Source organism: Streptomyces sp. NPDC055749 (assembly GCF_053617235.1).
This window is the reverse complement of sequence record NZ_JBSHFH010000003.1, coordinates 1-57,671: the sequence shown is the minus strand read 5'-3', so window position 1 is coordinate 57,671 and position 57,671 is coordinate 1. Positions and strand designations below refer to the sequence as shown.

Here is a 57,671-nt window from a genome sequence, read left to right as displayed (position 1 = left end):
GGCAACGCGCAGATCGTCCTCGACGCGATCACCGAGCGCGCCGCCGGTTTCGACGCCGTCGTACGGGACGACCGTGACGCGTACGCGCTGATCGCCGTCCAGGGCCCGGAGTCCCCCGGCATCCTGAAGTCCGTCACGGACGCCGACCTGGACGGGCTCAAGTACTACGCGGGCCTGCCCGGCACCGTCGCCGGTGTCCCGGCGCTGATCGCCCGTACCGGCTACACCGGGGAGGACGGCTTCGAGCTCTTCGTCGCCCCCGAGCACGCCGAGCAGCTGTGGAAGGCCCTCACCGAGGCGGGCGCCCCCGTCGGCCTGATCCCGTGCGGGCTCTCCTGCCGCGACACGCTGCGCCTGGAGGCGGGCATGCCGCTGTACGGGCACGAGCTGACGACCGCGCTGACCCCGTTCGACGCGGGTCTCGGCCGGGTCGTGAAGTTCGAGAAGGAGGGCGACTTCGTCGGGCGGGAGGCCCTTCAGGCCGCCGCCGAGCGCGCCGAGACCGCTCCCCCGCGCAAGCTCGTCGGCCTGATCGCCGAGGGCCGCCGGGTCCCCCGCGCCGGCTTCGAGGTCGTCGCGGACGGCAAGGTCGTAGGTGAGGTCACCTCCGGTGCCCCGTCGCCCACGCTGGGCAAGCCGATCGCCATGGCGTACGTGGACGCGGCGCACGCCGCACCCGGCGCCGCGGGCGTCGGAGTCGACATCCGGGGCACGCACGAGCCGTACGAGGTCGTGGCGCTGCCGTTCTACAAGCGCCAGAAGTAGAACCGTAGGGCGCGGCAGCCTCTGCCCACGTGACGCAGTCGCGTCTCACACCGTAAGACCACCGTTCATCAGCACTCCCCCGCGTACAGGAGAATTCAGGTCATGAGCAACCCCCAGCAGCTGCGGTACAGCAAGGAGCACGAGTGGCTGTCGGCCCTCGAGGACGGCGTCGCCACGATCGGCATCACCGAGTTCGCGGCCAACGCGCTCGGTGACGTCGTGTACGCCCAGCTCCCGGAGGTCGGCGACACGGTGACCGCGGGCGAGACCTGCGGCGAACTCGAGTCGACCAAGTCGGTCAGCGACCTGTACTCGCCGGTGACCGGTGAGGTCACCGCGTCGAACCAGGACGTCGTGGACGACCCGTCGCTGGTGAACTCCGCTCCCTTCGAGGGCGGCTGGCTGTTCAAGGTACGCGTCGCGGAGGAGCCGAAGGACCTGCTCTCCGCCGACGAGTACACCGAGTTCTCCGGCAACTGAGACCCAAGGGACCCCCTGATGTCGCTTCTCAACTCCTCCCTCCACGAGCTGGACCCGGACGTCGCCGCCGCTGTCGACGCCGAGCTCCACCGTCAGCAGTCCACCCTCGAAATGATCGCCTCGGAGAACTTCGCTCCGGTCGCCGTCATGGAGGCGCAGGGCTCCGTCCTCACCAACAAGTACGCCGAGGGCTACCCGGGCCGCCGCTACTACGGTGGCTGTGAGCACGTCGACGTCGTCGAGCAGATCGCGATCGACCGCATCAAGGCGCTCTTCGGCGCCGAGGCCGCGAACGTGCAGCCGCACTCCGGTGCGCAGGCCAACGCCGCCGCGATGTTCGCGCTGCTGAAGCCGGGCGACACGATCATGGGCCTGAGCCTGGCCCACGGCGGTCACCTGACCCACGGCATGAAGATCAACTTCTCCGGCAAGCTCTACAACGTGGTCCCGTACCACGTCGACGAGACCGGCATCGTGGACATGGCCGAGGTCGAGCGCCTCGCCAAGGAGACCAAGCCGAAGCTGATCGTCGCGGGCTGGTCCGCGTACCCGCGTCAGCTCGACTTCGCCGCCTTCCGCCGCATCGCGGACGAGGTCGGCGCGTACCTGATGGTCGACATGGCGCACTTCGCCGGCCTGGTGGCCGCGGGTCTGCACCCCAACCCGGTGCCGCACGCCCACGTCGTCACGACCACCACGCACAAGACCCTCGGCGGTCCGCGCGGCGGTGTGATCCTCTCCACCCAGGAGCTGGCGAAGAAGATCAACTCCGCGGTCTTCCCCGGTCAGCAGGGTGGCCCGCTGGAGCACGTGATCGCGGCCAAGGCCGTCTCGTTCAAGATCGCGGCGGGCGAGGAGTTCAAGGAGCGCCAGCAGCGCACCCTGGACGGCGCGCGCATCCTGGCCGAGCGCCTGGTCCAGCAGGACGTCACCGAGGTCGGCGTCTCCGTACTCTCCGGCGGTACGGACGTGCACCTGGTCCTCGTGGACCTGCGCAACTCCGAGCTGGACGGCCAGCAGGCCGAGGACCGGCTCCACGAGCTGGGCATCACGGTCAACCGGAACGCCATCCCGAACGACCCGCGCCCGCCGATGGTCACCTCGGGTCTGCGGATCGGTACGCCGGCCCTGGCCACCCGCGGTTTCCAGGCCGAGGACTTCACCGAGGTCGCGGAGATCATCGCGTCGGCCCTGAAGCCGTCCTACGACGCGGACGACCTGAAGGCCCGCGTCATCGCGCTGGCCGACAAGTTCCCGCTGTACCCCGGCCTCAAGTAGGTCATCCGCAGTTTGCACATCCGGTGGGGGCACCGCGCACACTGAACAGTGAGCGCGGTGCCCCTACCGCTGCCCCGCGCTCTGCGGGCCCACCGGCCCGCCCCGCACCACCCGGCAGACAACGGCGTCTTCCAAACCCTTAGGAGTTCTCCCGTGGCCATCTCGGTCTTCGACCTCTTCTCGGTCGGCATCGGCCCGTCCAGCTCCCACACCGTCGGCCCGATGCGCGCGGCCCGTATGTTCGCGCGCCGTCTGAAGAACGAGGGCCTGCTGGCCCACACGGCTTCGATACGTGCCGAGCTGTACGGATCGCTCGGCGCGACCGGCCACGGCCACGGCACCCCCAAGGCCGTCCTGCTCGGCCTGGAGGGCGAGTCGCCCCGTACGGTCGACGTCGAGGGCGCCGACGCGCGCGTCGAGGAGATCCGCTCCTCCGGGCGCCTCAGCCTCCTCGGCATGCACGAGATCCCCTTCGACACCGACGAACAGCTGGTCCTGCACCGCCGCAAGGCCCTGCCGTACCACGCCAACGGGATGACGATCTTCGCGTACGACCACGAAGGCGCCCCGCTCCTGGAGAAGACGTACTACTCCGTCGGCGGCGGCTTCGTCGTCGACGAGGACGCGGTGGCCGGCGAGAGCCCGATCGTCCCGGACGACACCGTGCTCAAGCACCCCTTCCGCACCGGCGACGAACTGCTCCGCCTCGCCCGGGAGACCGGCCTGTCCATCTCCTCCCTGATGCTGGAGAACGAGAAGGCCTGGCGCACCGAGGCCGAGATCCGCTCCGGCCTCCTGGACATCTGGCGTGTCATGCAGGCGTGCGTGGCCCGCGGCATGGCCACCGAGGGCATCCTGCCCGGCGGCCTGAAGGTCCGCCGCCGCGCCGCGAACTCCGCGCGCCAGCTGCGCGCCGAGGGCGACCCGCAGGCCCACGCGATGGAGTGGATCACCCTCTACGCGATGGCGGTCAACGAGGAGAACGCCGCGGGCGGCCGTGTCGTCACCGCCCCGACCAACGGCGCGGCCGGCATCATCCCCGCCGTTCTGCACTACTACATGAACTTCGCCGCCGGCGGCTGCACCGATGCCGAGAAGGACGACAGCGTCGTCCGCTTCCTCCTCTCCGCCGGAGCCATCGGCATGCTCTTCAAGGAGAACGCCTCGATCTCCGGCGCCGAGGTCGGCTGCCAGGGCGAGGTCGGCTCCGCCTGCTCCATGGCGGCCGGCGCCCTCGCCGAGGTACTCGGCGGCTCGGCCGAGCAGGTGGAGAACGCCGCCGAGATCGGCATGGAACACAACCTGGGCCTGACCTGCGACCCGGTGGGCGGTCTCGTCCAGATCCCCTGCATCGAGCGCAACGGCATGGCGGCGGTCAAGGCCGTCACCGCGGCCAAGATGGCACTGCGCGGCGACGGCACCCACAAGGTCTCCCTCGACAAGGTCATCAAGACCATGAAGGAGACCGGCGCCGACATGAGCGTCAAGTACAAGGAGACGGCGCGCGGCGGTCTCGCGGTGAACATCATCGAGTGCTAGACGTATAGGCCCTGACCAGCGCGTTCGTGTCTTTCAGCGCTGTCAGGGCCTTCCCTATTTACGCGGCGGAAGGTCCCTGCCCTCCCGCCGGGGGGACAGACGTGAAAGTCCCTGCAAAGTCCTGGGAAATCCCCACGGGATGGGCGTCTGACCTGCAGGTTTGTGGCGCATAGTCAACGACGGGAACTCCACCCCCCGCTATCTGAATGTACCAAATCGATCCCTCATTCCCATCAGAGGGGTACTATTCGATACATGAGTGCTGCGGAAATCTCGCGCCTGGAGCAGCGGCTGGCTGGCCTCTCTCCGACGTTCACGACCGCGCAGGCGCGTCAAGCCCTTCTCTCCGCTCGTGATCTGGCGTACCTGGTAACCGAAGGGGAGATAGACGAACTGTCCCGTGGCGTGTACCGGCGGGCAGACGCACCGGAGACCGCATACGCAGATCTACTGGCCGTGTGCACGCGGGCGCCTCGCGCTGTCCTGTGCGGGGAGTCGGCCCTGGCTCTGCACGAGCTGATCGACGACATTCCCAGCGCCGTGCACATCGCCGTACCACGCGGATCACGCCGTCCCACGATCTCTTACCCCCCGACCGTGGTGGCGCAGTACGCGGCCAAGACCTTCGCCCTCGGCGTCGAACGGTTCGAGGCCGCGCCGGGAGAGACCATTCCCGCATACAACGCCGCCCGCAGCGTCGTCGACGCGATGCGCCACCGTGGCAGAATCGGCGAGACCATGGCCCTGTCCGCGCTCGGCCGCTACCTGCGTCGCAGCGGACGAAGCGGGGTCGGCGAACTCCAACTCATCGCGCGCGAGCTGGGTGCGCTCTCCGTCATCCGCCCCGCCGTAGAGGCGGTGCTCGCCTGATGGTCAACCCAACTCGCGCTACCACCGCAGGCCGCGTCTACAATGATCTGCGCAATCTGGCTCGTCGCAACGGCCGTTCAACGGACGAGGTCATGGTCGAGTACGTACTCGAACGCTTCCTCTACCGCCTGGGAGCATCCCCCCTCGGCCGCGAGCACTTCATCCTCAAAGGCGGCCTGCTGCTCGCTCAGTTCGGCGCCCGCCGGATGACCCGTGACATCGACATCCTCGGCCACGCGTTCTCCGGCGAGGAAGCCGAGATCATCCGCAGAATCGCCTCGATCGCCACCACTGAAGTCGACGACGGTGTGGCATACGACTCCGCCACACTCAGAACCGTACCCATCCGAGAGGAGGACGAGTATCACGGCCTACGGCTGTCGATGGCCGCATCGATCGCCCGGGCGCGTCTCAAGCTCCAACTGGACATCAGCTTTGGCGATCCCGTCACTCCCGGACCTCAGACCATCAACTACCCGCAGCAGCTCACCACGGACAGCTTCCAACTCTTCGGCTACCCGCTCGCCACCGTCATCGCCGAGAAACTGTCCACCGCCATCTCGCTCGGCGATCTCAACACCCGCGACCGTGATTACGCGGACCTCTACCGCCTGCTGACACTCAACAATCTCAACGGCGAAGAGCTGGCCGCAGCGCTGACCGCCACCGCCACACACCGTGGCATAGAGCTGAAGCCCCTCAGCGCCGCGATCACCGACCTCGCCGTGCGCCGCCAATCCTCCTACGCCGCCTGGCGCCGCCGACAGGGACCTTCCTCGGCCGGCTATCCGAATCTCTTCACTGACGTGGTCGGCCTGGTCATCGCATTCGCAGACCCACTGCTCGCAGGCACCGCCGCCACACGTAGTTGGAACAGCTCAGCCAATACGTGGACGTGATCCGGCTCCCTCACAAACCGCAGGAGATGCCCCACCCCCCGAAGCGTCAATGACATCCCGTCACTGACTGTCGGAGGTGCGCCCGACACACGGAACGGTGGATGCCCAGTCGTTCGTGACGCCAGGGAATGCAGGAACTTCCCATCCGTAGGCCCACGTCACGAACCGGGGCTACGTGGGTTCGGAACAATGTGCCCGGAGCCCGGCGGCCAAGGCAAAGAGGCTGCGGGTGCGAGCAGGAAGCAAGGAGTACCCATTCGGCCCGGCGGTCAGGCCGGCCCGCCCACCCACAACTTGTCAATCAGACGCAGCAGGACGTCATATGTCTCTCCACGACGGTATTTGATCACGGGGGATTCCCTGCCATGCCGGTCGGCCGAGTACGGAGTCAGATAGACAACCCGTTCGGTTACGATGATCCGGCCGATGTGTGGAACGCCATAACCACGTGCTTCGAGGTGTCCCTCCACCGTGAGCGGAGCAAGGTAGTCGTAGGTCGCCGCGATCTGGCGGCGCAGCAGACCGGCGCCGAAAGCGGAGTCGAAGACCTGGATCTCCTCCTCCCGGTCGGTGATCCAGTCCGGCTCTCCTGCGGGAACATCAAGTTTCGGCAGCAGTATGCGACAGCGGGAGCGGCGAGCCCGACAGCGAAGGAACAGCTCCTCGAACAAGTCGCGCTGTAGTTCAGAACCGCGGCCTGTCAGAACGGACACCTCCCTCGCCCGACCCAGTTCCCGCTTGATGTCGTGTGCCGCATCTCGACTGTTGGCGAAGACCTCTTCCACATCCAGGTGCAGTAGATGGGCAGCAAGGCCACGCATAAGGCGACGGGCAGTCTTCGAGAATGCCCATACCAGCGCCAAGAAGAGAGCGCTGGCAAGCAGTGACGTGCCGATATCGCGTAGAAATTCCATTCCTCATCCCCGTTGCCACCACTCGTTCCACCCGGTCGGCGTTTCAAGCCGACCAGCTCTCGCGCACCGCGAGCAGTCCCCTGAGCAGTTCCAGGGACTTCTCGTCGGGACGGGCTTGTTCCAGTGCCGTGAGCAGGGCGAGCCGGGCCTCCGGGCCGCCCTCGCTGTAGGCATACCCGGCGATCTCTCGCAGATGATCACGCGCCATGTTGTGGTCCGCGATGGGCAGGAGCCGGTCCGCATTCATGAGCCGCTGCATGTCCCGCACGATCCCCCCACGGAATTCATGGCTTCCCATGTCCTGGAAGGATTCCAACACGTCGACGAGTCGGGCTTCGACAAGCGTGGACTCAGACGAAGATGCGACCCCGGCCAGGAGGGCGACGACCTCATCGAGGTCGACTGGAGTCCACGTCGCCGCAAGGCAGTTGGCCCGTGCCGACACCAGCGCGGCTCGCAGGTTCAAGCGCGCGGGAAACTCGGCTGCCAGCGCCTTCAGCTGGTCGACCGCCTCCGGAGTGCCGCGGCGGCTCAGCGTCCCGGGCAGCGCCTCACGCCAGTCCAGCGCCTCCATTTCGGGAGTCACGGTATGCACCCCGAGCGGTCGGCTGTTCCGGTCCTGAGGGAAGACCGTATTCAGCCACCGATAGAGCGCGCTCAGCCCCTCTTCATCGGCGTGTACCTCGACATGCCCACGCTCGGAGCGCCCTGCGCATTTCAGAGCGAGATCCCGGCTGAAGCGGGCCGATGCGTCAATGAGTTCTCTGAGACCGGTCCACGCCTCGAAGCCGTCGACCCCCACCAGAACGCAAGCGACGAGCACCGGGAGCTCGAGATCCCCGGCTTCGCCGTCCCGCTCCACTGCCATGAGTGCGAACTCGGCGACAGACCGTGCGAGGGTGTTCTCCACGGTAAGAAGGCCGGCGAGGAGCCCGGACCACGTACGAACCAGCGCTGCCCGACCCTCCTCTCCCTTCTCGAATGCCTCTGCGGCCACGGACCACGCACCCGCCGGGCGAGCCGAGCGGAAGTCGGGCAGGAGGGCAGCGGACAGCGCCGCCAGGATCTCTTCCCATATCTCGGTGACGACCGAGGACCAGGTCGCCTCGACGCGTTCCAGAACCAACGGTTGTACTCCGTGGGCCAGTTGCGCCCTGGCAGCTGTCCTGATCGCACGAGCAAGACCCTGGGGATCATTGACGGCCGCCCTCTGGAGCAGCAGCGCCCACGTCGTGGACGAGAGGACATACCACGGGTCAGCGATTGCGCCCACCCAGGCACTCCACCGGTCTGGTTCGAGGTCGTCCAGCCGACCCGCGTCGTCGAGCAGCGACAGCGACAGGACGCCGGCCCAGGCGCGCTTGTCCCGTTTCTCCAATCCGAGCCATTCATCGGCGTGGTCGTTCTCGAGCCGCAGGAATTGCAGGGCGCAGCAGGGCAGATCGGCGAGTTCCTCAACGGTGAACACGGAGCGTCCCGGCCAATCGCTGATCTTGTCGTCGAAGCGGTGCTGTCCCTTTCCGGTATTCGGATCGATCTGCAGGTCCCAGAGCAGAGCCCAGAAGCTGTCGGTGTCATGCTGACGTGCCCGCTGGAGGCGCTCTCGCTGTCGTGCGATGAACTTCGCGCTCTCGGGCCAGGTCGGCGGGCGTGAGGCACGGTGGATCCTGCGCCAGTTGTCAGCGAGGTCACCACGGATCTCGATCGGTTCGTAGAACCATCGCAGATACGGCCAGGCAGGATTGTCCTGGCTCTCGTAGGCCAGTTCGAAGTGTTCTTGGCTCCCCTGATCGAAGAGTATCTCCGCGAGCTGCGCATACGCGTCTGCCTGCTCGGCGCAATCGGCGGCCGTTTGCAACGCCCAGGCGAAGTCACCTGAGTCGAGCAGGTTGTGTCGGTCGCCGTGCGATCCTTCGGGCTCGCCAAACCATGTGCGGGGAGACTGCCATTCGCGCACGACGAGCCACCCGAAATACCTCATGGTCTGTCCCGCCGCGATTCCCCGGGCGAGCAGGGCGGCTGCGAGCTTGCGCCGCAGATCGCGTATCGGGACCGGCTCGAGCCCATCGGGCGTGAGCGGGTTCAGTACCTGGGGGAACTCCGCCTTCTCATGACCCAATATGCGTGCCGTCAGGATCCGGGCGATGTCGGGCAGCAGTGACTCCGCACCCGCAACACTCAACGCCCTGTCGACCGTGCCGGAGACAAGCCTGTCTTCCGCGAACGGCTTCCTGCGACCGTCAGGTATCGCTGTCCGGTCCTCCACGTCCTGCGCCAGCCATGCCACGATGCGGTGCACATCCTCCGCGGGGCACTTGGCGGGCATCTCTGCGAGAAAGTGCTCGTACGCCCCGTAGCGCTCATCGCTCGGTGCCTCGCTCAGCGCGTCGAGCATCGTCTTCGTGTCGAGGAAGCGGGGCCAGAGCAGGGCGAGCAGAGCGCCCCGGAGTCTCAGGCCCGGATCTGTCTCCCTTCCCGGCCCGAGCGTGGCCAACACCTCCTTGAGGACAGGTGCGGCCACGGCCCCGTCGCAGGCGAAGGCGGCTCTGGCAGCGTTCGCACGGTTGTCGGCCGGCCACCGAGGATCTGCCGCCACCTTCAGAAGCAGCGGTGCGAGACCTGGCGACGGGCACTGCTTCGCCAACTGAATGGCCACTTGGGCCCGAGCCCGAGTTTCCCAGTCACCGAAGTCCGCGGGGTCGAGGGCGAGAGCCGGGGCGAGTTGGCCGGCCAGACCGGGATGACCGAGCGCCCAGCGAGTCTGAAGCCATCTGGCTTCACCGAGTTCCACATCAGCGGCGCGCTCCAGCAAGCGCCTGACGATCAATGCCCTGACGTTGTCGGAGCGGACGAGTCCGCTGTGCATGGTCAGGCTCTCCGGGTCGGCCGAAGCGAGCCATGGTGTGCGGTCGGGGTCCAAAGCCACCAGCCAGGCAGCGGATTCCCGCAGAGACACAGGGATGCCGGCCGCTTCCTGGTCCGGCGCTTCGACCAGGAACAGGCGGCGGAGCACTGCGTCCGGGACGGATCGGGAGATGAGGTGCTTGGCGGTGAGGAAGGCCGCAAGCGACGAATGACGAAATGCGAACCTGTGGTTGCCGCTCGCGGTGAACAAGCCTGAGGACAGCACTTCATCGACGACGGTCGGGGTCACCTCGAAGGTCTGACAGCCTGACGTCTGTTCGCTGCCTCCGGAGAGGGTGGACACATCCAGGTCGGTTGTCCGTGGCCTATCCTCGCGTGGACTCCCCCGCCACAGGGTGCGCCGACCTGAAAGCACCAGTCGTGCGGCGATACGGCCCGCGACTTCCAGCCGCTGCGGCCATGTCGTCGCCGGTGCGGCCACAGTCAGACGGTCGGGGTCGTACTCCTGCGACAGCAGTCGAACACTATCGTCGAACAGCTCCTTCGCGCCGCCCCTCAGGCAGCCGTGTGCCCGGTACTCACGCACGATGAGTTCGAGGGTGAGAGGCACACTGGCGAGAGCTCCCGCGCGGAGAGCGACCACCTCGGAGATCAGCTGCTCCCCGCATACACCAGCGCTTTCTACGAGCGCCACGGCATCGGACCGCGATAACGGGGCGAGGTCCACCAGGGAACAACCACCGAAGGCCTCACGGAAAACGGATGTCAGACCGGACGGGTAGTCGCCCGTCCGACAGGCGAACAGCAGCCTGAGCCCCCGCACGTCTCTGTTCTTCAGGCAACGCTTCAGGTAGGAGGGAAAATGGCGACAGATCTCGCTCTCGTCGGCCTGGTCGATCACCATCGTCAAGTTCCCGCTCGGCGACGGCCCCTGGCCCGATGCCACGCTCGGCAGCCCCCTGAGGTGACTCCCCAAGACCTCGTCCCAGGTGGCAGCTGTCAGATCGGGGCCATCGACCCACACGCATCGGTCCGCCCCGTCGGGGACGAAGGGGTCGTCCCACATCGGTAGCTCCTGCACCAGCAACCTGAACACCGAGGTCTTTCCGGCACCCGGTTCACCCAGCAACACGGTTGCCCCATCACGGGCGACATCACCCGGGGCAACGAGCAGACCCGCGGTGGCCTCGGACCCAGGCGGCGCCACAATGTGCTCGCTGCCCAGGAATCCGTCGTCGTCCAGCGGGAAGAAGTCCCCGTCGGGAGAGCTGTCGGCACGTACGCGGCACCAACGCGGGGCCTGTACGGTGAAAACCTCATTCGTCATGGCAACAACCGGCTCAGCCCTTCGAGGGCCCCTTCGTCAGGACGAGCATCCTCAAGAGCGGCGTAGAGGGCCGTGCGTGCAGCAGGGGCATCCCGGTAGGTGTTCATCCGACGGACGATCTCCCGCACGTGATCACGGGCCACCGTTGATTCCGCCGCCATGAAGGCATGAGGCAGGCCGAGTATGCGCCCCATGTCGGTGAGGACACTGTGCCGGAAATCCCCCCTGCCCATGTCGGCAAAGGCCATCAGGGCCCTCACCCACTCGGCCTCCGGGGCTGACGCTTCGCCAATGGCTCCCGCGGAGCGTACGGCGCGGCTCGTTCCGCCAGGTCCAGCCATCTCCGGCAGCAGCTCACACGCGAGGGCGGCCGCCGCGGCGGCGGCGTGTGCGGACGCCCGATACTGCGAACCCGACGCATCGGCTTCGCCTTTGCTGGCATCGGCGTGGTCGCTGACGCCTCGAAGAGTGAGGATCCGAAGGCCCTCCGACAGGTCAGCGACGCGGGCAACGCCGGCGGACTCCATCTCGATGGCCAGGGCGTCACCGCAGTGGAACGTGATCTGGTCACGCAGAGGAGTGACCGGGGAATTCAGGACGACCTCACCAGCGACGACGGGCTGGAAGTGAACGTGCGGACCGTCTTCCTGCCAGGTCGCTCGCACCTCATCAGGAACCGACTTGCGCCAGCTTTCCGAGCACAAGGCGACTCCTGCCGCCTGCTCCAACCTGTGCGACACAGCGCCTGGCACCGGTCGGGCGTGGAAGCCTTCGGGTGTCTCCTTGCCCGGATGCAGGTGGTAAACCTTCGTCGACACCACGACGTCACCGAGTCGGGCCTCTGGCTTCAGTCCACCCGCAACGCCGACGAACAGCAACGCCTGTGGGCGCAGCCACTGGCGGACACGCTCAGCAATGGCGGCCGACGTCAGATTGCCGGCTCCGATTCGTGCGACGGCAACGGTCCCCCCAAGTCCAGGAAGCGTCCCCTTCACGAGGCTCGTGCCTTGCGGATGAACGAGCGTCGACTGGTCGCGCAACAAGTGCAACACGGCCCGGAACTCAACTGGTAGTGCGGTGAGAACTACTACGTCTGCACTCGGCTCCACGTACCCTGCCCTTGGCCTCAGCCGACAATCTCACGCAACACTAGCGCGGACGGGGCATGCGCTGTGGGCCGAATGCCCGTGAAACATGGTGCATGGGCAATGCCGGCTACAGGCTCTCGCCGATCGAGCAGGAAGGGGCCGACGTGTACACCTGCTAGTGCACCACCGTTCTCGTTGGTCCTCGGATCCCGGAAGTAGCAGTACGTACTCCCAACACCGATTCGTACCAGTAGGGGGAGAGGCACCGGCGCCCCACCAACCCGCTCACCGGCACGTACTCCGGAGATCTTTGAAGGCAACTGGGGCATGAAAGTCCCTGAAAGGTCCCTGACGTGACGCCAGTCGGACCTGGCTATGCCAAACCCGCAGGTCACACCCTTAATCAAAAGCAGCCCACATGAGCGTCAAGTACAAGGAGACCGCGCGCGGCGGTCTCGCGGTGAACATCATCGGGTGTTGACGGACCGTCCCGGCCGCTGACCGGGCCGCCCATCGGGCCGGGCCGCCGCCCTGTGCGGCGCCCCGCTCGGCACGTCGTTCGCACGTCGCTCGGCACACCGTTCGGCATGTCGTTCGACCGGGCTTTCGTCCCAACTCGGCGTGTGGTCCCAGGGGTTCACCGAATGCTCAGAAACGTTCAGGTGTTCCTGGCGATCACGCAATTTCGGTCACAAACCGCTTCCGCCAACCGCCGACAAAGGGTTCACTAGGTGTCACGCATGGTGACGCGCGCGGTCCCGACGGCCCGCGCACACGGATCCGATGCCCCGGGCACCCGGCGGAGGGAAGTGGACCGCATGACCGTCTCACCTCGTACGGTGACCCTCTGGCCAGGACTGATGGACCTGGAGCACCCTCGTGCCGACAAGCCGGCACCGATGCGTGAATTCGATCAATTCCCCGTTCGTATCGTTCATCCGCATCGTCTCGACGAGGGGCACCAATGAGCCAGATTGTGTTGCCGGCGTTTCATATGCCGTTCCAGAGCACAGGGTGCAATCCAGGCATGGAGGAAACGAGGAAGGCCGCCTGGGAGTGGGCGGAATCCAATGATCTCCTGCTGTCTCCGGTGGCCAGGAAGAAGATGCTGCGGACACGGCCGGAACTCTGGATATCCCTCATCTTTCCTTCCGCCTCGCAGAAACATCTCGATCTCTTCTGCCAATGGCTGTTCTGGGCCTTCCTGGTGGACGACGAGTTCGACGACGGCCCGGCCGGCCGCGATCCGCAGATGTGCGAGGAGGCGATCGCCCGGCTGGTGGACGTGCTGGACGGAGCCGTGCCGCACGGCCCCATGGAGCGCGCGCTCGACGGACTGCGGTGGCGGACCTGCCGGAACCGGTCCCAGCGCTGGATCCGGCAGTTCCGCAGGGACACCGTCGCCTGGCTGTGGACCTACTACGCGGAGGCCGTCGAGCGGGCCGCGGGTCAGGTGCCGAGCCGCGCCGACTTCGTGAAGCACCGCCGGGACTCGGTGGCGATGCAGCCGTTCCTGGATCTCCACGAGATCACCGCGGGAATCGATCTCCCGGATTCCGCACGCAGCCTTCCTGCGTATATCGCCCTGCGCAACGCGGTGACCGATCATTCGGGCCTCTGCAACGACATCTGCTCCTTCGAGAAGGAGGCTCTGCTCGGTTACGAGCACAACGCCGTCCGGCTCATTCAGCGGGACCGCAGGTGCACGCTCCAGGAGGCGGTCGACGAGGCGGGAATTCAGCTGGCGCGTATCGCCGAGCGCGTACAGCGGGCCGAAAAGGAACTTGCCGAGGAAATATACGCGGCGGGTATAGACGGCCGGACCAGGGCCGCCCTGGAGCGCTGCGTACAGGATTACCGCGGGCTCGTCCGGGGCGACTTCGACTACCACGCGCGCGCCGAGCGGTACACGCGTCCCGATCTCCTGGAGCTCGACGAACGGGACGTGATGTCCGGGTACTTCGCGGCCTGACGGCCACGTGGGCGGAGCGGTATCAGCCGAAGTAGTCGCTGTCGGGCGGCCGTTCGTCACCTGTGCCCGACAGGGGCAGGGCGCGCAGCGCAAGTGCCCAGCCGAGCCGGTCCTCACCCGACTCGGCGGATCTGCCGGTGAGTTCGGCGATCCGGCCGATCCGGTTGAGGACCGTGTTGCGGTGGCAGTAGAGGAGCTCGGCGGCGCGCGCCGCCGAGCAGCCGTGGTCGAGCCAGACGCGCAGGGTGCTGAGCAGTGCGTCGCGTTCGGCCGCCGTGTCCAGCACCGCGCCGAGGTACGTGGTGACGATGCGGTCGGCGATCTCGTGCCGTCCGGTGAGCAGGACCTCGGGCAGCCGGTCGTCGAAGGCGGCGGCCTCGCCGCTGCCGGCGGGCAGCGTACGCAGGGTCTGTTCCGCCAGCCGCAGCGCGTGCCCCGCCTGTGCAAGCCGGTCGAACTCCGGTGAGACCCCGGCGGTCGCGCCGGTGCGTTCGCGGAGGAGCCGGAGTAGCAGGCCGGACTCGTCCGTCGCCAGTCTGACGATCCCGGCGTACCGCCCCGACCTCGGCCGCCAGAACGACCAGAGCCCGCACTCCTCCAGGACGGGCGCCGGGTTGGGCGGCGCGGCCGGGTCCTGGGCTGCGACCACGATCACGTACCGGTCGGCGAGCGGTACGCCGAGGGCGGTGGCCGCCGCCGCCTCGACGGCCGGGTCGGCCCCGCGCCCGTCGAGCAGTGCCTCGAAGAGGGCGCCGCGGCGGGTGTCCTGGCGGCCCTGCATCTCCAGCTGGGTCAGCCGGTACGACTCGGCCATGACCAGGGAGTAGCGGTCGATGGTCTCCCACACGGCGCCCGCGACATCGAGCTCGACGTCCCGGCGGTCGGGGAGAGCGGGCCGGCTCCGCCGGGCGTCCGCCTCGCGTCCGGCACGCGCCCTCAGATGCTCGGCCATGACCTGCCACATCACCCGGCCGCCACGGCGGTAGGCCTGGAGCACCGTGTCCAGCGGGACGTTCTGTTCCGCGCGGCGCCGCCCCGTCTCACGCGCCGCGTGCTCGAAGTCGCCCCCGGTGGGCGGCAGTCCGCCGAAGTCCTCCAGTGCGCGCAGCAGATTGTCGCGGCAGATCTCCCACAGGTCGCTCCTGCTGACGGGGGCGCCCGAGGCATAGGTGGCGCTGTGCGCGTGGATGTCGTCGACGACCCTGCGGGTCACTTCGTCGATCTCCGGTACGAGAGCCGCGGCCAGCGCGCGGCGCAGCTCGGTGTCGTCGCCGGCCCGGGAGGCCGTTGCAGGGTTCTCCGCCATGGAGGGAGATTAGGCGAATGCCGCACGAGAAGCACGGGCGTGAGGCTGCTGCCCAGGTGGACGGGTCGGATGGTGAGCATCTGCACATGGCCGGCGGGTGTGTTCGCGGCTGATTCTGAGGGTCCACAGCCGTGTTGCCGCACAGTTTTCCGGAGCGTGTCATGTCTCTCAGCGTCGCCACCGTCCTCGGTGAGTCCGCCCGCCGGTACCCCGGCCGCATCGCCGTGGTCGACGGTGACGTACGCCTGACCTACGGCGAGCTGTGGGCGCGGTCGCTGCGGTGTGCCGGGGCCCTGCGGGCCTCCGGGGTGAAGCCCGGCGACCGGGTGGCGCTGCTGCTGCCCAACTCGTCGGAGTTCCTGCTCGCCTACTACGGGGCTCTGGCCGCCGGGGCGACGGTGGTGCCGGTGCACGCGCTGCTCGTCGCGGAAGAGGTGGCGTACGTCCTGCGGCACAGCGGCTCGGTGGCGCTGATCGCTTCGGGGCCGCTGTGGCCGGTGGCCGAGGAAGCGGCGCGGGCGGCGGGGGTACGGGCGGTGCGCGGTGCGCCGGACGGTGAGCCGCTGCTCGCGCCGGACCCCGCCGAGCCGGCGGACACGGCGGTGATCCTCTATACGAGCGGGACCACCGGCCGCCCCAAGGGGGCGCTGCTGACCCATCTCAACATCGTGCTCAACGCGTCCGTCATCACCCAGGACCTGCTGGACGTGCGTCCCGATGACGTGGTGCTGGGCTGTCTGCCGCTCTTCCACAGCTACGGCCAGACCTGCGCGATGAACGCGACACTGCGGGCCGGGGCGACGCTCGTCCTGATGGGGCGCTTCACGGGACCGGCGGCGCTGCGGGCCATGGCGCAGGACGCCGTGAGCATCTTCATGGGCGTACCGACGATGTATCACGCACTGGTCGAGGCCGCGGCGCAGGACCGCGCCGCGGCGGCCGGACTGACGCTGCGGGCCGCGGTGTCCGGCGGTGCGGCGCTGCCGGTGGCTGTCCTGGAGCGGTTCGAGGCCGCGTTCTCGACGCAGGTCCTGGAGGGCTACGGCCTCACCGAGACGTCCCCCGTCGCCACGTTCAACCAGCCGCATCTGGGCCGGCGCCCCGGCACGGTGGGGCATCCGGTGTGGGGTGTGGAGATCGGCCTCGCCGACCCGGCGGTGGACGATGCGGTGCGGCTCCTGGCCGACGGGGAGATCGGTGAGGTCGTGGTACGCGGGCACAACGTCTTCGCCGGCTATCTGGACGACCCGGAGGCGACGGCGGCGGCGGTCGTGGACGGCTGGTTCCGCACCGGGGATCTCGGGGTACGGGACACGGAGGGCTTCCTGAGCATCGTCGACCGGAAGAAGGACCTGGTGATCCGGGGCGGCTTCAACATCTATCCGCGCGAGGTCGAAGAGGTCCTGGTCCGGCATCCGGCGGTCTCCGAGGTCGCGGTGATCGGGGTGCCGGACGAGGCCCGGGGCGAGGAGATCTGCGCGGTCGTGGTGGTGCGCCCGGACGCGGAGCCGGTCACGGCGGACGAACTGATCGCCTGGTCGCGCGAGCGGCTCGGCCGCCACAAGTACCCGCGGATCGTCCGGTTCACCGAGCAGCTGCCGCTCGGCCCGACCGGCAAGGTCCTCAAGCGTGCGCTGACCGCGACGTCCTGACGTCGCGTCCGGCGGCCCCCCGGCCGCCGTGGCCGGGGGTCCTCCAGTCGGTCAGGCCTTGTTCTGCGCGGCCCAGAACTCGTCGAAGGTGAGCAGGCCGTCACCGTTCGCGTCGTTCGAGTTGATGATCGCCTGCGCCACCGTCTCGGTGACGAACGGGTCGCCGAGCTGCGCCATCGCGCTCTTGTACTCGCTCGCCGTGATCAGGCCGTCCTTGTTCTGGTCGAACCGGTCGAATGCCTTGCGTGCCGACTCGATGTCCGCCACTGTTCCGCCCCTTCGTAATGCGTCACTGACGGGAGTCAGATTATCGGGCGTATTCGGTGGCAGAACCGGCGGCCGGTAAACGATCATGGCGGTGCGCCCTTCCGCGGGACGGGCGGAACGCGAACCGAGGGGTCGGCCGGGATGCCGGAGTGCTGGCGCTCACCGCGCACTCGGTGGTGTTCACCGACGAGGACCCGGAGTGGGTACGGTCCACACTGGCCGCCACACCCGGTGACCCGCTGGCCGCGACGACGTGCGCGTCTGGGCGACGGACGGCGGGGTCGTGATCCTGGGCCGCGGGGTCGCGGGGCGCTGGGAGGCCGGGATCGAGGTGGACGAGGCGGCCCGTGGCCGGCGTCTCGGTGAGCGGCCGGCCCTGGCCGCCCGGCATCTGGTGCCGGACGCGGTGGTGTGGGCACCGAGGCGCCGCTGAGCCGATGATCAATGAATTACCCGACCACTTCCATGGTTATGCACGGAAAGCCAGGCGGGTGACTCATCACACCTACGATTTACCTGCACAATGTGCGCTTACGGGAGTATTGCCCGGCTTGCGACTTTGGCACCGGGGTCGCCCGTCTGCCATAGTCGGTGACACGACCCCCATTGACCCGGGCCAGGTCGTCCAGAGCGGCCGTGAACACACCCCCCATTTCACGGCCCCCCCATAGAAGCCCCCGACGCGCCGCACAACGGCTGACCGGGGGCTTCTGTGCGTCCGGACGCGGTGACGGGCAAGGGCGGGCGGGCTCAGCGGTCGGAGATCCGCATCTCGAACCAGGTGGTCTTGCCGCGCGGTAAGAGATCCACGCCCCACCGGTCGGAGAGCTTGTCGACGAGGAAGAGCCCTCGCCCGCTGATGTCCATCTCGCGTACGGGCATCAGGCAGGGCAGCCCGCGCGAGGGGTCGCGCACCTCGATCCTGATCCAGCCCCGGCGGCGCAGCATCCGCAGACCGAAGACCCGGGCACCGGTGTGGCGCACCGCGTTGCCGACGAGTTCCGAGACGAGCAGGACCGCGTGCTCGGCGATCAGCGGGGAGAGCGCCCACTGTCGCAGCACCACACCCGAGGTGAGCCGGCGGGCGGTCGCAGCGGACTCCGGACGCGAGGGCAGCCGGACCTCGTCCTCCGTGGGATTCCCGAACAACTCCAGCGCCTTGAACGCCTGTTCGTCCTCCACAGTTGATGTCCAGCGCGCCGCGGTTGCGCCAGTGCGCGGTCGCGGCTGTTCCACACCCTCCAGGCCCGCCATGCCCACCATCATGGCCGCAGGAAGCGGGTTCCGGGGCCGTTCCAGGGGAATCCCTACCCCGGAATCGACCATTCCGTAGTTGCGGGTAGGCATATGCCACTGGCAGAACGCACCCTCGTACAGCCGTCCTGAGCTGCGAGAACAGCCTCCGGAACGGGATGTGCCGCGACCATCGGCCCGCTGGGCCTTAAGGTTCTCTTAAGGCCCAGCTAATCCGCCCGCACGGATGAACGCGCGTCACTCTGTGCCCAACTGGCGTTCGGTCAGAGGAACTTGGCCTTGCCCGGACCCTCCTCCACAAAACTGCGCATTCCGCGCTCGCGGTCCTCGGTGGCGAACAGTCCGGCGAACCAGTTGCGCTCGATCGTGAGCCCGGTGTCGATGTCCGTCTCCAGGCCCGCGTCCACGGACTCCTTGGCGGCGCGCAGCGCCAGCGCGGGCCCCTGGGCCAGCCGGGCGGCCCACGCGTGCGCCTGCTCGTACACCTCGGCGGCCGGCACCACGCGGTCCACCAGACCGATCGTCAGGGCCTCCGCCGCCTTCACATGACGGCCCGTGAAGATGAGGTCCTTGGCCCGCGAGGGGCCGACAAGACGGGAGAGGCGCTGGGTGCCGCCCGCACCCGGGATCAGGCCGAGCAGGATCTCCGGCTGGCCCAGCTTCGCGTTGTCCGCGGCGATCCGGAAGTCGGCGCAGAGGGCCAGCTCGCAGCCGCCGCCGAGCGCGTAACCGGTGATGGCGGCGACGACGGGCTTGGGGATGCGCGCGACGGCGGTGAAGGAGTCCTGGAGCGCCTTGGACCGCACGATCATGGCCGTGTGGTCCATCGCCTGCATCTCCTTGATGTCCGCACCGGCGGCGAACACCTTCTCGCCGCCGTAGAGGATCACGGCGCGCACGTCGTCGCGGCGGGTGGCCTCCTCGGCCAGCTCGCGCAGGCGGTCCTGGGTGGCGACGTCCAGGGCGTTCATCGGCGGGCGGTCCAGCCGGATCGTGCCGACGTTGTCGCTTACTTCGAGAGTTACGGTCATGTGAGGCAGGTTAACGGGGGCTAACGACAGCGGGCCCGGTGCTGTTGGTCACAGCACCGGGCCCGCTCCGTCGACCGCCCGAGTTACGCGGTCCACTCCGACCAGGGCATGTTCCAGCCGTTGAGGCCGTTGTCCGGCTGGATCGTCTTGTCCTTGGAGTTCTTCACGACGACGACGTCGCCGATGAGGGACTTGTTGAAGAACCAGGCCGCCGGGGTCTGGCCGTCGTACCCGCCGCGCACATCGCGCAGACCGACACAGCCGTGGCTGGTGTTGGTCGTGCCGAAGATGCTCGAGGCACCCCAGTAGTTGCCGTGGATGAAGGTGCCCGAGGTGGACAGACGCATCGCGTGCGGCACGTCCTTGATGTCGTACTCGCCGCCGAAGCCGACGGTGTCACCGTTCATCCGGGTCACCTTGAGCTTCTCGCTGATGACCATCTGACCGTTGTACGTGGTCGTCGCCGGGGCGCCCGCGGAGATCGGGATGTCCTTGATCTCCTTGCCGTCCCTGACCACCTTCATCCGCTTGGACGTCGCGTCGACCGTGGAGACCTGGCTGCGGCCGATGGTGAACTTCACCGTCTTGGCCTGCTTGCCGTAGACCCCCGGCCGCCCCTCGACGCCGTCGAGGCCGAGCTCCACGGTCACCTTGGTGCCCGCGGCCCAGTACTTCTCCGGGCGGAAGTCGAGCCGGTCGTTGCCGAACCAGTGGCCCTCGATCTCGACGGCCGGATCGGCCGTCACCCGGATCGCGTTCTCCACGGCGTCCGGGTCGGTGATCCCCCGGGTGAAGTGGATCGACACCGGCATGCCGACGCCGACGGTCGAACCGTCCTCGGGCGTGTACTGCCCGATGAAGGTGTTCTGCGGGACCAGCGTGGTGAACGTGGTGTCCTTCGCGGACTCACGCCCCTCGGTGTCCTTGGCGACTGCGTGCACCGCGTACTTCGTCGCCGCGGCCAGATGCCGGACGGGGATCCAGCTCGCCCCGTCGGCCGCGATCTTCCCCTCGACCTCGTTGCCCTTGGGGTCGGCCACCTTCACCGTGCTCAGCTTGCCCTTGGCCGCCGAGACCTTCAGCGCCCCGCTCGTCGCCACGTCGTCCGCGCCGTCGTCAGGGGCGATGGTCACCACCGCCTGCGAGGCACTGGTGTCCGCGGCCTTCGGCCCGTCGTCCTTCTTCGGCTTGCTCCCGGCGTCGGCCGTTCCCCCGCCGCAGGCTGTCACCAGCAACAGCAGCGCGCCCAGTACCAGAGCCAGGGCCCCCGACGCCCCGCGCCCGCGCCGTCCGCCACCCGCTCCGGCCGATGCCCCCCATATGGGCTGCCCGTTCAATGTGGTTGTCTCCCCTCGCACGGCCCGGCGACCCGCCGGTGCCCGCACCCCCGCGCGCTGAACATGCGCGCCCGGCGCTAGATAATCACACCGGACGGCGGGAGGACTCCCCTCCGAATGTCACCGTTCAGTCCCAACTTGTCCGGGGACATGCGCAGGTGGCGCGGGGTGCGGAGGAGCAGGGGGCGGAGCGGGCGTCAGCGCAGTGCGGAGCCCGCCTTCCACTGCTTCCAGTCGAGGTTCCAGCCGCCGAGACCGTTGTCGGGAGCGACCTTCGTATCGCGGGAGTTGACCACCTCGACGACGTCCCCGATGAGGGTCCGGTCGAAGAACCAGCCGCCCGGGGTCTTCCCGCTGCCGCCCTTCACATCGCGCAGCCCGATGCAGCCGTGGCTGGTGTTGAGTGAGCCGAACGTGTCGTACGAGGCCCAGTAGTTGCCGTGCAGGAAGGTGCCGGACTCGGTGAGCCGGATGGCGTGCGGGACGTCCTTGATGTCGTACTCGCCGCCGAACCCGACCGTGGCCCCGTCCATCCGGGTCACCTCGTGCAGCTCGGTGACCACCATCTTCCCGTTGTACGTGGTCGTCTTCGGGGCGCCCGCCGTGATCGGCACCGTGCTGACCAGCTCGCCGTCGCGGCGTACCTCCATGGTGTGCTCGGCCGCGTCCACCAGGGACACCTGGGAGCGGCCCACCGTGAAGCCGACCTTCTTCCGCTGGCTCCCGTACACCCCGGGCGCACCCTGCACATCGCGCAGCCCCACGTCGACGGTGACCTCGGTGCCGGGCTTCCAGTACGCCGCGGGGCGGAAGTCGAGGCGGTCCTTGCCGAACCAGTGGCCCACCACCTCCACCGCCGGTTCCGCGGTGACCCTGATGGCCCTCTCCACGGCCGCGCGGTCGCGGATGGGGCGGTTGAAGTCGAAGGAAACGATCATGCCGGTGCCCACCGTGGACCGGTTCTCCGGCTTGAAGTAGCCGATGAAGCGGTGCTCGGGGACCACCGTGGTGAAGGTGGTGTTGCGCGCCGAGCGGCGGCCCGCCGCGTCCACGGCCACCGCCTCGACGCTGTACTTCGAGGCGAGGCCGAGCAGGCCCGTACCGCCCGTCGGCGCCCAGGAGCGCCCGTCCTGCGAGACCCGGCCGGACACCTCCTCGCGCTGTGCGTCCTCGATCCGGGTCACCCGCACGCGCTCCAGCCGCCCGTCGGGGACCTTCACCTCGATGCGGCTCTCCGAGCCGACGTCCTTGGCACCGTCCTCGGGGAGGATGCGGATCGCATCGCGCGGAGAGCGCGGCTTGCCCTCCCCGAGCAGTGGCTTTCCGTCGGTGCAGCCGGTCAGTACGGCCAGCGCGGTGAGCAGCCCCGCCCATGCCGGCACGGCGGCCGAACCCGCCCGTGTCCTTTTCGCTACGTGGTTCACGCACCCCCAACGACCAGGGCCGCTCGGGGGAAACGTGAGTGCGGGCCCCGCCCTGGGCAGAACAGAGGGAAGGACCACATCGGGAGGGTCGCGGCCGGGACGCCGTGGGCTCCCTCGCCGGTGCCGGTCCGAACGAGCCGCGGGAGGCTGAGAGGTGTCGAGCGCAGCCGAGCAGGAGGCAGTGCAGGAGTCGATCGGGAAGGCGGTGGAGGCGGAACCCGGGGGCCCGGGGTCCGACGGGATCCCGCAGGTCCCGGGCGCCGGGGAGACGCCCCTCGCCGCCCAGGTGAACGGGCACCGCAACGGGGCCGCCGCCGCTCGCGGGGCGCCGCCCGCACCACCCGTCTGGCCGGGGGCGCCCATGCCGCTCGGGGCCCGGTTCCGGGTGGGACCCGACGGAGTGGCGGGGACCAACTTCGCGCTCTGGGCGGGCGGGGCGGAGTCCGTCGACCTCTGCCTCTTCGACGAGCGGGGCAACGAGACGCGCTGCCCGCTGACCGAGCTGACCCACGAGATCTGGCACGGCTTCGTGCCGGGTGTCCGCCCCGGAACACGCTACGGCTACCGGGTGCACGGCCGCTGGGACCCGTGGACCGGCGCCCGCTGGAACGCGGCGAAACTGCTCCTTGACCCGTACGCCCGTGCGGTGGACGGCACCTTCACCCTGCCGTCCGAGGTGTACGGCCACGTCCGGGACTGGCCGCAGCAGCATGTCGCGGACACCGTGCGCGACGACCGGGACTCGGCCCCCTTCGTCCCCAAGGGCGTCGTGGTCCATGACGACGACGACTGGGTGGAGGACCGGCGCCCCAAGACGCCCTGGGCGGACTCCGTCATCTACGAACTCCACGTACGCGGCTTCACCAAGCTCCACCCGGACATCCCGGAGGAGCTGCGGGGCACGTACGCCGGTCTCGCGCACCCGGCGGCGATCAGCCATCTGAAACGGCTCGGGGTCACGGCGGTCGAGCTGCTGCCGGTGCACCAGTTCGCGCACGAGGACCATCTGCTGCGGCGCGGGCTGCACAACTACTGGGGCTACAACTCCATCGGCTACTTCGCCCCGCACGCCGGCTACTCGGCGAGCGGCACCGCGGGCCAGCAGGTCGGCGAGTTCAAACGGATGGTGCACGCCCTGCACGACGCCGGGATCGAGGTGATCCTCGACGTGGTCTACAACCACACGGCGGAGGCGGGCGAGCTGGGCCCGATGCTGTCGCTGCGCGGCATCGACAACCGCGGCTACTACCGGCTCCAGGCCGACGCCCGCAGGTACGCGGACTACACCGGCTGCGGCAACACCCTGCACGTGGTGCAGCCGCAGGTCCTGCGGCTGATCACCGACTCGCTGCGCTACTGGGTGACGGAGATGGGCGTCGACGGCTTCCGCTTCGACCTGGCGGCGGCGCTCGCCCGCTCGATGCACGACGTCGACATGCTGTCCCCGTTCCTCGCGGTGATCGCCCAGGACCCGGTGCTGCGCCGCGTCAAACTGATCGCGGAGCCGTGGGACGTCGGCAACGGCGGCTACCAGGTGGGCGCGTTCCCCCCGCTGTGGACGGAGTGGAACGACCGCTACCGCGATGCCGTACGCGATTTCTGGCGCGGCGCCCTGCCCGATGTGAGGGATCTCGGCTACCGGCTCACCGGCTCCAGCGACCTGTACGCCTGGGGTGGCCGGCGGCCGTACGCCTCGGTCAACTTCGTCACGGCGCACGACGGCTTCACCCTGCGCGACCTGGTCAGTTACGAGCAGAAGCACAACGAGGCCAACGGCGAGGGCAACCGCGACGGTACGCACGACAACCGCGCCTGGAACGGCGGCGCCGAGGGCGAGACGGACGACGCCGCCATCAACGCGCTGCGCCGCCGCCAGCTGCGCAACCTCCTGACCACGCTGCTCCTGTCGACGGGTGTGCCGATGCTGGTGGCGGGCGACGAGATGGGACGTACGCAAGGGGGCAACAACAACGCGTACTGCCAGGACAACGAGGTCAGCTGGCTGGACTGGTCGCTGCTCGACGACCCCCACTGGCGCGGTCTCACCGAGCTGACCGCCCGGGTGCTGGCCCTGCGCCACACCCACCCGGTGCTGCGGCGCCGGGCGTTCTTCTCGGGCCGCGCCCAGGCCCCGGACGGGCTGCGCGACCTGGCGTGGTTCACCCGCGAGGGCAAGGAGATGACGGAGCAGGACTGGTACGCGCCTGCGGCGACACTCGGGCTCTATCTGTCGGGGCGGGACATCCCGGGCCGGGACGCCCGGGGTGAGCAGGTGACCGACGACAGCTTCCTGACGCTCCTCCACGCGGGGGACCGGCCGACCGGTTTCACCCTCCCCGGGCCGCCCTGGGCGACGACGTACGAACTGGTCCTGGACACCTCGCTGGAGGACCAGTCGGCCGCCCCCGGGACGCTGCACCGGGGCGGCGCGACCCTCACTGTTCCGGCACGGGCGGTGCTGCTGCTGCGGGTGGGGCGTGACATGTGACGGGCGGACGCGGCCAGAAAAGGACATGAGGGATGTCAGTGGTGAACCGTAGGCTCGCTCCTGATGCCCGAAACACCTGCAGAGCACACGGACCGGTCCGCCGTGCGCTCGCTGCTGCGCCTGTGGCCCTATGTCCGTCCCATCCGCGTCCGGCTGTTCAGCGCGGCGTTCGTCGCGGTCCTGGCCTCGTGCCTCGGGCTCGTGATCCCGCTCGTACTGAAGTGGATGGTGGACGGTCCGGTCGCTGACCGCGATCCCGGCGGCGTCTGGCTCGGCGCGCTGTACCTGCTGCTTCTGGGGATAGCGGAGGCGGGGCTCTTCGGGCTGCGGCGGTGGCTCGTGGCACGGCCCCTCGCGAGTGTCGAGGCATCGATGCGCGCCGACCTCTACCGCCATCTGCAACGGCTGCCCGTGGCCTTCCACGACCGCTGGCCCTCGGGGCAACTGCTCTCGCGCGGGACCACGGATCTGATGCTGCTGCGGATGTTCCTCGCCTTCCCGCTGGTCTTTCTGCTGGTCAACGCGACCACGATCCTGGTCGGTTTCGTCATCCTGTTCGCGCAGGAATGGACGCTCGGTCTGGTGCTGCTCGCGCCCGCCGTCCCACTGGTGATCCTCTGCTCGCTGTTCGAGACGAAGTACTCCGTGGTGGCGCGCAAGGCACAGGACCAGGTGGGCGATCTGACGACGGTCGTCGAGGAGAGCGTGCTCGGCATCCGGATCGTCAAGGGCTTCGGGCGCCACCGCAGCCAGGCCCTGGCCTTCCGCGAGCTCTCGCAGAAGCTGCGGGGTACGGAGCTGGGCAAGGCCAGGCTGCTCGCCGGGATCTGGGCCCTCATCACCACCATCCCGGAGCTGGCGATCGGTGCGGCGCTGGTGCTCGGCACGGTCCAGGTCGCCGACGGCGCGCTGTCGGCGGGCACACTCGTCGCCTTCCTCTCGACGGCGCTGGCACTGCGCTGGCCGGTGGAGTCGATCGGGTTCCTGCTGGCGATGAGCCAGGAGTCGGCGACGGCGACGGAGCGGTACTTCGAGGTCATGGACGTGGCGGAGGAGAGCGGCGCCGACGGGGCCGTGGACGACCGCGGGACCGATGAGCCGGGCATGGTCTTCGAAGGCGTCGAGTTCCGGTATCCCGACGCAGATCCGGACTCCGCGCCCGTACTGGCGCGCATCGATCTGCGGATCCGCCCCGGCGAGACGATGGCCCTGGTGGGCGCGACCGGCTCGGGGAAGACGACGCTCACGGCGCTCGTGCCCCGGCTGCACGAGATCACGGCGGGCCGGATCACGCTGGACGGTGAGGACATCGCCACCATGGCACGGCCGCGGCTGCGGGAGCTCGTGTCGGTGGCGTTCGAGGAGCCGACCCTCTTCTCCGCGACCGTCGGCGAGAACGTGCTGATGGGCGCCGAAGGCGCGGGCGATGAGGAGCTGCGCCGGGCCCTCGCCGTCGCACAGGCGGACTTCGTGTACGGCCTCCCGCACGGTCTGGACACCCAGGTCGGCGAGCAGGGGCTCAGCCTCTCCGGTGGTCAGCGGCAGCGTCTCGCGCTGGCCCGCGCCGTCGTCGGCCGTCCCCGCTTCCTGGTGCTGGACGATCCGCTCTCCGCCCTGGACGTGCACACGGAGACGCTGGTGGAGGCGGCGCTGCGGCGGGTGCTGGAGCGGACGACGGCAGTGGTCGTGGCGCACCGGCCGTCCACCGTGATGCTCGCGGACCGGGTGGCGCTGCTCTCCGAGGGGCGGATCAGCGCTGTCGGCACGCATCAGGAACTGCTGCGTACCAACGCCGAATACGCCTGGCTGATGTCGGGCGCGCAGGACGCCTCGGCTCTTGAAGACGCCGCCGCGCTTGAGGACGCCACTGCCGAGGAGGGCAGCAACCGATGACCAGTACGACCACCGACGGACCCGCTCTGGCCGACGACGGCCTGCCCCCCGAGGAGCCTGCCGGGGGCAAGGCCGCCGCTCCGGCCGGTGACCCGTTCGACCGGGACGCCCTGCCCGCGCCGCGTGGCGCGACGCGGGCGCTGCTGGCCTCGCTGCTGCGGCCCATGCGCGGCCGGGTCGGGGTGTCCGCCCTGCTCCTGGTGCTCCAGCAGGCCGCCGTCCAGGCGGGGCCGCTCCTGGTGGCGTACGCCATCGACAGCGGCGTACCCGCGTTCCGGGACAACGACTACGGGCCGCTGATCGCCGTGGCCGTCGGATACGCGCTCTGTTCGCTCGGGGCGGGCATCCTCCAGTACGCGTTCATCAGGGCCTCTGCGCGGATCAACCAGGACGTGCTGCTCGATCTGCGCGGCCGGATCTTCCGTCACGCGCAGGCGCTGAGCGTGGACTTCCACGAGCGCTACACCTCGGGCCGGCTGATCTCGCGCTCCACCACGGATGTGGAGTCGCTGCGGGAGCTGCTGAGCGAGGGGCTCCAGGAACTGATCGGCGTGATCCTGTCGTTCCTGTCGATCTCCGTGCTGCTGCTCTGGCTGGACCCCGCCATGGGCTCGATCGCGGTGCTCTCCTTCGTACCGCTGTATCTGCTGGTGCGCCTGTACCAGCGGCGGGCCGCGAAGGCGTTCGCCGCCCGGTCCACGGCGATCGCCTCGGTCATCGTGAAGTTCGCGGAGACGATGAACGGCATCCGGCCGGTCAAGGCGTTCCGCCGGGAGCGGGGCAACGACGCGGACTTCGGGGCGCTGAACCACCGTCACGAGCGGTCGAACGGCGACGCGATACTGGAGATGGCGCGCTATGTCATCGGCTCCCGGCTGGTCGCCAACACGGCGGTCGCCGCGATGGTGCTGTGGGGCGCCTACCGCGTGGCGTCCGGGACGCTCGCCCTCGGGGTGCTGGCCGCGGCCGTGCTGTATCTGCGGCGTCTTTACGACCCGATCGACCGGCTCGGGATGTTCCTGAACTCCTATCAGTCCGCCGCCGCCTCGCTCGACAAGATCGCGGGTCTGCTGGCGCAGACGCCCACGGTCCCAGAGACGACCGCTCCGAAGGAGCTCCCGGCCCTGACCGGTGAACACCCGGGCCGTGAGGTCACCTTCGAGGGGGTGCGCTTCGCCTACCGCACCGGCGGTGAGGTGCTGCCCCGCTTCGATCTGACGGTGCCGGCCGGGCAGACCGTCGCCGTGGTCGGTTCGACGGGTGCGGGCAAGTCGACGCTCGCGAAGCTGCTGGCCCGTTTCTACGATCCGACCGAGGGCCGGGTCCTGCTGGACGGCACCGATCTGCGGGACCTCACCATCGCCGGCCTGCGGCGGGGCGTGGTGATGGTGACGCAGGAGGCGTTCCTGTTCTCCGGGACGGTCGCCGAGAACATCGCGATCGGCCGGCCGGACGCGACGCCCGGGGAGATCGAGCGCGCGGCGAAGGCCATCGGCGCGCACGACTTCATCAGCAGCCTGCCCGACGGCTACGACACGGACGTACGCAAGCGGGGCGGCCGGATCTCCGCGGGCCAGCGTCAGCTCGTCGCGTTCGCCCGGGCCCTGCTCGCCGATCCGGCGGTGCTGATCCTCGACGAGGCGACGAGTTCCCTGGACATCCCGGGTGAACGGGCGGTGCAGCGGGCCATGGACACGGTGCTGCACGGCCGTACGGCGGTGGTGATCGCGCACCGTCTTTCCACCGTGGAGATCGCGGACCGGGTGCTGGTGATGGAGCACGGCCGGATCGTGGAGGACGGGGCCCCGGCCGAACTCATCGGCGGCACGGGCCGGTTCGCCGGGCTGCACCGCGCCTGGCGGGAAAGTCTGGCCTGAGGCCGGACAGGCCCCTGTGGGACGGCGCGGAACGAGCCACACTCCGCGCTGTCTCAACAGGTGGCCATCGGCCGGAAACGCATGCGCCGTTCGAACACGCTGTGTGTGTTACGGACCCGTCCTCACCCTGGGAATTCCGGCTCCGTCGAACTCCGGACGCCATCGCGGCAAAGATCGGCGAAACGTCCGCTTAACGAACATGGCCCATCAGGCAGCGGACGATTTCCGGCCAAGTTCTTGACGCGGTCCTGACAGGTGCACACATCTGCTGACACTCTTCACCCCGTTCTGCGCACCGCTTGCTCTGCCCGGATGGCTCACCCAGCCGCCCGAATACCCCCCTCGCAGAAGGAGTCAGCGTGAGATCCACGCACAGCCGTCGTGCCACCGCGACCGGCGCTCTGATCGCCGCCGCAGCCATGATCGCCGTCGGAATCCAGACCGGCACCGCCACCGCCACTCCCGGCAGTGGCCCCATCGCCGCCCCGGCCGCCGCCAAGGCGGACCCGGGTTCGCTCCCCGCGCCGCTCTCTCCCTCGCAGCGCGCCGAGCTGCTCCGCGAGGCCAACTCCACCAAGGCCGCCACCGCCGAGAAGCTCGGCCTCGGCGCTCAGGAGAAGCTCGTCGTCCGCGATGTCGTCCAGGACCGCGACGGCACCACGCACACCAGGTACGAGCGCACCCTCGGCGGACTTCCGGTCCTCGGCGGCGACCTCGTCGTGCAGGAGACCAAGGCCGGGAAGACCGAGAGCGTCACCAAGGCGTCCAAGGCGACCACCGCCCAGCTGAAGGCGGTCGGCACCACTGCCGACGTCGCGCCGGCCACCGCGGAGAAGCAGGCGCTGGGCGCCGCGAAGTCCGAGGGTTCGAAGGCGACCGAGGCGAGCAAGGCCCCGCGCAAGGTGGTCTGGCTGGCGAGCGGCACACCGCAGCTCGCGTACGAGACCGTCGTCGGCGGCTTCCAGCACGACGGCACCCCGAACGAGCTGCACGTCGTCACGGACGCCTCCAGCGGCGCCAAGCTCTACGAGTGGCAGGCCGTCGAGAACGGCACGGGCAACACCCAGTACAACGGCCAGGTCACGCTCGGCACCGCGCCCTCGTACACGCTGACCGACACCACGCGGGGCAACGGCAAGACGTACAACCTGAACCGCGGCACGTCGGGCACCGGGACGCTCTTCTCCGGCGCCGACGACATCTGGGGCGACGGCACCCCGCAGAACCTGGAGACCGCGGGCGCGGACGCGCACTTCGGCGCCGCCAAGACGTGGGACTACTTCAAGAACGTGCACGGCCGCACGGGTATCCGCGGTGACGGCGTCGCCGCGTACTCCCGCGTCCACTACGGCAACGCCTACGTCAACGCCTTCTGGCAGGACAGCTGCTTCTGCATGACGTACGGCGACGGCGCCGGCAACCTCAAGCCGCTGACCTCGCTCGACGTCGCCGCCCACGAGATGTCGCACGGCGTCACCGCCGCCACGGCCAACCTGGTCTACAGCGGTGAGTCCGGCGGCCTCAACGAGGCGACCTCCGACATCTTCGCCGCGGGCGTGGAGTTCTACTCCAACACCGCCGCGGACCCGGGCGACTACCTCGTCGGCGAGAAGATCGACATCAGGGGCAACGGCACCCCGCTGCGCTACATGGACAAGCCGAGCAAGGACGGCTCGTCCAAGGACGCCTGGTACTCGGGCATCGGCTCGATCGACGTCCACTACTCCTCGGGCCCGGCGAACCACTGGTTCTACCTGCTCTCCGAGGGCAGCGGCGCCAAGACCGTCAACGGCGTCTCGTACGACTCGCCGACCTCCGACGGTCTGCCCGTGACCGGCATCGGCCGGGACAAGGCCCTGCAGATCTGGTTCAAGGCGCTCACCACCAAGTTCACCTCCACGACGAACTACGCCGCCGCCCGCACCGGCACCCTCGCCGTCGCCGGTGAGCTGTACGGAACGACCAGCGCCGAGTACAAGGCCGTGGCCGACGCCTGGGCCGGCATCAACGTGGGCTCGCGCCCCGGTGGCGGCGGCGGTGGCACCGTCTTCGAGAACACCACGGCCGTGTCGATCCCGGACAACGGCGCTGCCGTCACCAGCACGGTCAACGTCACCGGTGTCACCGGCAACGCGCCGAGCGCCCTCCAGGTCGGCGTGAACATCACGCACACCTGGCGCGGTGACCTCGTCATCGACCTGGTGGCCCCCGACGGCACCGCGTACCGGCTGAAGAACTCCTCGTCGAGCGATTCAGCGGACAACGTGGTGACGACGTACACCGCCAACGCCTCGTCCGAGGTGGCGAACGGCGCCTGGAAGCTCAAGGTCCAGGACGTCGCCGCACAGGACACCGGCAGGATCAACAGCTTCAAACTGACCTTCTGAAGCAACTGAACACAACGGCCCGGGAGGAGTTCAAATCTCCTCCCGGGCCGTTGGCATGTCCTGGAGAGATCAGCGCAGCAGCACGCCCGCGCCCTCCGCAGCCCCCTCGGACGGCAGCGCGACCAGGCCGAGTTCCGCGCCGGACGCCAGCAGCCGGTGGGCCGGCAGCACGCGCACGGTGTAGCCGTACGGTCCGGTGCGGTCGAGGGCGAGCGGGCCCTCGTACAGCCAGCGGTCCTCCAGGTCGTGACCGCCCGCCGGCTTCAGCGGGAACGCCTGGGCGTCCGCGATCGCGTCACCGGAATCGACTCGCCCGGCGACCACCTGGACCTCGACGTCGTCCGGGTCGAGGCCGCCCAGGGCCACCCGCACCCGGAGCGACAGCGTGGAGCCCAACTCCGCCGAGCCGCCCGTGACGGTGGCGGCCGACGCCTCCACGTGGTCGACGGCGACCCCGGGCCAGGCGGCCCTGACCCGGGCCTTCCACACCGCGAGTTCCCTGGCCGCCTCCGGGTCGAGGGAGCGCCGGGACAGTGCGGCGGGTGCGTAGAGCCGCTCCACGTACTCACGCACCATGCGTCCCGCGAGCACCTTGGGTCCGAGGGTGACCAGGGTGCGGCGGACCATCTCGATCCACCGCTCGGGCAGCCCCTGCGCGTCGCGGTCGTAGAAGCGCGGCGCGACCCGGTCCTCGATCAGCGCGTAGAGGGCGTTCGCCTCCAGCTCGTCGCGCCGGTCCTCGTCGGTGGCGGAACCGTCGGCGGTGGGGATCTCCCAGCCGAAGTCCGGCTCGTACCACTCGTCCCACCAGCCGTCCCGCACCGAGAGGTTGAGACAGCCGTTCAGCGCCGCCTTCATCCCGCTGGTGCCGCATGCCTCCAGCGGACGCAGCGGGTTGTTGAGCCAGACGTCGCAGCCCGGGTAGAGCTTCTGCGCCATGCCCATGCCGTAGTCCGGCAGGAAGACGATGCGGTGGCGCACCCGCGGGTCGTCCGAGAAGCGCACCAGCTCCTGCACCAGCCGCTTGCCGCCGTCGTCGGCCGGGTGCGCCTTGCCCGCGACGACGATCTGGATGGGGTGCTCCGGGTGGAGCAGCAGCTCCGTCAGCCGGTCGCGGTCGCGGAGCATGAGCGTGAGGCGCTTGTACGAGGGCACGCGGCGGGCGAAGCCGATGGTCAGCACGTCCGGGTCCAGGACTCCGTCGATCCAGCCGAGTTCGGCCGTACCGGCGCCGCGCCGCCGCCAGGAGGCGTAGAGCCGCTTGCGGACCTCCGTGACCAGTTGTTCGCGCAGGACCCGGCGCAGGTCCCAGATCTCCCGGTCGGGGATACCGGCCACGGCCTCCCAGCGTCTGGGTGTGCCGGCGGGGCGTGCGCCCGAGTCGCTGTCGGACGTGCCCTCCACCGGTCCGCCGACGAGCGCGTCGCCGACGCGGCCCGCGCCGACCTGTCCCGCCCCGAGACGGAAGACCTCCGGGGCCACCCAGGTCGGGGCGTGCACACCGTTGGTCACCGAGGTGATGGGCACCTCGGAGGGGTCGAATCCCGGCCACAGGCCGGAGAACATCTCCCGGCTGACGGCTCCGTGCAGGGTGGAGACCCCGTTGGCCCGCTGGGCGAGCCGCAGCCCCATGACCGCCATGTTGAAGAGGCCGGGTTCGCCGCCCTCGTACGTCTCCATGCCGAGCCGGAGGATCCGCTCGACGGCGACGCCGGGCAGTTCGCCGTCGTCCCCGAAGTGCCGGGCCACCAGCTGGCGGTCGAAGCGGTCTATCCCGGCGGGTACCGGGGTGTGGGTGGTGAAGACCGTGCCGGCCCGCACCACTTCCAGGGCGGCGTCGAAGTCCAGGCCGGTCTCGGAGAGTTCCCGGATGCGCTCCAGGCCGAGGAATCCGGCGTGCCCCTCGTTGGTGTGGAAGACCTCGGGGGCGGCGGTCCCGGTCAGCCGGCAGTAGGTCCGCACCGCGCGGACGCCGCCGATGCCGAGCAGCATCTCCTGGAGCAGCCGGTGGTGGCTGCCGCCGCCGTACAGCCGGTCGGTGACGTCGCGTTCGCCCGCCGCGTTCTCCTCGACGTCGGAGTCGAGCAGCAGCAGCGGTACGCGGCCCACGTGCGCCTGCCAGATACAGGCGTGGAGCGAGCGCCCGCCGGGCAGGGCCAGCACCACCCGGCTGGGGGTGCCGTCGGCCTCCCGGACCAGGGTGAGCGGCAGTTCGTTGGGGTCGAGGACGGGATAGTGCTCCTGCTGCCAGCCGTCGCGCGACAGGGTCTGGCGGAAGTAGCCGTGCCGGTAGAGCAGACCCACTCCGATGAGGGGTACGCCCAGGTCACTGGCGGCCTTGAGGTGGTCGCCCGCGAGGATGCCGAGTCCGCCGGAGTACTGCGGCAGGGCCGCGGTCACACCGAACTCGGGTGAGAAGTAGGCGACGGCGGCGGGGAGTTCCGTACCGGCGGCGAGCTGGTCCTGATACCACCTCGGGCCGTCCCGGTACTCCTTGAGGTCGTCGGAGACCTGGGTCAGGCGACGCAGGAACTGCTGGTCCGCGGCCAGCTCGGCGAGGCGCGCGGCGGACACGGCACCCAGGAGTCGTACGGGGTCGGCGTCCGCGGACCGCCAGCCCTCGGGGTCGACGGTCTGGAAGAGCTCACGGGTCTCGGTGTGCCAGGACCACCGCAGGTTGCGGGCGAGGTCCTGAAGCGGTTGGAGGGAATCGGGGAGGACGGGACGCACGGTGAATCGACGAATGGCCTTCACGTATTCCACCTTTACAGGGGACGTACGAATCCGAGGGGACGCACCACGGTGTGCGCCCTCTCCGTCACCCTCGAAGGTAGCGGCGCGCCGACGGAACCTGCCACGGCGCGCGACCGGCTCACCGGGTCCGGCGGCCACGTCCGGCCGCACCTCCGCACCCCGGCTCCGCCCCGCGCCTCCACCTCATGGCCCCCATTGGCCCAACGAGCATGAATCCGCCCCAGGCGATATGGCCGATTCCACCCCCGCATGTGGCCTTGTGGCACTTCGGGGCACAAGGAAGGCTTCCGGGTGGCGGCCGGGGAACGGCGAACCGCCGCGGGGCACCCGGCAGCTACGACCGAGTAGTTAACACAGCGCCGGATTGCCCACCCGAGAACGGTGGGCAGGCTTCCCCGGTACGCAGCCTCGGCAGTCCGTATCCGCGCACCGAATCGTGCGCGGGTACCCCGCGCACCACCCATTCGAGTGCCATTCGAGTGAACGCGGACAGGAGCGGCCATGCCCACAGCCAGCCAGCCGACAGCAGAGCGGCTACAAAGGACAAACCCCGACAACCGCGGCACGCCGATACAGCTCGCCGCCACCCCGTCGCGCCCCGCGCATCCCGAGCTCCAGCCCCCAGGTGATTCCATGATCGGTCGCATTCCAGTCCTCGACGTCCGTCCGCTCGTCGACTGCGGCAGAAGGCCGGCGAAAGCCGTCGCCGGTGAGACCTTCCAGGTCACCGCCACCGTCTTCCGCGAAGGCCATGACGCGGTGGCCGCCAATGTCGTGCTGCACGACGCCGGCGGACGCCCCGGACCATGGACTCCGATGCGTGAACTGGCGCCGGGCACCGACCGCTGGGGCGCCGACGTCACCCCGTCGGCCGAAGGCCACTGGACCTACACGGTGGAGGCGTGGAGCGATCCGGTCGCCACCTGGCGGCACGCCGCACAGATCAAGATCCCCGCGGGCATCGACACCGAACTCGTCCTGGCCGAGGGCGCCGCACTCTACGAGCGTGCCGCCGAGGACGTACCGAAGCAGGAGGGCCGCGAGGCGGTGCTCGCCGCCGCCGACGCCCTGCGCGACACCAAGCGCCCGGCGGCCTCCCGGCTGGCCGCGGCGCTCACCCCCGCCGCCGAGGAGGCCCTGTCCCGCCACCCCCTGCGCGAACTGGTCACCGCCTCCCGCCCGCTGCCCCTGACCGTGGAGCGCCGCAGGGCCCTCTACGGCTCCTGGTACGAGCTGTTCCCGCGCTCCGAGGGCGCGAGGACGGAGCAGATCAAGCCGCCGAAGGGCGCGCGGAAGGGCAGGGCGGGCAAGACCGCGACCCCCCAGCCGCCCGCCACCCGGATCATCAGCGGCACCTTCCGCACCGCCGCCGAACGGCTCCCCGCCGTCGCGGCGATGGGCTTCGACGTCGTCTACCTCCCGCCGATCCATCCCATCGGCACCACCCACCGCAAGGGGGCGGACAACAGCCTCTCCCCCGGCCCGGACGACCCGGGCGTGCCGTGGGCGATCGGCTCGGCCGACGGCGGTCACGACACCGTCCACCCCGAGCTCGGCACCCTCGAGGACTTCGACCACTTCGTCGAGACCGCCCGCACCCTGCGCATGGAGGTGGCGCTCGACTTCGCCCTCCAGTGCTCCCCCGACCACCCCTGGGTGACCGAGCACCCGGAGTGGTTCCACCACCGCCCCGACGGCTCCATCGCCTACGCGGAGAACCCGCCGAAGAAGTACCAGGACATCTACCCGATCGCCTTCGACAAGGACCTGCGCGGCCTCGTCACGGAGTCGGTCCGCATCCTGCGGTTCTGGATGGACCACGGCGTACGCGTCTTCCGCGTCGACAACCCGCACACCAAGCCGGTCGTCTTCTGGGAGAAGGTGATCGGCGAGATCAACCGCACCGACCCCGACGTGATCTTCCTCGCCGAGGCGTTCACCCGTCCCGCGATGATGCGCGCGCTCGCCGCGGTCGGCTTCCAGCAGTCGTACACGTACTTCACCTGGCGTAACACCAAGCAGGAACTCACCGAGTACGTCACGGAGCTTTCGGGTGACTCCGCCTCGTACATGCGCCCCAACTTCTTCGTGAACACCCCCGACATCCTTCCCGGTTACCTCCAGGACGGCGGCCGTCCCGCCTTCGAGGCGCGGGCCGTCCTGGGCGCGACCCTGTCCCCCTCCTGGGGCGTGTACGCGGGGTTCGAGCTGTGCGAGAACACCCCGGTGCGTACCGGGAGCGAGGAGTACCTGCATTCGGAGAAGTACGAGATCAAGCCCAGGGACTGGGAGTCGGCGGAGCGCGAGGGCCGTTCGCTGGCACCGCTGATCACCTCGCTCAACCGGATCAGGCGCCGCCACCCGGCGCTCCAGCAACTGCGCGACGTGCACTTCCACTCCGTCGACAACGAGGCCCTGATCGCGTACAGCAAGCGCTCGGGTTCGAACATCGTTCTGGTGGTCGTCAACCTCGACCCCCACCACACCCAGGAGGCCACGGTCTCGTTGGACATGCCACAGCTCTGCCTGGACTGGCATGAGCGCGTGCCGGTGCGCGATGAGCTCACCGGCGACACCTATCACTGGGGCAGGACCTTCTATGTGCGTCTGGAGCCGGGTGTGACACCCGCGCACATCGTCGTTCTGCGACCGTCCCCGCCGACCGGAGGGTCACCCACACCATGATCGTCAACGAGCCCGTCCACGACACGTTCGAGGACACTCCCGCCAAGGACCGCGATCCCGACTGGTTCAAGCGCGCCGTCTTCTACGAGGTCCTCGTCCGGTCCTTCCAGGACTCCAACGGCGACGGCATCGGCGACCTCAAGGGCATCACTTCCAAACTCGACTATCTGCAGTGGCTGGGCGTCGACTGCCTCTGGCTGCCGCCGTTCTTCAAGTCACCGCTGCGCGACGGTGGTTACGACGTCTCCGACTACACCGCCGTACTGCCGGAGTTCGGTGACCTGGCCGACTTCGTCGAGTTCGTCGACGCCGCGCACCAGCGCGGTATGCGCGTGATCATCGACTTCGTCATGAACCACACGAGCGATCAGCACGACTGGTTCCAGCAGTCCCGGACCGACCCCGACGGGCCGTACGGCGACTACTACGTCTGGGCCGACGACGACAAGCAGTTCGCGGACGCCCGGATCATCTTCGTCGACACCGAGACGTCCAACTGGACCTTCGACCCGGTGCGCAAGCAGTACTACTGGCACCGGTTCTTCTCGCACCAGCCCGATCTCAACTACGAGAACCCGGCGGTGCAGGAAGAGATCATCTCGGCGCTGCGCTTCTGGCTGGACCTCGGCATCGACGGCTTCCGCCTGGACGCCGTGCCGTATCTCTACCAGCGCGAGAACACCAACTGCGAGAACCTCCCCGAGGCCCACGACTTCCTCAAGCGGGTCCGCAAGGAGATCGACGCCAATTACCCGGACACCGTGCTGCTCGCCGAGGCCAACCAGTGGCCGGAGGACGTCGTCGACTACTTCGGCGACTTCCAGACCGACGGCGACGAGTGCCACATGGCGTTCCACTTCCCGGTGATGCCGCGCATCTTCATGGCCGTACGGCGCGAGAGCCGCTACCCGGTCTCGGAAATCCTGGCGAAGACCCCGGCGATCCCGAAGAACTGCCAGTGGGGCATCTTCCTGCGCAACCACGACGAGCTGACGCTCGAAATGGTCACGGACGAAGAGCGCGACTACATGTACGCGGAGTACGCCAAGGATCCGCGGATGCGGGCCAACATCGGCATCCGCCGCCGGCTCGCGCCCCTCCTGGACAACGACCGCAACCAGATCGAGCTGTTCACGGCGCTGCTGCTGTCCCTGCCCGGCTCCCCGATCCTCTACTACGGGGACGAGATCGGGATGGGCGACAACATCTGGCTCGGCGACCGCGACGCCGTACGCACCCCGATGCAGTGGACCCCCGACCGCAACGCCGGTTTCTCGTCCAGCGATCCGGGGCGTCTGTACCTCCCCACGATCATGGACCCGGTCTACGGCTACCAGGTGACCAACGTCGAGGCGTCGATGGCCTCGCCGTCCTCACTGCTGCACTGGACGCGGCGGATGATCGAGATCCGCAAGCAGAACCACGCGTTCGGCACGGGCTCGTACACGGAACTGCCGTCCTCGAACCCGGCCGTTCTCGCCTTCATCCGGGAAGCCCCGCCGAACGGCGACGGCACCGACGATCTGGTGCTCTGCGTCCACAACTTCTCGCGGTTCGCACAGCCGACGGAGCTGGATCTGCGGGCGTACAACGGCCGTCACCCGGTGGAGCTGATCGGCGGGGTGCGCTTCCCCGCCATCGGCCAGTGGCCCTACCTGCTCACTCTCGCCGGACACGGCTTCTACTGGTTCCGGCTGCGGAAGGACCCGCCCGTCGCCTGACGACGAGCGGCTCGGTACGACCTCTCGCGGGGCGGTTTCCGCCGCCCCGCAGGGGGCACTCTCCCCCCATATCGAGCTCTTCCGGGCTCCTCCGGTCCTTTCAGGACCAAAGATCGAGTCCGTACGGACAATCCTCTCCCGACACGTCCCGCACAGCCGGACAGCCATTGCCGCAATCCGGGACACTCTTCGCATCCTGTGGTGTGCCCGGGGAAAGGACGCGATGCCATGTCGGAGGCTGCATCCACTCGAGTCGCCACATCGAAGAGTAAAACGAAGAGCACAAGAACGAGCACGAGAACAAGCACGCAACCGCCTCCGCAGAAGGGCCCCGAGGCGGGCACGACGGACAGCGCCGCCACCGGGACACCGATCGCGGGCCCGGATCTCCTGCCTTCCCTCGCTCCCCTGCTCCACGCCTGGCTGCCCGGGCAGCGCTGGTTCGCGGGCAAGGGGCAGCCGGTCACCCACTTCTCGCTCGTCTCGGCGACCGAGATACTGGCGGTGAGCTCTGCCGGTACGGGTCCCGGACTGCTCCATCTGCTGGTCAGGGCCCACCAGCCCGGCCTGCCCGCGAACGGGGCGGGCGACTGCTATCAACTGCTGCTCGGGGTACGGGCCACGCTGCCGCCGCTGCTCGCCCCCGCCCTCATCGGCCGGCTCCAGGACGGCCCGCTGGCCGGCCACACGGTCTACGAGGGCCTGCACGACCCGCGCGTCGCCGAACTTCTGCTGGAACGGTTCCGCCGCCCCGGAACCCTGGGCCCGCTCCGCTTCGACCGGGCCGCCGCGATCCCCTCCGGGCTCGCTCCCCGGGTGCTCGACGCCGAGCAGTCCAACTCCTCGCTCGTCTACGGCGACGCCTACATCCTCAAGATCTTCCGCCGGGTCTTCCCGGGCACCAACCCCGATCTGGAGCTGCCGCTCGCGCTCACCCGCGAGGGCTGCGGCCGGGTGCCCGCCCCGGTCGCCTGGTTCGAGGCCACCGCTCCCGAGCCGGTCACGCTCGGCGTGCTGCAGCCCTTCCTGCACGGCGCGCGGGACGGCTGGCAGCTCGCCCTCGGCGCGCTCGCCGCGGGCCGGGACTTCGTACCGGAGGCGCACGCCCTGGGCCGGGCCACCGCTGAGGTGCACACCGCGCTCGCGGCGGCGCTGCCGACGCCCGCGCTGCGCCGCTCGCAGACCAGGCATCTCGTCGCCGGGATGACGGAGCGTCTTGAGGCCGCCGCCCAGGCCGTCCCGGCACTCGTGCCGTACGTGTCCGGGCTGCGCACCGCCTTCGACGCCGTCGCCGCACTCGGCCACCAGGGCGGCTGGGCGGCCCAGCGGGTCCACGGCGACCTCCATCTCGGTCAGACCCTGCGCGCCGAGGACGGTTTCTGGTCACTGATCGACTTCGAGGGGGAGCCCGCGAGGCCCCTTCCGGAACGCCGCCGTCCGCAGCCGCCGGTGCGCGATGTCGCGGGCATGCTCCGCTCCTTCGACTACGCGGCCCGCTCGCACCGCCCGTGGAACGCCGAGTGGGCGGCGCGCTGCCGCGCCGCGTACTGCGAGGGGTACGCGGAGGCCGCGGGTTCCGATCCGCGCGCCGAACCGGAACTGCTGCGCGCGTACGAGACCGACAAGGCGGTCTACGAGGTGCTGTACGAGGCACGCAACCGGCCCGACTGGCTGCCGGTCCCGATGGCCGCGATCCAGCGCCTGGCCACGGCGACCGACTGAACCCCACCCGCTCTTCCCACCTCTCCCCCTCCGAGGAGGCAGTCTCTGTGACCGCCCGCAAGCCGTCCCGCAAAACGTCGGACCCCATCGAGGTCCCGTCCGTCCAGCAGCCGGTGACCACCGAGGTCTCCGCCCCGACCGCACCCGCCGCACCTGCCTCACCCGCCGCACCTGCGGCGAAGGCCGCATCCAGGGCCGCTGCGAAGGGCGCGCCCCCGGCCGCATCCCCGGCCCCGGCCACGGCGGCCACCGCGCCGCCAGTCAAGCGGACCCGGGCCAAGCGGGCCGCCGCCGCACCGCCCCGCCCCAGGCGCGGCGGCGGCAGCAAGGGCGTGCTGCCCGCCGTCGCCATGGACGGCGGGGACCGGGCCCGGCTGCTCGCCGGTGAGCACCACGCCCCGCACGACCTGCTGGGCGCGCACCTGACCCGGGGTGGCGTGGAGTTCCGTGCGCTGCGCCCCTTCGCGCGTTCGGTGACCGTGCTCGCCGACGGGCTGCGGGCGGAACTGCACGAGGACGGCGACGGGTTCTTCGCCGGGGTCCTGCCGCTGTCCGACGTTCCCGAGTACCGGCTCGCGGTCGCCTACGAGGACAACGAGATCGAGGTCCACGACCCGTACCGCTTCCTGCCCGCGCTCGGCGAACTCGACCTGCATCTGATCGGCGAGGGACGGCACGAGGAGCTGTGGACCGCGCTCGGCTCCCAGCCGATGGAACACCAGGGCGTCGCCGGCACCCGCTTCACCGTGTGGGCGCCGAACGCCCGCGGGGTCCGTGTCACGGGCGACTTCAACTACTGGGACGGCAAAGCCTTCCCGATGCGCTCGCTCGGCTCCTCCGGCATCTGGGAGGTGTTCCTTCCCGGGGTGGGCGAGGGCTCCGTCTACAAGTACGACATCTGCCGGCCCGACGGGTCGCACACCCAGCGGGCCGATCCGATGGCCCGGCACGCGGAGGTGCCGCCCGCCACCGCCTCGGTGGTCACGGCATCGCACCACGAGTGGAGGGACGCGGACTGGATGGCGCACCGGGGCGACCGCCCGGTCCACGAGTCCCCGTTCTCCGTCTACGAGGTGCATCTGCCGTCCTGGCGCCCCGGACTGACGTACCGCCAGCTGGCCAAGCAACTCCCCTCGTACGTGAAGGAACTGGGCTTCACCCACGTCGAGCTGATGCCGGTGTCGGAGCACCCGTTCGGCGGCTCCTGGGGCTACCAGGTCACCGGCTTCTACGCGCCGACGTCCCGCATGGGCAGCCCGGACGACTTCCGCTTCCTGGTCGACGCACTGCACACGGCGGGCATCGGCGTCCTCATGGACTGGGTACCGGCGCACTTCCCGCGCGACGACTGGGCACTCGCGGAGTTCGACGGACGCCCGCTGTACGAGCACTCCGACCCGTCCCGGGCCGCGCACCCGGACTGGGGCACCCTGGAGTTCGACTACGGCCGCAAGGAGGTCCGCAACTTCCTGGTGGCCAACGCCACTTACTGGTGCGAGGAGTTCCACATCGACGGCCTGCGGGTGGACGCGGTGGCCTCGATGCTCTACCTCGACTACTCCCGCGAGGACGGCCAGTGGTCGCCGAACGAGTTCGGGGGCAGGGAGAACCTGGACGCGGTGAGCTTCCTCCAGGAGATGAACGCGACGGTCTACCGGCGCAACCCCGGCGTGGTCACCATCGCCGAGGAGTCGACCGCCTGGGAGGGCGTCACCCGCGCCACGGACCACGGCGGTCTCGGCTTCGGCCTGAAGTGGAACATGGGCTGGATGCACGACTCGCTGGTCTACGTCTCCAAGGAGCCGGTGCACCGCAAGTACCACCACAACGAGATGACCTTCTCGATGGTGTACGCGTACAGCGAGAACTACGTCCTGCCGATCTCGCACGACGAGGTGGTGCACGGGAAGCAGGCGCTGGTCAGCAAGATGCCGGGCGACTGGTGGCAACAGCGCGCCAACCACCGCGCGTATCTCGGCTTCATGTGGGCCCACCCGGGCAAGCAACTCCTCTTCATGGGCCAGGAGTTCGCCCAGGGGGCGGAGTGGTCCGAGGGGCACGGCCCCGACTGGTGGCTGCTCGACACCTCGTACGAGGCCTCGGCCGACCATCGCGGCGTACGCACGCTGGTGGCCGACCTCAACGCGGTGTACGGGGCGGTGCCGGCCCTCTGGCAGCGCGACACCGCGCCGGAGGGCTTCGCCTGGGTCGACGGGGGCGCGTCCGAGGACAACGTGTTCGCGTTCCTGCGCTACGACGCGGACGGTTCACCGCTCCTGGCGATCTCGCACTTCTCCCCGGTGGTGCGCCACGACTACCGCGTCGGTGTGCCGGAGGGCTTCGAGAGCTGGGTGGAGGTCCTGAACACGGACTCGGCCCGTTACGGCGGCGGTGACGTGCGCAACGAGGAGCCGCTGAAGCCGGAGGCGGTGGCCATGCACGGCAGGCAGACCAGCGTGCTCCTGACCCTGCCGCCGCTGGCCACGGTGTACTTCAGGCCGTCCTGACAACACGAGCCCGGGGCCCGCGCCGAATCTCTCCATCGGCGCGGGCCCCGCACTCACGCCCCTCTCTCACACCCCGCCGAGCGCCTCGAAGGTGCTCGCCCAGGAGTCACGGCCGTGCCCCTTCGCGATGGCGCGCTCCGAGACCGCCTTGACCGCCTCCAACTGCGCGGTGTCCAGCCCACGCTCGCGCGCGGTGTGCAGGATGTGATCGACGCTCGCGGTCATCATGGCGAGATTGGCCTCCGCCCCGTCGTACGTGCGGGCGTCGATGTCCACGGCCGTGCCCGCCACGATCGGCGGCAGGATGGCGGCGATCGTGTTCAGATACGGCGCGAGCGCCGCGGCCTCCACGCCCTCCGCCCTGGCCAGCGCGAAGGCGTGCACCATGCCGCCCATGGCCCCGTAGAAGAAGTCGAGCATCGCCATGTCGTAGGCGGCTGCCAGCCCGTGGTCCTCCCCGAGGAAGGCCGCCGGCGCACCGAGCGCCTTGAGCACGGACTCGTACTTCTCGTACGCCGCCCGGTCACCGGCGTAGAAGATCAGCGCCTCCGGTCCGCCGACGACCGGGACCGGCACCATGATCGCGCCGTCGAGGTAGTCGAGCGAGTGCTCCTCGGCCCAGACCGCCGCCTCCCTGGCCCGCTGCGGGGTGTCGGACGTGAGATTGACCAGCACCCGCCCGGCCAGGGCGCCCGCCAGCGGGGCAAGGATCTTCTGCGATGCGTCGTAGTCGACGACGCAGACGACGACCAACTCGGAGGCGAGCACGGCCTCTTCGGCGGACGCGGCACGGACCGCCCCTCGTGCGACGAGCGCCTCGCCCTTGTCCGTGGAGCGGTTCCAGATGGTGGTGGGGAGTCCGGCGTCGAGAAAGGCTCCGGCGAGAGCCTGGCCCATGGCGCCGAGGCCGATAACCGTGACAGGAGTGGAAGAGGTGTTGTTTTGCGTCGTCATACGCACCATGGTCATCGCGACGGAACGGGCTGCATAGAACCCACTTAATTGTCGGATACCCCCCGCGAGGTAAGCATGCGGGCCGCCCGCCGGGCCAGAAACCTCTGAACAAGCTCTGAAATAAGACCCATTGGGCTTCGCGGTGGCCTCGGTCGGAGATACCCATGGAAACAGCTATCGGGGGCTGCCATGTGGACCGTACTCATCGTCATCGACATGGTGGTCACCGCGACCGCCTGCACCCTCGCGCTCGCGCTCTCCGGCCGCCGCCCGTGGCGTGCACGCCATCCGGAGCTGGGTCCCTACGAGGTGGCATATCTGGCGGGCGGCTCGCAGCGGGTCGTGGAAGCGGCGCTGTACGGGATCTGGGGCGCGGACTCACGCTTCGCCTCCCTCGCAGGCGGCCGACTGCGGCTCGGCCCGCCGCTCGAGGGCGCCGACGACCCGGTGGAGCGCGCGCTCGCCGAGGCGTGGCACGCCGCCGGCGGGAGCTCTCCGTCCCGTCTGCGGGCGCGGGGCGCGCGGAGTCACGCGGTACGGGAGGTCCGCGACCGGCTCGTCTCGTACGGCCTGGTGCCCCGCCCCGAGCGGACCAGGGCCCGGAGAGCCGCTGCACGAGCGCTGACCGCGGCGGTGTGCGTGACAGCCGCGCTCATCGTGACAACGGCGGTCCGGAGTACCCCGCACCTGCTCGACCTGCTCCTCCTGGGCGGCGCCGGCCTGCTCGTGCGCGTGCTGTGCCCGGTGCGCGGCCTGCGCACCCCGGCGGGCCGTCGCCGCCTCGCGACGGCCCGCCGGACCGCGCCCTGGGCGGGTACGGAGCTCGGGGCCGTCGTCCTCGACGGGCGCGCCGGGCTCCCGGAACCACCTGGAGGACCGCGCCGCCAGGGTGGTCCCGGCGGCCTGCCGTCGATCGGCAGGCAGCTGACGAAACTGGGCAAGGCGCTGGACCGGGAGGAGGACAGGCACCCGGACCAGGCGCCGGACGGCACGGGCAGCCACCACAGCTGCGGCTCAGGCTCAGGCTGCGGGGGTGGCAACCCCTGATCCTGACCTCGAGGTCAGTCCGCCGTGGTCTCCCACCCGTAGTCCGGCAGCTTGAAGAAGTCGTCCCCCTTGACCCGGTCGGCGCTGCCCGTGGCCAGGCCCGTCATCAGGGATTCCACTCCGGTACGTACGGACTGGACGAACATGCCGTGCTGCCTCTGCCCCAAGTCGTCCTGCTGCCCACGGACTTCGAAGAGGACTGTGCCGGTTCCGTTGAGGGCGAAGGCGGAGCGGCCCTGGCCGGCGTATTCGCGCGCGTCGGGGTGGAGGTAGCGGCCGGTCGCGGCGAGCCTCGACTGCTCGCCGTATGCGTCGGCGATGCCGTTGGCCACCGTGAGCGCATAGCGGCGGGACTTGTCCTGGTCCAGCTTCGGCCACTGCTTCTTGTACTTGGCCCCGTCGTTCACGCCGAGTGGCGGATAGTCCAGCGAGACCGTGATCAGCTTGCCGTCCTGAGGGCCGCCCGTGATGCGCTCGCAGGGACCCATGTGGTGCAGATCGATGAACCCGTCGACAGATCCCTTCTCATTGCGCATCTTCACGTACGTGTCACGGATCGCGCGCGACTCGGGGGAGAGAAAGAATCCGGCGCCGGTCTGCTCACCGGGGAGGTCGGAGGCCCGCGGGACGTAGTTCAGATCCGGGTTGAAGTCCCGGTTGAGGTCATAGCCGGGCTGATCGATGCCGTCGCCGCTGAGGCTGTGGTACCAGGCCCGCGGCGCCCCGGTCAGCTGGGGGAACTGCGCGGCGGTCTGGTCCCAGGAGCGTACGTTGATACGACGGTTGAGCTCGCCGCCGTCCGGGTTGACCATCGGCATGGCAACCAGGGTGATTTTGCTGAGGAGTTCGGCGGTCTTCGGATCAGAGCTCGAACCGAGCTCCTTGAGGATGCCGATGAGGGCCTCCGTGCCGGTGCGCTCGTTGCCGTGAATGGCGCTGGTGACCATCAGAACGCGGGGGCCTGTGCCGACTCGCGCGGCCCACAGTTCGCGGTCCTGGGTGGTGCGCCCGGCGACCTCTACCTGCACCCGGCCCTTGCTGGTCTTCTCGATCTGCCGCAGTGTGGCGCCGAGTTGATTGTGGTCGGTCCAGCCGGACCAGGACGGATCGTCGGAGGTCTTGCAGTTACCGGGATCGCTTTCGGCGGCCGTCGCGGTGGCTGCCGCCGGCGAGGTGACCAGTACGGTGCCGAGGGCGGCGGAGGCGGCGACGGTGGCAACGGCTGTGCGTAGCGCTCGCGTACGGGTGTTCCGCGTGCTGCGGTAGGTGCGCATGGGGCAGGCTCCTCACGACGTTACGGGCGGGACTGGCGTGGGGGGCGTTCCGGATGATGCTGACCCGTGGGTCAGGGAAAGGTCAATGGGGCGTACATGAATGCCCAGGTCGGCGAACGGCCCCGAGGGCCGGGATTGGCCGGCGCGGGGCGAGGCGCGGCCACCGCCGGCCTGGTGCTGTGGCGGCCCGGGCGCTGGACGGCGGGCGTCGCCCTGGCCCTCGGAATCGGCGCCTTCGCCACCCCGAACACCGCCGAGAACCTGGGCTCCTCCAGCGCGTTCCTGGTCACGACGACCGTCATCACGCTCGTCACCCTTGTCGCAGTGATCGCCACCTCGGCGGTAGCGGTACTGCGTCCCGGCGCAGCGCTCAGGCCGGCGTGAGCACGTCCTCCAGTTCCTGGAGGAGCTTGCGCTTGGGGCGGGCGCCGACCATCGACTTCACCGGCTCGCCCGCCTGGAACACCATCAGGGTCGGCATCGACAGCACCGCGTAACGGGACGTGATGCCCGGGTTGGCGTCCACGTCGATCTGGACGACCTTGATCCGGTCGCTCTCCTCCGCCGCCACCGCGCTGAGCACGGGGGCGAGCTGGCGGCAGGGGCCGCACCAGTCGGCGGTGAACTCGACCAGCACCGGGAGGCCCGCTCCCAGTACCTCCTCGTCGAAGGTCGCGTCGGTGACCTCGGCGACACCTTCTGCGTGAATCATCGTCATCCTCCCAGTTCGCAACGTGGTTCGGGTCCGCCGGGCAGATCGGCCGACGCCTCCAGCTCGGCGCGGGCCAACTGCGTACCCACTTCCGCCCTGACCGTCTGCAACTGCTCGATGAGTGTGTCGAGTTCACCGAGTTTGCGGCGGTAGACGGCGAGGGAGGCCGGGCATGCGTCGCCGGCCGGGTGGCCCGCGCGCAGGCAGTCGACGAACGGGCGGGTCTCCTCAAGATCGAACCCGAAGTCCTGAAGGGTCCGGATCTGCTGGAGCATCCGCAGATCGTGCTCGTCGTACGTGCGGTAGCCGTTCACCGCCCGCCGTGCGTGCAGCAGCCCGCGTGACTCGTAGTAGCGCAGAGTCCGCGTGGTCGTCCCGGCCCGTTCGGCCAGCTCCCCGATTCGCATGCCCCGACCGTAATCCTTGACGCGGACGTCAAGGCAAGGGCCGGGGCACCGCCGCCCGTCCCGCCCGTCAGACCTTCGCCGGCACCTCGGCGCCCTCACGGGGCTCGGGGATCGCGCTCTCCACCGGCGCGATGTCGTCGGTGAGGGTCTTCTCGTCGAACGGGATCCGGCCGGCGAGGACTTCGTCGACGCGGCCCTTGTCGATCTCCTTGGTCCAGGTGCCGACCAGGACCGTGGCGACCGCGTTGCCCGCGAAGTTCGTGAGGGCGCGGGCCTCGCTCATGAAGCGGTCGATGCCGACGATCAGGCCGACTCCGTCGACCAGTTCGGGGCGGTGGGACTGGAGGCCGCCCGCGAGGGTGGCGAGTCCGGCGCCGGTGACGCCCGCGGCGCCCTTCGATGCGATCACCATGAAGACCAGGAGCGAGATCTGCTCGCTCGCGGTCAGCGGGTCGCCCATCGCGTTGGCGATGAAGAGCGAGGACATCGTGAGGTAGATCGCGGTGCCGTCGAGGTTGAAGGAGTAGCCGGTCGGCACGGTGATGCCGACGACCGGCTTGCTGATACCCAGGTGCTCCATCTTCGCGATCAGCCGGGGCAGGGCCGACTCCGAGGAGGACGTGGACAGGATCAGCAGGAACTCGCGGCCCAGGTACTTCAGCAGGGAGAGGAGATTAACCCCGGCCACGAGCCGCAGGATCGTGCCGAGCACCACGAAGACGAACAGCGCGCAGGTGACGTAGAAGCCGACCATGATGATCGCCAGGGACTTCAGCGCGTCCACGCCGGTCTCGCCGACCACCGCGGCCATCGCGCCGAACGCGCCCACCGGGGCGGCCCACATGATCATGGCGAGGATGCGGAAGACCAGCCGCTGGATGTGCCCGATGCCACGCAGGACCGGTTCGCCCGCCGCGCCCATGGCCTGGAGCGCGAAGCCCGCGAGCAGGGCGATGAGCAGGGTCTGGAGGACCTCGCCGCCGGTGAAGGCGGAGACCATGGTGGTCGGGATGATGCCGAGCAGGAAGTCCACGGTCGACTCGCTGGCGCCCGCCGCCTGCTCCGAGCCCGCGGCGCGGGCCGCATCGGTGATGTGGAGGCTGGAGCCCGGCTCCAGGATGTTGCCGACGACGAGGCCGATGGCCAGGGCGACCGTCGACATCACCAGGAAGTAGCCGAGGGCGAGCCCGCCGACGGCGCCGACCTTGGCGGCCTTTCGTACGGAGCCGACGCCCAGCACGATCGTGCAGAAGATGATCGGCGAGATCATCATCTTGATCAGGTTCACGAAACCGGTGCCGATGGGCTTGAGCTCCACGGCCACCCCGGGGGCGACGAAGCCCACGAGAATGCCGAGAACCACGGCTCCGATCACGGCCAGATAGAGATAATGGGTCCGGTCCCGCCTTGCGGCTGCTGCTGCCACGGGGGCCTCCTCGGCTGAATGTCGCGGTCGCTCCCCCGTCCCTGGGGGCTTCGGTGACTATCCAGCGCCCTGTGACCCCCGTCACCGTTGCGTTCATATCGTTCACGGTCGGGTTCAAGCCACCCGCCGTGCGGCGGGCCGGGCCAGGCAGACTGGTCGGCATGCGCCTCCCCCGTACCCGCCCCCGCAGCCTGGCCGGCCAGCTCTTCGCCATGCAGGTCGTGCTGGTGGCCGCTGTCGTCGCGGGGTGCGCCTTCTTCGCGTACGCCTCCGGGAGCGCACAGGCGGAGGAGACCGCCACCCGGCAGGTGCGGGCCGCTGCGGTGGCGGTGGCCGGTTCTCCCTCCGTACGGGAGGCGATCCGCACCCCGGACCCCTCGGCCGTGCTCCAGCCGTACGCGGAACAGGTCCGCGAGGAGACCGGGATCGCGTTCGTCACGATCATGAGTCCGCAGCTGGTCCGCTGGACGCATCCGGACACCGAGCGGATCGGCGAGACCTTCCTCGGGCACACCGCTCAGGCGCTGCGCGGCGAGACGTTCACCGAGACGTACACCGGCACGCTCGGCCCCTCGATACGGGTCGTGACGCCGGTCCGGGACGGCGGAAAGATCACCGGGCTGGTCAGTGCGGGCATCACGGTCGAGCGGGTCTCCACCCAGGTGCGCGAGCAGCTGGGCGCGCTGGGGCTCGCGGCGGGCGGTGCGCTGGCCCTCGGCGGACTCGGTACGTATGTGATCAACGCCCGGCTGCGGCGCCACACGCACGGTATGAACGCGGGTGAGCTGAGCCGGATGCACGACTACCACGAGGCCACGCTGCACGCGCTCCGCGAGGGCCTGCTGATGCTCGACGGGCGGCGCAGGATCGCGCTGATCAACGACGCGGGCCGGGAGCTGCTCGGCCTGGAGCCGGGCGCGGTCGGGCGGACCGTCGCCGAGCTCGAACTACCCGCCCCACTGACCGGGGCGCTGCTGGCCTCCGAGCCCCGGGTCGACGAGGTCCACCTGGCGGCGGACCGGGTGATCGTCGTCAACACCCGTCCGGTGGTGGGCGGGGAGCAGCGCGGCACTGTGGTGACTCTGCGGGACCACACCGAACTACAGGCACTGTCGGGCGAGTTGGACTCGGAGCGCGGTTTCACGCAGGCGCTGCGCTCGCAGGCCCACGAGGCGGCGAACCGGCTGCACACCGTGGTGTCGCTGATCGAACTGGGCCGCGTCGATGAGGCGGTGGACTTCGCCACGGCGGAACTGGAGCTGGCCCAGGTGCTCACCGACCGGGTCGTGGGCGCGGTCGCCGAACCGGTGCTGGCCGCGCTGCTGCTCGGCAAGGCGGCGCAGGCGAACGAGCGGGGCGTGGAGCTGGTGCTCGCGGACCACAGCCTGATCGACGACGGGGCGCTGCCCCCGACGCTGGCGCAGCGCGATCTCGTGACCATCCTCGGCAATCTGATCGACAACGCGGTCGACGCGGCATCGGAGGCGGCGACCGGCGGCCAGGGCGCGGAGCCGGGCGCCGTGTCCATCCCCGCCCCGCGTTCCGGATCGCGGGCCCGGGTCACGGTGACGGCGCTCGCGGGTGACGGTGAACTGCTGCTGGCGGTCGCGGACACCGGGGCGGGCATCGGCCCCGACGACGCCGACGAGGTCTTCCGGCGCGGCTGGTCGACGCGCGGCGCCGGGCGCGGGCTAGGTCTCGCGCTCGTACGGCAGGCCGCGCACCGCAACGGCGGGACGATCGCACTGACCCGGGGCGCGGACGGCGGCGCCGAGTTCACGGTGCGGCTGCCGCTTCGGGAGCGTACGGGCAAGGAGGTCACCGCATGATCCGGGTGCTGGTCGTCGAGGACGACCCGGTGGCCGCGGACGCCCATCAGCTGTACGTGGGCCGGGTGCCGGGCTTCGAGGTGGCGGCCGTGGCGCACTCGCGGGCGGAGGCGGTGCGGGCGCTGGACCGCACACCTGTGGATCTGCTGCTCCTGGATCTGTATCTGCCGGACGGGCACGGCCTTCAGCTGCTGCGCTCGCTGCGGGCCGCCGGTCATGCGGCCGACGTCATCGCCGTGACGTCGGCGCGTGATCTCGCGGTGGTGCGGGAAGGGGTGTCGCTCGGTGTCGTCCAGTACGTGCTGAAGCCGTTCACGTACCCCACCCTCCGGGACCGGCTGGTGCGTTACGCCGAGTTCCGGGCGGCGGCGGGTGAGGCGAGCGGCCAGGAGGAGGTCGACCGGGCACTCGGCGCGCTGCGGGTCACCCATCCCTCGGCGCTCCCCAAGGGGCTGAGCGGGCCGACCCTGGAGGCGGTGACCCGGGCCCTGCGGGACGCCGGGGAAGGGCTGACGGCGGCGGCGGCCGGTGAGGCGCTGGGGATCTCGCGGATCACGGCGCGCCGCTATCTGGAACATCTGGTGACCGTGGGCCGCGCGGCGCGCAGACCGCATTACGGGCAGGTAGGGCGCCCTGAGCTGCACTATCGCTGGGTCCCGGAAGGGCAGTGAAGTCCGCGGGGCCCGGTTCGTCCTAGTAGGTTCCTACGAAGGGTGATCTGGGCGGAACCGACCGTAGCCAGGGGGTCTGCGGGCTCTTACGGTGGGGCCGTGCACCCAACTCCGCCCTTCAACGCCCCCGCCGCGCGCCGACTTCGCGAGGCTCTGGGGATGGCACCCGGTCATGTCGCCTACGGTCTCGCCGCCCAGTACGGTCTCCGGCTGCCGCCGGAGACGGTGATCGCCTGGGAGCGCGGTACGGCGACGCCGACCGAGCGCGAGCTGACGGCGCTCGCCGGTGTGCTGTGGTGCGCGCCGGGCGAGCTGCTGACCGCCGCCTCCACGCTGCGGGAGCACCGGCTGACCCGGGGCCTCGCGGTGGACGATCTTGCCGGCCGGGTCGGAATCACCGGGGCCGCGTATCTGCGGATGGAGGAGTCGGGCCGCTGGCGCGGAAACGAGCGCCAGTCCGCGGCGCTGTGCGAGGCGCTGGAGCTGACCGCCTCGCAGTTCCTGACGGCGAGCGGCCGGAACGAGGAGCTGGCGGAGCTGCTGAACAGCGCGGTGACGACGCGCTGGCAGGCGTACGTACGCCCGGTGGCCAAGCTCGTACCGCTGGACCGGGGCCTGATCCAGGACGTACTGGAGCAGCTGCACGCCGACTACCAGTCGCTGATGGTGTCGACCCTGAGCTGGAGCAGCGCCGACACGCAGCGCCCCGAGTCGACGGGCGACGCGGGCCGCGCCTTCCTGGCGCGGGTCGTCGAGCACTTCTGGCGCACGGCGGGCGGGTAGCGGCGCCGCCCCCTCTCCCCCGGGGTCAGAAGACCGACTCGGCCTCGTACATCCGGTCCGCCGGCACCGTCTTCAGGCGGGTCACCGCGTCGGCGAGCGGGACCATGGCGATCTCGTTGCCCCGCAGCGCCGTCATCCTGCCGAACTCGCCGCGGTGAGCGGCCTCCACCGCGTTCCAGCCGAAGCGGGTCGCGAGCACCCGGTCGTACGCGGTCGGTGTCCCACCGCGCTGTACGTGTCCGAGGATGACCGGCCTGGCCTCCTTGCCGAGCCGCCGCTCCAGCTCGATGGCGAGCCGGTTGCCGATGCCGGTGAAGCGCTCGTGCCCGAACTGGTCGATCTCGCCCTTCGCGTACGGCATGGAGCCCTCGGCCGGGTGCGCGCCCTCGGCGACGCAGATCACGGCGAACTTCTTGCCGCGCGCGAAGCGCTCCTCGACCATCTTGACCAAGTCGTCGACCTCGAAGGGCCGCTCCGGCAGACAGATGCCGTGCGCACCGCCCGCCATGCCGGACTCCAGCGCGATCCAGCCCGCGTGGCGGCCCATCACCTCGACGACCATCACCCGCTGGTGCGATTCGGCGGTCGTCTTGAGGCGGTCTATGGCTTCGGTTGCGACACCGACCGCGGTGTCGAAGCCGAAGGTCCGGTCGGTGGCGGAGATGTCGTTGTCGATGGTCTTGGGGACACCGACGACGGGCATTCCGGCGTCCGACAGCATCCGGGCGGCGGTCAGCGTGCCCTCGCCGCCGATCGGGATCAGCGCGTCGATGCCGTAACGGCGGCTCAGCTCGTCACAGTTCTCGGCGGCTTCCCGCAGCCGGTCGCGCTCCAGGCGGGCCGAGCCGAGGATCGTCCCGCCACGAGCCAGGATGCCGCTGACGGCGTTGAGGTCGAGCGGCCGGAAGTGGCCGTCGAGCAGCCCCTTGAACCCGTCCTCGAAGCCGATGACCTCGTCGCCGTGACCCACCACGGCTCGGTGGACGACCGACCGGATCACTGCGTTCAGGCCGGGGCAGTCGCCGCCTGCGGTGAGAATTCCGATGCGCATCGTCCTGGGTCTCCTGCTCGCTAGTGCCGTGCATTCGGGCGGCTCCCCGAAGGGACCCCCGTACCGTGAGCCACGGCGATTGTCCCACGCCGGGTCCGGGCCCCGCGCTTTCGGCTGCACCGGCGGAAGAAACCGGACTCCGGGAACAGCCCGGGAACGCCCTGTGAACGACCCCCGCAGAGGCCCTCTCCGGCGGGCGCCCACGCAGTCCCCGCAGGTATCGTCAAGAGCAATGCAAGCCAATGACACCCCTTTCGGGATATCACCACCCCAACCGGTTGAAACGGCCGATCAGGACGGGAGAGCACGCGTGGCGCGCAGCGTGTACGTGACGGGAATCGACCGGGGGGACGGCCGTCAGGTCGTCGACCTGGGAGTCATGGAGCTACTGACGCGTCAGGTGGACCGGGTCGGAGTCTTCCGCCCGCTGGTGCATGACGGCCCCGACCGGCTGTTCGAGCTGCTGCGGGCCCGCTACCGGCTCGGCCAGAGCCCGGAGACCGTATACGGAATGGACTACCACGAGGCGTCCGCGGTGCAGGCGGAGCAGGGTACCGACGAACTGGTCTCCCGGCTCGTCGAGCGCTTCCACCAGGTGGCACGCGCGTACGAGGTGGTACTGGTCCTCGGCTCCGACTTCGCCGCCACGCAGCTCCCGGACGAGCTGGCGCTCAACGCCCGCCTGGCCAACGAGTTCGGCGCCTCGGTGATCGCGGTGGTCGGCGGCAAGGGCCAGCCCGCGGAGTCCGTACGCGCCGAGACGCGCAACGCCTACCGCGCCTACGCGGGCCTCGGCTGCGACGTCCTCGCGATGATCGTGAACCGGGTGGCGCCCGAGGACCGCGAGAAGATCGCCGAGCGGCTCACGGCCCGGCTGCCCGTCCTCTGTTCGGTCCTCCCGGACGATCCCGCGCTCTCCGCGCCCACCGTCGCCCAGGTGACCGCCGCCCTGGAGGGCACGGTGCTGCTGGGGGACGACGCCGGGCTGTCCCGCGACGCCCTGGACTTCGTCTTCGGCGGCGCGATGCTGCCGAACGTACTGAACGCGCTGACACCCGGCTGCATGGTGGTCACCCCCGGCGACCGGGCCGATCTCGTGATCGGCGCGCTGGCCGCGCACAGCGCGGGCACGCCGCCCATCGCCGGACTGCTGCTGACGCTGGACGAGCGGCCCGGCGAGGAGATACTGCGGCTCGCCGCCCGGCTCGCACCGGGGACCCCGGTCGTCGCTGTGGCCGGCGGGTCCTTCCCCACCGCGGCGGAACTCTTCACGCTGGAGGGCAAGCTGAACGCGGCGACGCCCCGCAAGGCGGAGACCGCGCTCGGCCTCTTCGAGCGCCATGTGGACACCGGCGCTCTGCTGGACCGGATCTCCGTGGCCCGCAGCGGCCGGGTCACCCCGATGATGTTCGAGCACGATCTGCTGGAACAGGCCCGCGCCAAGCGGCGTCGGGTCGTCCTGCCCGAGGGGACCGAGGAGCGGGTGCTGCGCGCCGCCGATGTGCTGGTGCGGCGCGATGTCTGCGAGCTGACGCTCCTCGGCGATGTCGAGGTGATCCGCAAGAAGACCGCGGACCTCGGCATCGACCTCGCGGGAACCCAGCTGATCGACCCGCAGACCTCCGAACTGCGCCAGTCCTTCGCCGACCGCTACGCGCAACTGCGCGCGCACCGCGGGGTGACGGTGGAGCTCGCGTACGACGTCGTGTCCGACGTGAACTACTTCGGCACGCTCATGGTCCAGGAGGGACTGGCCGACGGCATGGTCTCCGGCTCGGTGCACTCCACCGCGGCGACGATCCGCCCGGCCTTCGAGATCATCAAGACCAAGCCGGACGCCTCGATCGTCAGTTCCGTCTTCTTCATGTGCCTCGCCGACAAGGTCCTGGTGTACGGGGACTGCGCGGTGAACCCGGATCCGAACGCGGAGCAGCTCGCGGACATCGCCGTGCAGTCGGCCGCGACCGCCGCCAGGTTCGGGGTGGAGCCCCGGATCGCGATGCTGTCGTACTCGACGGGCACCTCGGGAACGGGTGCGGACGTCGACAAGGTGCGGGAGGCGACGGAGCGGGTACGGGCGGCGCGTCCGGACCTGATGATCGAGGGCCCCATCCAGTACGACGCCGCTGTGGAGCCGTCCGTCGCGGCGACGAAGCTGCCCGGTTCGGAGGTGGCGGGGCAGGCGACGGTGCTGATCTTCCCGGACCTCAACACCGGCAACAACACCTACAAGGCCGTGCAGCGCTCGGCGGGCGCGGTGGCCGTCGGCCCGGTGCTCCAGGGGCTCCGCAAGCCGGTCAACGACCTGTCCCGCGGCGCGCTCGTCCAGGACATCGTCAACACCGTGGCCATCACCGCGATCCAGGCGCAGGGCGAGGAGTGACCCGGATGACCACCCCGACCAGCGAAGGTAAGACCACCGTGGCCCCCGTACACCCCCATCGCGTCCTCGTACTCAACTCCGGCTCCTCGTCGGTGAAGTACCAGCTCCTCGACATGCGCGACCACTCGCGGCTCGCGACCGGCCTGGTGGAGCGGATCGGCGAGGAGACCTCCCGGCTCACGCACACCCTGCTGGAGGGCGGCGGCGCGGAGCCGCGCGAGCGCACGGGCCGGATCGCGGATCACGAGGAGGCCCTGAAGGCGGCTGCCGAGGAGCTGACGGCCGACGGACTCGGCCTGGACTCCCCCGAACTCGCGGCGATCGGCCACCGGGTGGTGCACGGCGGACTGCGGTTCACCGAGCCCACCGTGATCACGGACGAGGTGCTGGCGGAGATCGAGCGGCTCGTCCCGGTGGCCCCGCTGCACAACCCGGCGAACATCACCGGCATCCGTACGGCGCGGGCGCTGCGCCCCGATCTGCCGCAGGTCGCGGTCTTCGACACGGCGTTCCACACGACGATGCCGGAGAGCGCGGCGCGGTACGCGATCGACATCGAGACGGCCGACGCGCACCGCATCCGCCGTTACGGGTTCCACGGCACCTCGCACGCGTACGTCTCCCGCAAGACGGCGGAGCTGCTGGACCGGCCGTTGGCGGACCTCAACCTCATCGTGCTGCACCTGGGCAACGGCGCCTCGGCATCCGCGGTGGCTGGCGGCCGGTGCGTGGACACCTCGATGGGACTGACCCCCTTGGAGGGGCTGGTCATGGGTACGCGTTCCGGGGACATCGATCCGGCCGTCACCTTCCACCTCCAGCGGGTGGCGGGGATGTCCACGGACGAGATCGATGTCCTGCTGAACAAGAAGAGCGGTCTCGTCGGGCTCTGCGGCGACAACGACATGCGGGAGATCCGCCGCCGGATCGACGAGGGCGACGAGCGTGCCGCGCTCGCGTTCGACATCTACATCCACCGGCTGAAGAAGTACATCGGCGCCTATTCGGCGGTCCTCGGGCGGGTGGACGCGGTGGTGTTCACGGCGGGTGTCGGGGAGAACTCGGTGCCGGTACGGGAGGCTGCCATCGCCGGTCTCGCGGAGCTGGGGCTCGCGGTGGACGCGGACCTCAACGCCGTGCGCTCCGGCGAACCGCGGCTGATCTCGCCGAACTACGCGCGGGTGGCGGTCGCCGTGGTGCCGACGGACGAGGAGCTGGAGATCGCCGGCCAGACCTTCGCGCTCGTCGGAGAGACCGGCGTCGGACAGGTCGACAACTGAGCGCCCCCGCGCCCCTTTGTATCTTCCACCAGACGGAATATTCCGCAGCGAAACAAACCGATAGGATCCGCCTCATGCGCCGTTCCAAAATCGTCTGCACCCTCGGTCCCGCCGTCGACTCCCATGAGCAGCTCGTCGCTCTGATCGAGGCCGGCATGAGCGTGGCCCGTTTCAATTTCAGTCACGGCACCCATGAGGAGCACCAGGGCCGATACGACCGGGTCCGCAAGGCCGCCGCCGAGACCGGCCACGCGGTCGGTGTCCTCGCGGACCTCCAGGGACCGAAGATCCGCCTGGCGAAGTTCGCCGAGGGCCCCGTCGAGCTGGTCCGCGGGGACGAGTTCACGATCACCTCCGAGGACGTTCCCGGCGACAAGTCGATCTGCGGCACCACCTACAAGGGGCTGCCCGGTGACGTCACCAAGGGCGACCCGATCCTGATCAACGACGGCAACGTCGAGCTCAAGGTCGTCGCGGTCGAGGGCCCCCGGGTCCGGACCATCGTCATCGAGGGCGGTGTCATCTCCGACCACAAGGGCATCAACCTGCCGGGTGCGGCCGTGAACGTACCGGCCCTGTCCGAGAAGGACGTCGAGGACCTGCGGTTCGCCCTGCGGATGGGCTGCGACGTGGTGGCCCTGTCCTTCGTGCGGGACGCCGAGGACGTGAAGGACGTCCACAAGGTGATGGACGAGGAGGGCCGCCGGGTCCCCGTCATCGCCAAGGTGGAGAAGCCGCAGGCCGTCGAGCACATGGAGGGCGTCGTCGCCGCCTTCGACGGCGTGATGGTCGCCCGTGGTGACCTGGCCGTCGAGTATCCGCTCGAAAAGGTCCCGATGGTGCAGAAGCGCCTCATCGAGCTGTGCCGCCGCAACGCCAAGCCGGTGATCGTGGCGACCCAGATGATGGAGTCGATGATCACCAACTCGCGCCCGACGCGCGCCGAGGCGTCCGACGTCGCCAACGCGATCCTGGACGGGGCCGACGCGGTCATGCTGTCCGCGGAGTCCAGCGTGGGCGCGTATCCGATCGAGACGGTCAAGACGATGTCGAAGATCGTCGTCGCCGCCGAGGAGGAGCTCCTCTCCAAGGGCCTCCAGCCGCTGGTGCCGGGCAAGAAGCCCCGTACACAGGGCGGTTCGGTCGCCCGCGCGGCCTGCGAGATCGCGGACTTCCTGGACGGCAAGGCACTGGTCGCCTTCACCAAGTCCGGTGACACGGCCCGCCGCCTGTCCCGCTACCGCACCTCGCAGCCGATCCTGGCCTTCACCACCGAGGAGTCCACCCGCAACCAGCTCGCGCTGAGCTGGGGCGTGGAGTCCTACGTCGTGCCGCACGTGAACAACACGGACGCCATGGTCGACCTCGTGGACGCGGAACTGCTGAAGCTCAACCGCTACAACGGCGGCGACGTCATGGTCGTCACCGCCGGCTCGCCCCCCGGCGTCCCCGGCACCACCAACATGGTCCGGGTCCACCACCTGGGCGGCACAGAGCGCGACTGACGCGCCCGTCCGACACACGGCTGTGGGCCGCGCCTCCTGAAGAGGCG

General features: G+C 69.7%; 40 protein-coding genes and 1 pseudogene (1 of these 41 running past the window's edge). 25 read left to right on the top strand and 16 right to left on the bottom strand.

Translation table 11 applies throughout. The annotated features are described in order from the left end of the window. From gcvT to ACWGO0_RS03160, 6 genes are all read left to right on the top strand, one after another. Positions 1-765 carry the 3' portion of a glycine cleavage system aminomethyltransferase GcvT gene (gene gcvT / locus ACWGO0_RS03185; protein ID WP_453527153.1) on the top strand. It extends 363 nt beyond the left edge of the window, so only the last 765 of its 1,128 coding nucleotides appear in the window; the start codon falls outside the window, past its left edge; the stop codon is at positions 763-765. A gap of 102 nt (positions 766-867) precedes the next feature. Further along, positions 868-1,245, top strand: a complete 378-nt coding sequence (gene gcvH / locus ACWGO0_RS03180; RefSeq protein WP_453527150.1) for a glycine cleavage system protein GcvH — start codon at positions 868-870, stop codon at positions 1,243-1,245. A gap of 18 nt (positions 1,246-1,263) precedes the next feature. Next, positions 1,264-2,523, top strand: a complete 1,260-nt coding sequence (gene glyA, locus ACWGO0_RS03175; protein WP_453527148.1) for a serine hydroxymethyltransferase — start codon at positions 1,264-1,266, stop codon at positions 2,521-2,523. A 153-nt stretch (positions 2,524-2,676) separates the two neighbouring features. Then, complete coding sequence (locus tag ACWGO0_RS03170) at positions 2,677-4,062, top strand: L-serine ammonia-lyase (protein WP_453527146.1); 1,386 nt, start codon at positions 2,677-2,679, stop codon at positions 4,060-4,062. A 255-nt stretch (positions 4,063-4,317) separates the two neighbouring features. After that, complete coding sequence (locus ACWGO0_RS03165) at positions 4,318-4,932, top strand: type IV toxin-antitoxin system AbiEi family antitoxin domain-containing protein (RefSeq protein ID WP_453527143.1); 615 nt, start codon at positions 4,318-4,320, stop codon at positions 4,930-4,932. Beyond that, entirely contained in the window at positions 4,932-5,831 is a 900-nt protein-coding gene (locus tag ACWGO0_RS03160) for a nucleotidyl transferase AbiEii/AbiGii toxin family protein (RefSeq protein WP_453527140.1), read from the top strand. The genes ACWGO0_RS03165 and ACWGO0_RS03160 overlap by 1 nt, the downstream gene beginning before the upstream one ends. Before the next feature lie 269 nt (positions 5,832-6,100). Here the strand turns inward: ACWGO0_RS03160 and ACWGO0_RS03155 are convergent, their stop codons facing one another. The 3 genes from ACWGO0_RS03155 to ACWGO0_RS03145 are packed head-to-tail and all read right to left on the bottom strand — an operon-like array spanning position 6,101 to position 12,046. Continuing rightward, positions 6,101-6,745, bottom strand: coding sequence for a hypothetical protein (locus ACWGO0_RS03155; protein WP_453527137.1), 645 nt, complete (start codon positions 6,743-6,745; stop codon positions 6,101-6,103). Positions 6,746-6,788: 43 nt separating this feature from the next. After that, positions 6,789-10,937, bottom strand: coding sequence for an NACHT domain-containing protein (locus ACWGO0_RS03150; protein ID WP_453527134.1), 4,149 nt, complete (start codon positions 10,935-10,937; stop codon positions 6,789-6,791). Then, on the bottom strand, positions 10,934-12,046 hold the full coding sequence (locus tag ACWGO0_RS03145; protein WP_453527131.1) for a phosphorylase family protein: 1,113 nt from the start codon (positions 12,044-12,046) through the stop codon (positions 10,934-10,936). The genes ACWGO0_RS03150 and ACWGO0_RS03145 overlap by 4 nt, the downstream gene beginning before the upstream one ends. A gap of 1,006 nt (positions 12,047-13,052) precedes the next feature. On the opposite strand from ACWGO0_RS03145, the gene ACWGO0_RS03140 reads away from it, so the two are divergent. Further along, entirely contained in the window at positions 13,053-13,997 is a 945-nt protein-coding gene (locus ACWGO0_RS03140) for a terpene synthase family protein (protein WP_453527128.1), read from the top strand. A gap of 22 nt (positions 13,998-14,019) precedes the next feature. Here the strand turns inward: ACWGO0_RS03140 and ACWGO0_RS03135 are convergent, their stop codons facing one another. After that, positions 14,020-15,303, bottom strand: a complete 1,284-nt coding sequence (locus ACWGO0_RS03135; protein WP_453527125.1) for a PucR family transcriptional regulator — start codon at positions 15,301-15,303, stop codon at positions 14,020-14,022. A gap of 161 nt (positions 15,304-15,464) precedes the next feature. Here ACWGO0_RS03135 and ACWGO0_RS03130 point away from each other — a divergent pair, with 161 nt between their 5' ends. After that, on the top strand, positions 15,465-16,955 hold the full coding sequence (locus ACWGO0_RS03130) for a long-chain-fatty-acid--CoA ligase (RefSeq protein ID WP_453527122.1): 1,491 nt from the start codon (positions 15,465-15,467) through the stop codon (positions 16,953-16,955). A gap of 51 nt (positions 16,956-17,006) precedes the next feature. On the opposite strand, the gene ACWGO0_RS03125 is transcribed toward ACWGO0_RS03130, so the two are convergent. Next, positions 17,007-17,222, bottom strand: a complete 216-nt coding sequence (locus ACWGO0_RS03125; RefSeq protein WP_453527121.1) for an EF-hand domain-containing protein — start codon at positions 17,220-17,222, stop codon at positions 17,007-17,009. Positions 17,223-17,278: 56 nt separating this feature from the next. Here ACWGO0_RS03125 and ACWGO0_RS03120 point away from each other — a divergent pair. Beyond that, positions 17,279-17,640, top strand: a pseudogene (locus tag ACWGO0_RS03120) (GNAT family N-acetyltransferase); the annotation flags it as partial. A 332-nt stretch (positions 17,641-17,972) separates the two neighbouring features. Here the strand turns inward: ACWGO0_RS03120 and ACWGO0_RS03115 are convergent. The 4 genes from ACWGO0_RS03115 to ACWGO0_RS03100 all read right to left on the bottom strand — a co-directional run bounded on the left by ACWGO0_RS03115 (position 17,973) and on the right by ACWGO0_RS03100 (position 22,268). Next, complete coding sequence (locus ACWGO0_RS03115; protein ID WP_453527118.1) at positions 17,973-18,488, bottom strand: ATP-binding protein; 516 nt, start codon at positions 18,486-18,488, stop codon at positions 17,973-17,975. 251 nt (positions 18,489-18,739) lie between these two features. Beyond that, positions 18,740-19,507: an enoyl-CoA hydratase/isomerase family protein gene (locus ACWGO0_RS03110; protein WP_453527115.1), complete on the bottom strand. Its 768-nt coding sequence runs from the start codon at positions 19,505-19,507 to the stop codon at positions 18,740-18,742. Positions 19,508-19,590: 83 nt separating this feature from the next. Further along, on the bottom strand, positions 19,591-20,844 hold the full coding sequence (locus ACWGO0_RS03105; protein ID WP_453527112.1) for a L,D-transpeptidase: 1,254 nt from the start codon (positions 20,842-20,844) through the stop codon (positions 19,591-19,593). A gap of 197 nt (positions 20,845-21,041) precedes the next feature. Further along, entirely contained in the window at positions 21,042-22,268 is a 1,227-nt protein-coding gene (locus tag ACWGO0_RS03100) for a L,D-transpeptidase (protein ID WP_453527109.1), read from the bottom strand. Between the two features lie 154 nt (positions 22,269-22,422). Here ACWGO0_RS03100 and glgX point away from each other — a divergent pair, with 154 nt between their 5' ends. The 4 genes from glgX (at position 22,423) to ACWGO0_RS03080 (ending at position 30,913) form a co-directional block, all read left to right on the top strand. Then, entirely contained in the window at positions 22,423-24,756 is a 2,334-nt protein-coding gene (glgX, locus tag ACWGO0_RS03095; protein WP_453527106.1) for a glycogen debranching protein GlgX, read from the top strand. Positions 24,757-24,819: 63 nt separating this feature from the next. Further along, positions 24,820-26,649 carry an ABC transporter ATP-binding protein gene (locus ACWGO0_RS03090; RefSeq protein ID WP_453527103.1) on the top strand — a complete coding sequence of 610 codons (1,830 nt, stop codon included), beginning with the start codon at positions 24,820-24,822 and terminating at the stop codon, positions 26,647-26,649. Then, positions 26,646-28,526, top strand: a complete 1,881-nt coding sequence (locus ACWGO0_RS03085; RefSeq protein ID WP_453527100.1) for an ABC transporter ATP-binding protein — start codon at positions 26,646-26,648, stop codon at positions 28,524-28,526. Before ACWGO0_RS03090 ends, ACWGO0_RS03085 begins: the two co-directional genes overlap by 4 nt. A 359-nt stretch (positions 28,527-28,885) precedes the next feature. Next, the gene (locus ACWGO0_RS03080; protein ID WP_453527097.1) at positions 28,886-30,913 is read left to right on the top strand and encodes a M4 family metallopeptidase; all 2,028 of its coding nucleotides are present in this window, start codon (positions 28,886-28,888) and stop codon (positions 30,911-30,913) included. Positions 30,914-30,982: 69 nt separating this feature from the next. Here ACWGO0_RS03080 and glgP read toward each other — a convergent pair whose 3' ends face one another. Next, positions 30,983-33,667, bottom strand: coding sequence for an alpha-glucan family phosphorylase (gene glgP / locus ACWGO0_RS03075; RefSeq protein WP_453527094.1), 2,685 nt, complete (start codon positions 33,665-33,667; stop codon positions 30,983-30,985). 633 nt (positions 33,668-34,300) lie between these two features. Here glgP and ACWGO0_RS03070 point away from each other — a divergent pair. The 4 genes from ACWGO0_RS03070 (at position 34,301) to glgB (ending at position 42,302) form a co-directional block, all read left to right on the top strand. Next, positions 34,301-36,352, top strand: coding sequence for an alpha-1,4-glucan--maltose-1-phosphate maltosyltransferase (locus ACWGO0_RS03070; RefSeq protein ID WP_453527091.1), 2,052 nt, complete (start codon positions 34,301-34,303; stop codon positions 36,350-36,352). Next, entirely contained in the window at positions 36,349-38,073 is a 1,725-nt protein-coding gene (gene treS / locus ACWGO0_RS03065; RefSeq protein ID WP_453527088.1) for a maltose alpha-D-glucosyltransferase, read from the top strand. Before ACWGO0_RS03070 ends, treS begins: the two co-directional genes overlap by 4 nt. Positions 38,074-38,301: 228 nt before the next feature. Continuing rightward, entirely contained in the window at positions 38,302-39,795 is a 1,494-nt protein-coding gene (locus ACWGO0_RS03060; protein WP_453527085.1) for a maltokinase N-terminal cap-like domain-containing protein, read from the top strand. A 47-nt stretch (positions 39,796-39,842) separates the two neighbouring features. Continuing rightward, entirely contained in the window at positions 39,843-42,302 is a 2,460-nt protein-coding gene (glgB, locus tag ACWGO0_RS03055) for a 1,4-alpha-glucan branching enzyme (protein ID WP_453527082.1), read from the top strand. A 66-nt stretch (positions 42,303-42,368) separates the two neighbouring features. Here glgB and ACWGO0_RS03050 read toward each other — a convergent pair whose 3' ends face one another. Further along, positions 42,369-43,271: an NAD(P)-dependent oxidoreductase gene (locus ACWGO0_RS03050; protein WP_453527079.1), complete on the bottom strand. Its 903-nt coding sequence runs from the start codon at positions 43,269-43,271 to the stop codon at positions 42,369-42,371. Positions 43,272-43,445: 174 nt separating this feature from the next. Here ACWGO0_RS03050 and ACWGO0_RS03045 point away from each other — a divergent pair, with 174 nt between their 5' ends. Then, on the top strand, positions 43,446-44,303 hold the full coding sequence (locus ACWGO0_RS03045; RefSeq protein WP_453527076.1) for a TIGR04222 domain-containing membrane protein: 858 nt from the start codon (positions 43,446-43,448) through the stop codon (positions 44,301-44,303). Between the two features lie 14 nt (positions 44,304-44,317). On the opposite strand, the gene ACWGO0_RS03040 is transcribed toward ACWGO0_RS03045, so the two are convergent. After that, positions 44,318-45,577, bottom strand: a complete 1,260-nt coding sequence (locus tag ACWGO0_RS03040) for a M14 family zinc carboxypeptidase (RefSeq protein ID WP_453527073.1) — start codon at positions 45,575-45,577, stop codon at positions 44,318-44,320. A 96-nt stretch (positions 45,578-45,673) separates the two neighbouring features. On the opposite strand from ACWGO0_RS03040, the gene ACWGO0_RS03035 reads away from it, so the two are divergent. Then, complete coding sequence (locus ACWGO0_RS03035; RefSeq protein WP_453527070.1) at positions 45,674-45,961, top strand: hypothetical protein; 288 nt, start codon at positions 45,674-45,676, stop codon at positions 45,959-45,961. Here the strand turns inward: ACWGO0_RS03035 and trxA are convergent. From trxA to ACWGO0_RS03020, 3 genes are all read right to left on the bottom strand, one after another. Beyond that, positions 45,948-46,289 carry a thioredoxin gene (gene trxA, locus ACWGO0_RS03030; RefSeq protein WP_453527067.1) on the bottom strand — a complete coding sequence of 114 codons (342 nt, stop codon included), beginning with the start codon at positions 46,287-46,289 and terminating at the stop codon, positions 45,948-45,950. The two genes, ACWGO0_RS03035 and trxA, sit on opposite strands and share 14 nt — an antisense overlap. A gap of 2 nt (positions 46,290-46,291) precedes the next feature. After that, positions 46,292-46,696, bottom strand: a complete 405-nt coding sequence (locus ACWGO0_RS03025) for a MerR family transcriptional regulator (protein WP_453527064.1) — start codon at positions 46,694-46,696, stop codon at positions 46,292-46,294. A 67-nt stretch (positions 46,697-46,763) separates the two neighbouring features. Next, on the bottom strand, positions 46,764-48,122 hold the full coding sequence (locus ACWGO0_RS03020; protein ID WP_453527061.1) for a cation:dicarboxylate symporter family transporter: 1,359 nt from the start codon (positions 48,120-48,122) through the stop codon (positions 46,764-46,766). 161 nt (positions 48,123-48,283) lie between these two features. On the opposite strand from ACWGO0_RS03020, the gene ACWGO0_RS03015 reads away from it, so the two are divergent. From ACWGO0_RS03015 to ACWGO0_RS03005, 3 genes are all read left to right on the top strand, one after another. After that, positions 48,284-49,951, top strand: a complete 1,668-nt coding sequence (locus ACWGO0_RS03015; RefSeq protein ID WP_453527058.1) for a sensor histidine kinase — start codon at positions 48,284-48,286, stop codon at positions 49,949-49,951. Beyond that, a complete protein-coding gene (locus ACWGO0_RS03010) occupies positions 49,948-50,622 on the top strand; it encodes a response regulator (protein WP_453527055.1) in 675 nt (224 codons plus the stop codon). The genes ACWGO0_RS03015 and ACWGO0_RS03010 overlap by 4 nt, the downstream gene beginning before the upstream one ends. Positions 50,623-50,781: 159 nt before the next feature. Beyond that, positions 50,782-51,405 carry a helix-turn-helix domain-containing protein gene (locus tag ACWGO0_RS03005; protein WP_453527540.1) on the top strand — a complete coding sequence of 208 codons (624 nt, stop codon included), beginning with the start codon at positions 50,782-50,784 and terminating at the stop codon, positions 51,403-51,405. A 25-nt stretch (positions 51,406-51,430) separates the two neighbouring features. On the opposite strand, the gene ACWGO0_RS03000 is transcribed toward ACWGO0_RS03005, so the two are convergent. Beyond that, positions 51,431-52,456: an ATP-dependent 6-phosphofructokinase gene (locus ACWGO0_RS03000; RefSeq protein WP_453527053.1), complete on the bottom strand. Its 1,026-nt coding sequence runs from the start codon at positions 52,454-52,456 to the stop codon at positions 51,431-51,433. A 310-nt stretch (positions 52,457-52,766) separates the two neighbouring features. Here ACWGO0_RS03000 and pta point away from each other — a divergent pair, with 310 nt between their 5' ends. The 3 genes from pta to pyk all read left to right on the top strand — a co-directional run bounded on the left by pta (position 52,767) and on the right by pyk (position 57,624). After that, a complete protein-coding gene (gene pta / locus ACWGO0_RS02995; protein ID WP_453527050.1) occupies positions 52,767-54,839 on the top strand; it encodes a phosphate acetyltransferase in 2,073 nt (690 codons plus the stop codon). A 5-nt stretch (positions 54,840-54,844) separates the two neighbouring features. Next, positions 54,845-56,119: an acetate kinase gene (locus ACWGO0_RS02990; RefSeq protein ID WP_453527047.1), complete on the top strand. Its 1,275-nt coding sequence runs from the start codon at positions 54,845-54,847 to the stop codon at positions 56,117-56,119. Positions 56,120-56,193: 74 nt separating this feature from the next. Continuing rightward, on the top strand, positions 56,194-57,624 hold the full coding sequence (gene pyk, locus ACWGO0_RS02985; RefSeq protein ID WP_453527044.1) for a pyruvate kinase: 1,431 nt from the start codon (positions 56,194-56,196) through the stop codon (positions 57,622-57,624). The last annotated feature ends 47 nt before the right edge of the window (positions 57,625-57,671 follow it).

Excerpts from the sequence above, each read along its gene's own strand:
- gcvH (WP_453527150.1), top strand. The coding sequence starts at position 868 with ATGAGCAACCCCCAGCAGCTGCGGTACAGCAAGGAGCACGAGTGGCTG.
- glyA (WP_453527148.1), top strand. The coding sequence starts at position 1,264 with ATGTCGCTTCTCAACTCCTCCCTCCACGAGCTGGACCCGGACGTCGCC.
- ACWGO0_RS03165 (WP_453527143.1), top strand. The coding sequence starts at position 4,318 with ATGAGTGCTGCGGAAATCTCGCGCCTGGAGCAGCGGCTGGCTGGCCTC.
- ACWGO0_RS03160 (WP_453527140.1), top strand. The coding sequence starts at position 4,932 with ATGGTCAACCCAACTCGCGCTACCACCGCAGGCCGCGTCTACAATGAT.
- ACWGO0_RS03155 (WP_453527137.1), bottom strand. The coding sequence starts at position 6,745 with ATGGAATTTCTACGCGATATCGGCACGTCACTGCTTGCCAGCGCTCTC.
- ACWGO0_RS03150 (WP_453527134.1), bottom strand. The coding sequence starts at position 10,937 with ATGACGAATGAGGTTTTCACCGTACAGGCCCCGCGTTGGTGCCGCGTA.
- ACWGO0_RS03140 (WP_453527128.1), top strand. The coding sequence starts at position 13,053 with ATGGAGGAAACGAGGAAGGCCGCCTGGGAGTGGGCGGAATCCAATGAT.
- ACWGO0_RS03135 (WP_453527125.1), bottom strand. The coding sequence starts at position 15,303 with ATGGCGGAGAACCCTGCAACGGCCTCCCGGGCCGGCGACGACACCGAG.
- ACWGO0_RS03130 (WP_453527122.1), top strand. The coding sequence starts at position 15,465 with ATGTCTCTCAGCGTCGCCACCGTCCTCGGTGAGTCCGCCCGCCGGTAC.
- ACWGO0_RS03115 (WP_453527118.1), bottom strand. The coding sequence starts at position 18,488 with ATGATGGTGGGCATGGCGGGCCTGGAGGGTGTGGAACAGCCGCGACCG.
- ACWGO0_RS03110 (WP_453527115.1), bottom strand. The coding sequence starts at position 19,507 with ATGACCGTAACTCTCGAAGTAAGCGACAACGTCGGCACGATCCGGCTG.
- ACWGO0_RS03090 (WP_453527103.1), top strand. The coding sequence starts at position 24,820 with ATGCCCGAAACACCTGCAGAGCACACGGACCGGTCCGCCGTGCGCTCG.
- ACWGO0_RS03085 (WP_453527100.1), top strand. The coding sequence starts at position 26,646 with ATGACCAGTACGACCACCGACGGACCCGCTCTGGCCGACGACGGCCTG.
- ACWGO0_RS03070 (WP_453527091.1), top strand. The coding sequence starts at position 34,301 with ATGATCGGTCGCATTCCAGTCCTCGACGTCCGTCCGCTCGTCGACTGC.
- treS (WP_453527088.1), top strand. The coding sequence starts at position 36,349 with ATGATCGTCAACGAGCCCGTCCACGACACGTTCGAGGACACTCCCGCC.
- ACWGO0_RS03060 (WP_453527085.1), top strand. The coding sequence starts at position 38,302 with ATGTCGGAGGCTGCATCCACTCGAGTCGCCACATCGAAGAGTAAAACG.
- ACWGO0_RS03050 (WP_453527079.1), bottom strand. The coding sequence starts at position 43,271 with ATGACCATGGTGCGTATGACGACGCAAAACAACACCTCTTCCACTCCT.
- ACWGO0_RS03045 (WP_453527076.1), top strand. The coding sequence starts at position 43,446 with ATGTGGACCGTACTCATCGTCATCGACATGGTGGTCACCGCGACCGCC.
- ACWGO0_RS03040 (WP_453527073.1), bottom strand. The coding sequence starts at position 45,577 with ATGCGCACCTACCGCAGCACGCGGAACACCCGTACGCGAGCGCTACGC.
- ACWGO0_RS03035 (WP_453527070.1), top strand. The coding sequence starts at position 45,674 with ATGAATGCCCAGGTCGGCGAACGGCCCCGAGGGCCGGGATTGGCCGGC.
- trxA (WP_453527067.1), bottom strand. The coding sequence starts at position 46,289 with ATGATTCACGCAGAAGGTGTCGCCGAGGTCACCGACGCGACCTTCGAC.
- ACWGO0_RS03025 (WP_453527064.1), bottom strand. The coding sequence starts at position 46,696 with ATGCGAATCGGGGAGCTGGCCGAACGGGCCGGGACGACCACGCGGACT.
- ACWGO0_RS03015 (WP_453527058.1), top strand. The coding sequence starts at position 48,284 with ATGCGCCTCCCCCGTACCCGCCCCCGCAGCCTGGCCGGCCAGCTCTTC.
- ACWGO0_RS03010 (WP_453527055.1), top strand. The coding sequence starts at position 49,948 with ATGATCCGGGTGCTGGTCGTCGAGGACGACCCGGTGGCCGCGGACGCC.
- ACWGO0_RS03005 (WP_453527540.1), top strand. The coding sequence starts at position 50,782 with ATGGCACCCGGTCATGTCGCCTACGGTCTCGCCGCCCAGTACGGTCTC.
- ACWGO0_RS03000 (WP_453527053.1), bottom strand. The coding sequence starts at position 52,456 with ATGCGCATCGGAATTCTCACCGCAGGCGGCGACTGCCCCGGCCTGAAC.
- ACWGO0_RS02990 (WP_453527047.1), top strand. The coding sequence starts at position 54,845 with ATGACCACCCCGACCAGCGAAGGTAAGACCACCGTGGCCCCCGTACAC.
- pyk (WP_453527044.1), top strand. The coding sequence starts at position 56,194 with ATGCGCCGTTCCAAAATCGTCTGCACCCTCGGTCCCGCCGTCGACTCC.